We start from the raw sequence: 57,671 nt of genomic DNA, 5'->3' as shown, positions 1-57,671 counted from the left end.
TTCTGTGGGGCGCTCCAGGCCTTGTGGCCAGATCGGACGGTTGGTCCATGCATGTACTTCTTGGATTTCGCCGATGGTTCCGGCCCAAATCCATTCGCAAATTTCACGGATTCCTTCACCCGAGTTACCCTGGTTTCCCATTTGGGTGGCAACGCCCGTTTCGTTGGCCGTATTGGTCAGTAGTCGTGATTCGTATACCGGGTGAGTTAATGGCTTCTGAACATACACATGCTTACCCAGTTTCATTGCTGAATAGGCTGCCAGTGCGTGTACATGGTCGGGAGTGGCTACCAATACAGCGTCAATATCCTTTTGCTTGTCCAGTAACTCACGGAAATCCTTATAACGTACCGCATTGGGATAATCGTTGAAGGTTTTACCGGCATATTTCCAGTCAACATCGGCTAGTGCAACGATATTTTCCGTACTCATATTCTTCAAGTTGGTACGACCTATTCCGCCCACACCGATCCCGGCAATGTTCAGTTTGTCGCTGGGTGCTTTGTGCCCCAATCCGGCAACGGTATTCCTTGGAAGAATGGTAAATCCTGCAGCGGCGGTTGCAGACGTGCCGAGAAAAGCACGTCGGGAAACGGTGCTTTGGTTCTTTTTAGCTTCGTTCATTTTAATTAGTTTTAGTATGAAATCGGATATTGGTCTCTAAATATAATTTTTAATTCATGGATTTTCAAAAATGGAAGCATCCATGTTGTCCTAATTCAATAAGGGGTGCATCGTTTTTGGCAGGGCGATGCGATGCCTGCCGGATGTTTGAAAGGATTTGCGGCCAGACTTATTGTTGTTTAGACAGCCTCTAAATTTTTTTTTTTGCTATTTCATGAAAAAGGGATACCAGCTACTTGCCGATACCTCTTTGATTAATTAAAAAGTCAATAATCATCTAGTAGTCACCCACACCAGTATTCGTGCCTGAATTGTCTAGCACGTTTTCTTTTTCCTTCTGTTTAAAATTATTCAACTTGTAGCTAATCGTAAACTGAAGAATCCTGGGGGAGCGGCTGTATTTATATTCATTGCGGAAACCTGTTCCGTAGCTGTATCCGGAATGGCGCATTGTACCGAATACATCCCGCAATTGAATGGTGGCTGATAGTTTTTTATCCCAAAACTCCTGACGAAGTGATGCATTGGAAAACATCGCCCAGTCGGACTGTCCCTGAACGGTTGTCGAGGGACCGCGGTAATGACTCATGAATTGAAAACGGGTGCTTTTCGTTATCTTGAAATCCAGGTTCAGCCGTGAATCGAAATTGGTGCTTTGAGTATTGATGGGTTCATTGTTAAGGGTTCCTTTTAGCTGATAATTATACAGAGTGCCACTGGCTACCACCGTGAACCAGGGAGTAATTTGCAGATTGGCCATTAGCTCGGCGCCGGTTGAGTAATCATTATTCATGTTTTCGATGCTCTGGTACCTGATTCCATCTTCTCCCAGCTTGGTAATCCGGGTCATTAAGTTGGTCGTCCGACGATAATAGCCTTCAAGCGAAATGAAAGAACGGTCGATTCGTTTAATTACGGAAAGTTCATACGAATCTGTGTACTGCGGTTTCAGCCCTGGATTTCCAACACGTATATTATATGGGTCGATGTACGACGGAAACGGATCGAGCCAGTATCCTCTCGGCCTGTCGAGCCTTCGGCTGTAACTTGCCTGGAGTTCCAGGTTCCTGCTGAATTTTTGTGAAACATGTACCGAAGGGAAGTAATCGAACCGGTCGATAATATAGTCCTGCCCGGTTTTAGCATAAGTAATGCGGCGATTGGTATATTCCCCCCTCATTCCAAGCATATAACTGAAATTATCGGACGTATGCCCGTAAGTGGCGTATATAGCGTGGATATCGCGCCGGAACACCGTCGTGCTACTGAAGTTTTCGTCATTTACCCAATTGCCATCAACATATCTTTCGAAAAGAAAATCCTGGTTGTCATCTTCCCGGCGTCCCTGATAACCGGCGTCGAACTCGTTCCGGTCATTAATAGGCAGCGTGTAGTCCAGTTTGGCCCGGTAATCATTGGAATTAGATAACTCTGCACTTCGAACCATCCCGGAATTTGCTTCAAGGGGTACCCAATCAGCGTTGGTATTGATGGTGTTCTGGTTTTCATTATCGTTCCCGTCTTGTCCGGAAACAATGAATGCAGCCAGTAATTGGTGCCCTTTTTTGTTAAATTTTAGTTGATAAGATAAATCTGTGTTCCAATATTTTCCACCATGGTTGGACACATTGTCCTGGAGGAAATAATTGATGCTGTCGTTGTAATTGTTCGAGAGCGACTCTTTGGTTACTCCTCCAAAGTCAAAACCATAGTTTCCATAACTTCCCGAAAGACTAAGGGTTGATTTGTCAGATGCATAATAATCGAAGCCGGCCTGTATGCTCTTTCCTGTGCGTTTCCTGTTTCGGGACCCGTCAACGGACAGTACCGTGGTTGAATCGTTCTGATAGGTATATTGCGTTTCTTTGCGTTTGCCGGCGTAAATCATATCCTGATAACTGCCGTTCACAAACACCTTCCATTTCCCTGATCGCATATTGACCGTAGCGTTAACACGATTCCGGTCGTTGAGATTTGTGGTGGCATTTACAATTCCGCTAAGCGAACCTTTAATGTTTTTTTTCATTACCACATTGATGATACCTGAGACACCATCCGGATCGTACTTTGCCGATGGGTTGGTGATGATTTCGATATTTTCGATGTTGCTGGCCGGAATCTGCTGCAAAGCGTCGCTTCCCTTCAGCACGCTGGGTTTACCGTCAATCAATACAGTAAAATCGGAGCTGCCGCGTAATGTAACGTTACCATCCATATCAACCTGCACGGAGGGAGTGTTTTCGAGTGCTTCAGCGGCTGTACCGCCAGCGGAATTTAAATCCTGACTTACATTTACGATTTTACGATCAAGCTTGAATTCGACACGCGCCTTATCGGCTACAACATCAATACTCTGCAATTCTTTGCTTGCCGGCTTGAGTTCCAGCGTCCCGATATTGGCTACCGGACCTGAACGGCTGATCGTGATTCCCGGGAGGGTGTATTTTTCAAATCCGATAAAGTTTGCCTGAAGATAGTATCTCCCCGGCGGAATATTTTTGATTTGGAATGAACCGTTGGGTTCGGTCATGATACCTCCTACGATCGAGGAATCGCGCGCTGAATAAATGACCACGTTAGCATACTCCATGGGTGTCTTTGTCCCGGCTTCCACAATTGTTCCCTTTACAACCCCTGAAGTGGCCACAACGGATTTTCCGGCCATCCCTGGCGCCGGTGCTGGTTGTGCATATAGTTGGAAGGTTAACCCTGAAATTAATAAACAGATGAGTAGTATTTTTTTCATAGAAAGTATTTCCTGTTGACGTTTTTTTGTTTTATGCAACCTTTGATGACGAAAAGGATGATTGGTTTAATCGGAAAATGAGAAAAAGGAAGGGAAAAAGATAATATTATCCGGAACGCTTGAGGGCGTTATTGTTTTGAAAACACAAATACCGAAGATAATGAAACCGGACGTGGTTTGAACCGTGTTTCTAGCTACGGAAACGACGCTCACGATTGATTAGATATCGTCCGTGATCAGAGAAGAAGAGGGCAACAAAAAGAAGTGTCGCAATCATCGCTTTGCTGAGGTGTATTTTTTCGAGGCAGACAGACAAAAACAGCAGTGCGGCAATTACAGCGAGCACCATCAGAAAGTATCCTGCTATGTAAAGAAAGACACGCACCGGGGTTACGTTTAATGGTTATGTGCAATTTACGAAAAACGCATCATAGAAGATTCATTTCATTCCCGGCTTTTTACCTTTTTTAATAAATAAATTAATCGCTTCTGTCGATGCTTTTTTGATTGGTTGCGGATTGCTTTCCTGAAGCAATCTAACGGATGTAAAGTCCTTTTTGCTTGCCTGTCAACTTTCTGGGAAATAAAGTTAGGACAAAAAAATCCCCGCCCGAAAGCGGGGAAGTGTTTTTATGCTTTTGTTTTGGTCCCGAACTTCGGATCGATTTTTAGTAACGATATCAGGATAAATCCCGGAATGGTACAAAGCATCACCCAGACGAAGAAGTGTTGATAACCAACCGTTTCCTGAATCCAACCGCTTGCCATGCCGGGAAGCATCATGCCTAGCGCCATAAAGCCGGTGCACAATGCGTAGTGGGCAGTTTTATGCTTCCCATCCGAAATGTAGATCATGTACAGCATGTAAGCGGTAAATCCAAAACCATAGCCAAACTGCTCGATCCCAACTGACGTAACAATGGGCAACATGGTATCCGGTTGAACATAGGCGAGGTAAACATACACCAGGTTGGGCAGGTTCATGGCTACGGCCATCCACCAGATAGTTTTTTTTAGCCCCCACCTGGCGGCAACAAAACCGCCCAGAATTCCTCCCACCGTCAGGGCAACCATTCCAATGGTTCCGTAAATTAACCCGATATCGCCTGTCGTCAACGCCAGTCCGCCTTCTGTCCGGTCGTCGAGCATGAAAGGTGATGTAAGCTTTACCAGCTGCGACTCTCCCAACCGGAACAAAAGTAAAAAAGCAAGCCCGGAACCAATGTTTTTCTTGCGGAAGAAAGAAGCAAACGTTTCCAACACTTCCTGTATCACGCGGCGCAACGAGGTTCTCTCATGTTTATCGGTGTCTTCCGCCGGCCGTGGAAGGACGAACCTGTGCCATATAAAGAATAAAACGAACAAACCGCCCAGTACCATGAAGGTCAGGCTCCAGGCCAGTGGAATATTTCCGGCTCGTCCGGAGAAGGTGGCTTCGGCTTTTTCCGTCAGTTTTGGGTCAATCTGTACGATAGCAAAGGCTGGTTCATCCCAGTTATCCGCATTGAAAACAAAGCGGGCCCCTTCTTTCAGATGAAAACTTTTGTTGCCTTTGTCCCTACCGAAATTCAACACCACTTCTTTTTCATCTTTCGGTGGTTTGTTCAGCTTGTATGCGACCAGGGCAAAGCCGGACGTTTTTCCCTTTGTGCCATCGGGCATGCCTTTAAGCGAAGTCTCTTCGGTGTAAAATCCATGGCTGATGTTCCATTCTTTCACTTCCGTGAAGATGCTGTCAGCCTTTTCACGGGAAACCGGATTGGTCCCGATTTCAATATTTTTTGATGACGGGACTAACACATAGTCGGTGCTTTTTGTCCCCGGAAAGCTGATATCGTTTGGTTGGAATTGTAACGTTGTCTGTTTTCCGGGTGCGGAGTGAAAAGCAATATCGGTTTCCGGCAGACCGGTGGCGGTTTCCAGGTAACCGGCCAGAATCACCAGCAAACCTTGCCCGGTGAGCATGGCAAAGCGGTAAAAGGTGTTGCGGATGCCCACAAAATAGGTTTGCTCGTATTGGTTGAGGCCCATCATGTAAAAACCGTCGGCAGCAATATCATGCGTGGCCGAGCTGAAAGCGACCAGCCAAAGAAACGCCAGTGAGTAGCGGAAGAAGTTGGGCATGGGAATCGTCAAGGCAACGCCGGCCAGTCCGGCACCTACCAGCAATTGCATGATAACAATCCACCAACGCTTCGTGCGTAACACATCCACCACCGGGCTCCACAACGGTTTGATGACCCACGGCAAATAAAGCCAACTGGTGTACAAAGCAATGTCGGTGTTTGAAATTCCCAGCCGCTTGTACATGATGACGGAAACCGTCATCACGATGACATAGGGAAGTCCTTCTGCAAAATAGAGTGTGGGAATCCACGCCCACGGATTTCTTTTGGTTGGTTTTGCGGCTTGTCGCATGCGTTAGAATCTATTGGTTTGATAATTGTTTTCCTTCAGAAAATGGATGACTTTGCCGAGTTGATCGTAAAATTTGTCTTTTCTACCGGACGAAGTTCCGAGATGAATCAGGATGATGCAGCCGTTTAATCCGCCTGGATTGGTCTGTTCAAACTGCAACAGATCGTTGTATAACTGATCCGAACTGCGGTAATTCTTCATGTCCGGCGTGGTGTAATCGGCGTTGGTGCGGATGCCTGTCGTGAAATCAATGAGGGTCAGGCCCAAATCGCGGCCCCAGTCGGCAATGGCACGGTTATACCACTCGTAGGGCGGCATGAAAACGGTGACCTCTTTGGCCGGAATGCCGATGGCTTCCATTGCTTTGATGTTGTTCCGCATATCGTTGGTAAACTCGTCGTGGGTGACCAGCAACGAATCACGGTCGGTCCAGTCGGCATACAACAGATGCTTGTCGGAGTGCGGTCCCAGGTAATTCCCTTCTTCGCGCAGGCGCCGGATGAGTTTCTGGTTCTCCGGATTCCGGTAAAAGTCGCCGGTGAAAAAGAATGAAGCTCTCACATGGTTCCGGCGCAATATCTTCTCGATGGTCTTGCCGCCATCGTTGGTATCGTGGGCCGCGAAGACCAGGTATACTTTCGATTCCAGCGGATCCATCCGGACGATGCCACCCTGGACTTTCTTCACGTTTTCATAGGTTTTGTACTGCATACCTTCTTTTTGTAACGAAGAGAGCAGGTAACTCAGGCTGGCCGTTCCGTCCATCGTTGGCTCGTTGGTCGAGTAATCGCCTTCATCGTCATGATACACGGCGCGTCCGTTCTGGAAGGCGGCGTAGCCATCGTCATGGAGCAGACGGATGCCGCGCAGGTTGTTGTAAATCGACGTATAAACGGGCCCGTCCACCAATCCTCCATAAGTGAGTTTCCCCAAAATGACTTTGTACGATGAGTGCGGATTAACCGGGTAATCGCCACCGGCGGGTAAGCCAACAACCATCGATGTGCCCCACGGATTGCATCCGAAGAGCCAGTCGCGCAATGCCGCTTCCATTTCCCGGTAGGTCTGGTCGCCGGTAATTTGGCGATACAACCGGGCCTGTGTGGCTGCCGCGGTTACCAGGTTGTTGGAACACCAGATAAACGGTATCCCAATGCGGAACGGATCTTTCTTTGCCCGGCTGTAAATATCGGCCAGTCCTTTTTTTAAGTCTGCAGCAAAGTTTTTCGCTTGCGCGGAATCACCGTGAGCGGCGAGATAGACATGGCCTAAGTTCATAAAAGGGTAGAACTGGTAATGCCGTGCGCGGTTCAGTTCCATCCAGGGTGTAACCGGCTCCAGTTGTCCCCAGTAAGCAGCTTGCTGCAAGTATTTTTGTTTTCCTGTTGCTTCGTTCAGTACAGCAGCGGCCAGCTCCAGGTCGTCCACATAGTTGTCTTCTTCATAAAAATAGGGCGATACATAGCAGGCTGTCTGGCAGGCGCCGGGTTCCGACAGGCCAAACCGAAACGCAGCTTTGGCTTTGCGAATCAGCGTGTCCGCGAAAGCCGGATCGGACTTTTTGTAGATGTCGGCGGCCAGTGCAAAAGCCGAGGCAAACTTCCCGGCTGTGGAAGCAACGCCCGTGGTCCGGTTCTTGAATTTACCCAGCCCCTGCGGTTTTCCGGTAACGAAATAAACCGGCCGGCATTTGCCTAAGCCATAGTTCGCCGTGTCCTTGTCGGGAAGCCGGAACCCAACGTGATCGCGGTCGTCGGCAATCTGGTTGAACATCACGTTGTCTGCCGGATTCATTTTCAGCAACCAGTCGATGCCCCATCGCGCTTCGTCCAGAATATCGGGAACGCCATTGGAACCGGGAAGCCCGTTCGCTTTGTAATGGTCGCCGTACGCTTCCGGATTTTCCCGGTAGGCGAACAGCATTTGATCCACGGCATTCGCCGAAGTGGTGACGTATTGCAGGTAGTCGCTGGCATCGTGCCACCCGCCCGTTACGTTGATGAACTCACCGGCGCGGGTGGGACGATCGACAATGATGCCGTCGTGTGTGTGGCACGAATCGTCGAGGAACGGATTGAAGCCGCACCGTTGTTGCCGCATGTATTTCAGGATGTAGTCGGCCGTGCCGTCGTACACATGCTCCGAAATGCTAAACTGGGGCGAACCCTGGTTTTCGATGCGGAGAAAATATCCGCCGGGTGTTGTAAAACTGCTAAAGTCGAGCCGCGCGGCGCTGGGCATCCCCCAGGGTTTGCCGTCTGCCAGTTCCGGTTGTCCCACGTAAACCACTTTCCCCGTAAGGGAATTAACCAACTCGAATTGATAGGGCAGCTCTCCTTCCGGTGAAAGAAAAACAGCCACCTTAATGTCATCGGGGAGATACCCCAACTGGTTAACGCGGATAACTCCGCGCGCCTGCGTCGTTCCGGCGAAAGCCAGTAGCAGGGAACTCAGAATTAGCAGATGTCGGTTCATAATCGATTATGATTTGGTTTACGAATATACTTTTTCGAGCAACGCGTCTTTAAAATAGTGCGCCAGAATTTCCCGGTAAGAATAGCCCTTTTCGCCCATTACGGCTGCACCGATTTGGCAAAGCCCTACGCCATGTCCCCAGCCGGAGCCGGTCAGAATGAACTTTGCCGGAAGGCCATTTTTCTCTCCTTCGGTGTCGACCACAAAAGCGGAACTGTATAGATGCGATGTGGAAAGGGCTTTACGTATTTCCAGTTCTTTGCCAATAGTGAGTGTCTTTTTCGTTCCCTCGATGCGCAGCTTGATCAGACGGGCTGAGTCGCCACGTTCCACAGGCACCAGCGCCTTGATACCGCCGAAATCGATGCCCGTGCGCTTTTTGATCAGTTCGCTGATTTCTTCCTGGCTGTATTCCACTTTCCAGCGATAAAAATCGGTGGTTTCCTGGTCGTAGTTGTTCAAAACCTGGCTCAGCACCTTGGCATCGGTGGTGTTGCAGAAGGCCGGCGGATTGGAACGAATCCAGCGGTCGGCATTTTCTTCTACCGTGAGGTCAAGATCAAATCCTTCGGGCGTTTCCGGGTTGTCGATAATCTTTACCAAATAGGGATGATGCACCGGTTCCCAGCAATTTTCGAATGATTCGGAGATGCCGCCACACGACTTTGAGAAACGGGCATCAGCAATGTGTTCGTTCGAGGTAAGTGCTTCGCCGAAGGTTTCGTGAATGGCAGTAGCAGCATTTTCCGATACCACCCGGGTGATTCCCTGGTAGCGCTGACAATGATCGTCGGCACACACATCGAAATCGGTGTGGTCTTCGCGATCGTACCACTTAATCAGTTCATCGTCGGTTTGCCGGGTGGTGACGTATTTTTCGGTTTCGCTTTGCAGCGATTCATGCTTATCGACCTGTGCCAGCAACCAGCTGCGCGAAATCACCGCGTGGGCCTTCAGCAACTCCATGCTGCTGGTGGCGCTCATTTCCGAAGAGATGACGCTGACCAGGTATTGCTCTACCGGCACCAGGTTGATGGCCCGGAGGTTTTCGCCTTCGCGGATGAGTTCCAAACCTCCGCGGAATTTCTGGTCCTCCTTGCGTTCCCAGTGGAAATTAATGCCGATGGTGACGCCGCGGAGCTGTAAACTGCAGGCTTCCCGGTCGGTCGGCTGAAACACCAGCTTTTCGCCCTCGAAAGAAATACCCGATTCAAATTTCACGTGAATGACGTTCCCGGAAAAGAAGGCTGAGCCTTTGCCGGTCACTTGCTGGCTACCGCATTGGTATTTACCATCCAGCTCGAATTCGATGGTTTTTTCTGCCATAATGCCGACACGGATGTCGGGCTCGTTGCCGTTGTTGTATTGCATGATGTCTGTCTTTCGTTTTTTAACTAATTACGTTCTCCATCCTCTCCTTTATTCACTCATTCACTCATTCACTCGCCCGTTTCCGACACTGTCAGGAGCTTTGTACGCTGACAGGTCTAAGTCCGTTCCGCTGCCCGTGGAGTTCTTCCAGCTGTTCGTTTCCTTCTTCCAACGCCTCCCGGAGTTCTTCCAACCGATCGCTGTGGTGTTCCAACTACGGCCTTCCACTTTCTATTTGCCCCTGTTCCGAATTCTCGAAACCCCATTTGGGGGACTTCCGGCCTAACTCCTCTCCCCGGTTGGGGAGAGGCAGGGTGTGGGGCTATTAGATAATCATTCAATTTAAGCTGTACTATATTTCACAAATGCTTCTCATTTATCAATTATTATTGCCCCCTAATCCCCCACCCGGGGGACTTCAGGCCGTCACAGCTTGTAACTTTCGCTCTTTAAAGCTTCTGCCCATACTGGCTGCTCCGGCCTAACTCCTCTCCCCGGGTGGGGAGAGGCAGGGTGTGGGGTTCTCATTTTCTCACCCTCTCGTTTTCTCCCGTTCAATCTACCCATTTCGACGCTGTCAGGAACTTCGTTCGCTAACAGGTCCGTCAAGCTTTATTCACTCCCTCTCACATCTTCTTCGGTTCTCCTTTCCTCACTCCACCACGCGTTTCGCGTAAGCGGCACAGAGCTCATCAAAATAGCTATCAGTGACTGAGACCTGAGCGAAAATATCAATCAGGTCAGCTGCTTTAATCATTTTAAAATCCTTCTCCTGCGGCGTGATACAAACACCGCCAAAATCGACAGAGGCCGGACTTAGCAGGATATTCTCATCCCCTTCGGCAAAATACTGGTCGGGACGGTGTTTATCGCGCGGGAACACCAGTACGCGCCATTTCCCGTTTTCGTATCCCGAAAGGATATTAAGCATGGGCTCCGGCTCCTGCCCGCGTTGTTCGAGTAATTCGTATAACCACTCGAAAGCTGTTTGCAACAACGTCATCTCATCCGATTCAATAGCGATGAATTTTCGTAGATAATTGCTTACCGCGAAAATTTCCAGGTGTTCGTTGCTGAACAACTTCCGGTCGGTGGTAGCCTTTAGCTTACTGTATTCGGTTTCAACCGGAAGAAAGCCTTTGTTCCCGGCCTGAAAATGCATGTGATCGGGTGCCGAAGCGCCGCATTTCGGACCGTTGTAGAAAACCGTATAGCTTTTGAGCGCGCGGCTCAATTCCAGCATGTCTCTAAAATAGGGCTCAATAAACTGCGGGGCATGTTCCAACCGGGGAATGGTGAGATGGCGCGGAAAAATGGGATACGGATTGACCAGGACCAGGTATTCGTCGTTGAACGGGATTCCTTTTTGCTTTGGCGGCAATGCGTCGGTGCAGAGAAAACATTTTCGCTCCTTGATGCTTTTGTTGTCGACTTTGGCCGCCGATGATTTGATGCGTGCCGGATTGAATTGCACTTTCACGTTGCATTGGGCGTAGTGAAATGTCTTCACTTGCACCTGTTCCAGTCCTTTGGCATTGTCATCGTAAAGCGGCCAAACACCCCGCTGTTGTACTTGCAGGGCATCGGCCATCTCATCCAGCGAACTGTTTTCTGACAGGTGGAGTGCGCGCTTTGAAATGATTATGTCGTCCAGGTTAACGGAATTGCTCATTTTTCGCGTTGGTTTTTGAGGATTCGTGCTTTCAGTTCCAGCGTTCGCAGACGGTCTTTATAACTGTTGTGAATGTTCATTTTGTTTACGTCGAGCGAGGCATCGGAGTTGTCGTCCCAACGACGGCACAGGTATACCGGCGTAAGGATGCGGCCAATTTTGTAGTCGCGCGAAATGGCAATACCTAGCGCATAGTCTTCGCCGTAACTGGAGTTCGGTACCCGCAGGCCGCGCAACACCGGCGTGTAGAAAGCGCGCGGTGCGCCCAGCCCGTTGATGCGAAGGGCGTTGTTGGGGCCATTGTCATCGGTCCATTCCTTGTGATCGATGATGCCCGGGGGAATTTCCTCCAGATCGAAGTTGGTCATTTGATAAGAGCCAATCACCATAGCACATTTATCGGCGTGGAATTTATCGACGATGGTTTGCAGCGTGTTTTCGTCGCTGTACATGTCGTCGCTGTCAAGCTGAACAGCGAATTGGCCACACTGCGGATGGAAAATTCCGACGTTCCAGCAGCCACCAATTCCCAATCCTTTTTTATCGGGAATAACGTGAATGAGTTTGTCACTGCCGGCAAACTCTTTCAGTATCTCCGTTGTTCCGTCGGTGGAGTAGTTGTCTACTACTATCAGGTTGAACGGGAAGTTCGTTTTTTGCTTTAGCACCGAACCCACCGCGTCACGAATGGTTTTTACCCGGTTGAATACCGGGATAATAACCGATGCTTCTACCGGGAATCCTTCTTCAAAATCAACTGTTTTGAATTCAGGTTTCAGGTAGGCGCCAATCTCTTTCAGGTGCGCTGTACAGGCCTTTTCCATTTCAATCTGGGTGGCACGGGCAGCGCCGCTCACGTAGTCGAACTGCTTTTCACCCGATTTCCGGGTATCCGGTTCCACCATGGTGAAAAGCGGTTCCGGCACACGGATGAATTCTCCCTTCCGGGAAACGAACAAACGCAGCGAGTAGAAACCGGCTGCATCGTAACTTGTGGTTTCCCATTTGGCCCATTCTTTCAAATCAGCGGTGCGGATGAGCTGTACCGGCCCGAAGTTGAAATCATCGCGCAACGCGCCCGGCTGGTAATCAATGGTTGGATGCACAGAGCGCGTTTCGTTTTTTATTTCGTAGTAATCGGCATATACCAAAGCGGCATCGGTGAACGTGGCTGCCTGCACCAAACGTTCCAGCCCAAACTGGCCCATCTCGAGTTCGGTATCTTTCAGCGAAAGCAGGGTAAATTCCGCTTCCGCTTTGCCGGCAATGGCATTCAGGGTTTCAGTACCCTGAATGCTTTTCACGGTAATGGCTTGCGTTTCTTCAGGAATGACAGCGCCTTCGGGGGCGAGGACGTAAATCTGGTTTACATTCGTGGCTGCTTTTAGCTCGGCCACTGATTTTTTGGTTACCTCTTCTCCGCTATACGCGAGAAAAATATCGGTTTTCATTTTTATGTTATGATTTTAAAATTTCTGAATTATTGCTTAAACATCATTCGGTCACTTGGAACGCTTTCGTTGTTGAGGCGGTCTAGTGTAGTTACTTTGTAGTAATATTTCTTGCGGAAAATGTGCAGGAAACGACGTTTCACAAAGTATCCGTCTTCGCCGGTTACATCCAGTAAATATTCCGGGTTGCTGGCATTGATGCTGTCGTTTTTCCCGCAACGGTACACCGCAAAAAAGCGTGCCTTGTTCATTTCATCATCGGTTTGCGGCGCTTCCCAGGTAATTTCCCGGCCGTGTTTCACCTTTTCTTCTTTCAGGTTGGATGGTGCTTCCGGTGCCTGATCGTCAATCCAGGGCATGGCAGGAACGATGGCCGGTGTCCGGTAGTACTCTTTTCTTAACTCTTTCCGGAAACCTTCCAGGTGGCGGGCGAAGTGTTTGGAACTGAACCAGGCACTTCCTTCCAGGCCGGGAATCGAACGAATCAGGTTTATCTGGTTGGTCAATTCAGCGGGAGTACGCCAGTTAGGAATTTTTGAGTGTTTATCGAGCCGGTATACCGCCTGACCAATGTACATGCTTCGTCCATATGCGTGGCGTGCCCACCAATGCGCCAGCTCGTTAAAATCGACTGTCGGATGACCGATGCGCCAATAGAGCTGAGGTAGCGTGTAGTCAATCCAACCTTCGCGCTGCCAAAGAATGATGTCGGCATATAAACCGTCGTAATTGGTTGTTCCGGCGCTGGTATTCGAACCGTCCGGATCGTCTTTTTTGTTTCGCCAAACGCCAAACGGGCTGATGCCGAATTTCACCCACGGCTTCACCTCTTTGATGGCTTTGCTCAATTGCTGAATAATCAGGTCCACGTTGTCGCGCCGCCAATCGTCAATCTGGTGCGGGGCAAATCCACGATGGTATTTTTTGAATGTGGTTGAGTCGGGGAGTTCTTGATTTGCAATACGGTATGGGTAGAAATAGTCATCGAAATGGATGGCGTCGACATCGTAGCGTTTTACAATGTCGCGAACGACTGACGTTACAAAATCCCGAACATGCGGATTTCCCGGATCAAAGTACATTTTCTTGCCGTAATTCCAGGCCCAGTCCGGATGTTGGTTGACGATGTTTGAGGCGGCCAGCGTATCGAGCGTATCATTTTTTACCCGGTAGGGATTGAGCCATGCATGAAATTCCATCCCGCGTTTGTGTGCCTCTTTGATGAAAAAAGCCAGCGGGTCATAAAATGGCTTCGGCGCTTCGCCCTGTTTGCCCATCAGGTATTTTGACCACGGTTCCAGTTCCGAAGGATAAAAGGCATCGGCCGACGGTCTGATCTGCACAATCACGGCATTCATCCCGTTTTTTTTATTCATGTTCAGCAAATTGATGATCTCTTCTTTCTGCTTTTCATCAGAAAGGCCCGGGTTGGACGGCCAGTCGATGTTGGCCACGGTGGCTACCCAAACGCCCCGGAATTCTCTTTTGGGCGGAACGGGACTTTCCGGTTTCCGGTTTTCGGCGAAAGCCGGAACAGAAAGAAGAATCGATAGAAACAGAATAAGCGCGTGTCGACAAGGTTTCATTTGACAGGTCAGATTTTGATGAATATTTTTTTGCGGTACAGTATGTCGGCCAGTATCCAGTATAAGAAAATCAACGTTAGTGCGAAGAAAAGGGAACCGTTCAAATTTCCGGCCCAGGAAGCAAACCCATGTTCGTATATCCAGCTTTTCAACGGAATATTTTCACCGGCAACGGGTAGTTTAATCATGTACAGCAAGCGTCCGATGATTCCCGAAAGGACAAAAATAAACAGCGGGTTCATACCAAAAACGAGTGCCGGCATCGACCATTTTTTGTATCCCCGAATATCGATGATCCAGATGAAGAAGGCAAGCAGTATCGTTGCCAAACCAGCTGTGTACATTACATACGAACTACTCCAGATGGGTTTGTTGAGCGGAAAAACAAAACTCCAGATTACTCCGCCCAATGTCATGGCAGCTCCTGATAGAATCAAATCTTTTACAGCATGCAATTTATCACTTCTTACATCGACTTGCCGGCCTACCAGGTAACCAATCAGCACTGTCGCAATAGCAGGAATGGTACTGAGCAATCCTTCCGGATCGAACGGGATACCGTATCCATGGTAAATATGGTTGGCACCGAAGATGGCTAAATCAACGCTCCGAACGATGTTGCCCTGGAGTGAGAGCGCTCCGTTGCCGCCCAGCATCAGCAATCCCCAGTATCCCAGTAGCAGAACCGGTAGGGCTATCCAAACGCCAATGCGTTTCCAGGCCAGTGCAATCAACGACGCGATACCATAGGCAAGCGCAATACGTTGCAGTACGCCCATGATGCGAAGATGACTGTAGTCGATACCGAAAATCGGAAACGCATTTAATCCCAGTCCAATCAGGAATATTAACGCTGTACGTTTCAGCACTTTTTTCGTTGCTTCCCCGGTCAGGTTGTGATTGAACTTTTTGAAAGCAAACCACATAGCGGTTCCCACAGCGAACAAAAAGAAAGGGAAGACCAGGTCGGTCGGGGTACAGCCATTCCAGCTGGAGTGTTCCAGCGGTGCATAAATGTGACTCCAACTTCCCGGATTATTGACGGTAATCATCAGGGCCACGGTAAATCCCCGCAAAACATCAAGAGCAACGAGTCGTTTGGTTTTTCCCATGGTTGGTTGTTGTTTTGGTATGCAAATTAGTGAACTTAACACTTAACTTACGCGGTCGTACAGATGAAATCAGGGATAGTAACGGACAAAGGCTTCGATGGCTTCGTATTCGGCCATGCCTAACTGGTTGTATAATCCGGCAGTGGCGTGGTTTCGATCTTCTGCGCGTTGCCAGAATTCGCGGTCGTCGTTTCCCATAAACATGGCGCCTTCTTTTTGCGACTGATGACGGAAAATAGCTTCCCGCTTTTTAAGCAGCTCTTGCGGACTAATCGGCACAGCCATCTCAATCTGGCCGATATCCCATTCGGCCCAGGCGCCACGGTAGAGCCAAATCCAACACTCCTGCATCCAGTCTTCGTCTTTCAACTGTTCCAGGGCAATTAAAATCGCATCGAGGCAAACGCGGTGTGTTCCATGTGGATCGGAAAGGTCGCCGGCGGCAAAAATCTGGTGGGGTTTGATCTCGGTGAGAAAATCCATCACAATGCGTACATCCTTTTCACTTATGGGTGCTTTTTGTGCCTTTCCGGTTTCGTAAAACGGAAGATCGAGGAAATGCACATTTTTACTTTTCACACCTGAATATCGGCAGGCAGCTTTGGCTTCCATACGGCGGATAAGGCTTTTCAGTTTTCGCAGCTCGGGTGAATCGATGTCTCCTTCTTCTTTTTCTTTCAAATGAGCAACGAGTTTATCGTACATGGCTTTCTGTTTCTCGTTGCCTTCATCGATATAGTTGGAGAAGGAGTTTTGGAAGGAGATAAAACGGTTCGCATATTCGTCGGACACCGCTACATTTCCCGAAACCTGGTAAGCTACATGCACATCGTGACCTTGATCGGCCAGACGAATCAATGTGCCGCCCATCGAAATCACGTCATCGTCGGGATGTGGACTAAAGACCACTACGCGTTTTTGTGCGGGTTCAGCTCTTTCCGGGCGGCGCGAATCGTCGGCATTGGGCTTTCCTCCCGGCCAACCGGTGATGGTCGATTGCAGATCGTTAAAGACCTGGATATTTAAACTGTAAGCTGAACCAAAAATGACAATCAAATCACTTAAGCCATTATCGCTGTAATCCTTATCAGTCAGCTTTAAAATGGGCTTTTCCGTTTTCTGGCATAGCCAGACCACCGCCTTGCGAACCAGGCGTTCGTCGCTCCAGTCGCACGAAGCTACCAGCCAGGGTGTTTTTACCCGAATGAGCTCGCTTGCCGCACTGGAATCGAGAATGAATTTCGCGTCGGGATGGTTTTGCAGGAACGAAGCCGGTAATAATGGTGTCACGTTTTCCTCCACCGCCTTTTTGATGATGGATGCCTTGTTTTCACCCAGTGCAACTAAGATCACCTTTCTCGCATTCATAATCGTGCCTACGCCCATCGTGATGGCCCGTTGCGGCACATTCCGGATGCCGTTGAAGGAGTTGGCAGCATCGCGGCGTGTCAATGTGTCGAGTACAATGATGCGTGTATGCGAATTGGAACGGGCCCCCGGTTCATTAAACCCGATGTGGCCGGTGCGTCCGATGCCTAATAGCTGCAAGTCGATACCACCTGCATTTTTTATTTTTTCTTCATAATCCATGCAGAAATCATGCACCTGGTCAAGCAAAATATTTCCTGCCGGGATGTGAATATTCTCCGGTGGAATGTCGATATGATCGAACAGATTTTTGTGCATGAAATGGTGGTAACTATGGCTCGATGACGGATCCATCGGGAAATATTCGTCCAGATTAAACGAGACGACATTTTCGAAACTAAGTCCTTCTTCTTTGTGAAGCTTAACCAGTTCTTTGTATACGCCTAGCGGTGTGGAGCCTGTCGCCAGCCCTAATACGCACTTCTTGTTTTGTGATTGTTTTTCCCGGATAAGCGAAGCAATTTCTTGTGCCACAGCTGTTGATGCATCCACCGCTTCCTTATATATATAGGCGGGGGCATTTTCGTATTTGGTTAAAAGTTCCCGTTCTGTTGGATTTTCTGCAGGAAAAAGGTTTTCGTCTGCAAAAAGACTGTCGGTTGATTGAAGTTTCTTGCTTAAGTCCATGGTTTCTTTATTAAATTTGAATAGAGTCTCAAAAATAAAAGGAATTTGTGAAATATTGGTAATACATGTTATATAATATGTATTAATGTATTATTATTTATTTTATATTTGAAACATGAAAATGATTGCAGACAGTGGATCGACGAAAACCGCCTGGCGGCTTGTTGATGTAGAAGGAAACATTCAATCGGTTCAGACCGAGGGAATAAATCCTTTTTATCAGGAATCAGCTGAGATGGTGTCCACATTAAAGGAAAGTTTGCTCCCATATATAAAAGGACAGGTAAATGAGGTTTATTTTTATGGCGCCGGATGTGCGAATGAGGGAAAATGTGCCGTAGTAAAAAATGCATTACGTGAAGTTTTTCCCGGTTCAGCCATTGAAGTTGCCAGCGATTTGGTCGGAGCTGCCCGTGCTGTTTGTGGTCATGAATCAGGGATTGCCTGTATTCTTGGAACGGGTTCCAATTCCTGTTATTATGACGGCGAAGAATTAAAACTGAATGTGTCTCCGTTGGGATTGATTCTGGGAGACGAAGGAAGCGGCGGTGTCATTGGGCGGAAAGTGATAGCCGATTATTTGAAGGAAATCATGCCGGGGTATCTCCGCGAAAAGTTCTATGAAACTTATCAGATCTCGGCGCCGGAGATTATGGATCGGGTATATCGTAAACCCTATCCAAACCGGTTTCTTGCACAGTTTACCCGTTTTTTAAGTGAAAATATTACAGAACCTTATTGCAGCCATCTTGTCGGAGAAAGTTTTCGTGAATTTGTTTCACGGAACTTGGTGCACTACCCTCACTATAGAACCTTACCAGTGAATTTTGCCGGTTCCGTTGCCTGGTATTTTTCAGAGCAGCTGGAGAAAGTTTTAAAGGAAGAAGGTCTTAGACTGGGATGCATTGTTCGCGATCCGATTGATGCGTTGGTTGATTATCATAGCTAAAGATTTGCTTTACCTGGCTTAATTCCGGGATTGAAAAAAAACGAAAATGACTATAACGGAATCAGAATCGCTTTATAACGATCTTGAAAAGAAGAGTGTGTGCGAGTTGTTGGAAGCAATTCATGAGGAGGACCGTAAGGTTCTCCCTGCTGTACAGAAAACCATCCCTCAAATCGAAGCATTAGTAACAGCAGTTGCTCCACGTATGAAAAAAGGGGGCCGCCTGTTTTATGTAGGGGCAGGGACTAGCGGGCGATTGGGAATTCTTGATGCGTCGGAAATTCCTCCGACTTACGGGGTTGGTTATGATTTGGTTATCGGTTTGATTGCCGGAGGTGATACTGCGATTCGCAAAGCTGTGGAATCAGCCGAAGACAATGAGGATATGGGATGGGAAGATTTGCAAAAATATCACCTCACCGAAATGGATACCATTGTAGGTATCGCCGCCTCGGGAAGAACACCTTACGTGGTGGGTGCTTTGAAAAAAGCACGTGAAAACAATATTCTTACTGCTTGCGTAACCAGTAATCCCGATAGCGAGATGGCAAAACATTCCGATATCGCCATTGAAGCAATTGTGGGACCGGAGTTCGTAACCGGAAGCACCCGCATGAAATCGGGCACAGCTCAAAAGCTGATTCTCAATATGATTACGACTACCCTGATGATCCAGTTAGGACGGGTAAAAGGAAATAAAATGGTCAATATGCAATTAACCAATCAGAAATTGGTTGAGCGTGGAACCAGAATGATAATGGAAGAGTTGGGCCTGGAAGAAAATAAGGCCAGAAACCTTTTGCTGATTCACGGTTCCGTGAAGAAGGCGCTTGACGAGTATCGAAAATAGATAGCTTATAATTTGATTTATTGCTTGATTGTTTTTCGAGTTCTTGTTTTTAATCAGTCCGAAGGGTGTAATTTTCCGGAAAGAACGGATGGAGAAATATACCCCTAGGCTTATTTTTAAATCTAAACTACTAGTACCATGAGACGTTTTCTATTGCTTGTGGCAGCCATGATGGTTGCCTTCTCATCGGTTGCCCAAAAGAGGACTGTAACCGGGATGGTCACAGACCAAAGCGGTGCGCCGCTTCCCGGTGTAAACATTGTCGTCAAGGGCACCACAAATGGTACCATCACCGACTTTGATGGTAACTATCAGTTGGACGCGAAAGCATCGGATGTACTGAAGTTTTCGTTCCTTGGATATGTATCCCAGGAAGTTCCTGCCTCCAACAGTGTAATTAATGTAAAACTGAAAGAGGAAACCAAATCACTCGACGAAGTTGTGGTCGTTGGTTATGGTACCCAGAAAAAGAGCGACATTACCGGCGCTGTGGCGTCGGTTAGCGCTGATGACCTCAAGGATCAGCCGGTTTCTTCGGTCGATCAGGCACTTCAGGGACGTGTAGCCGGCGTCCAGATTACCTCCAATTCCGGTGCTCCCGGTGGTTCAATCTCAGTCCGCGTCCGCGGTATCGGAACGATTAACGATGCCGATCCATTGTATGTTGTCGATGGTTTGCCTGTTGGCGATATCAATTTCTTGAACCCAAATGACATCGCTTCTGTAGAGATATTGAAAGATGCTTCCGCATCGGCTATCTATGGCTCAAGAGGTGCAAACGGAGTGGTGCTGGTTACCACAAAAAAAGGTAAGCTCAATACCAAAGCCAGTGTGAACCTCGATGTTTACTATGGTGTTCAGAAAGTAATCAACAACTGGAAAACCACTACCGGTCCCGAATGGTATAGCATTCAGGAAGAACTGAACAAGACACGTACCAGCCCTATCGATCTTTCACTGGTCGACAAAAACCAGAACACGGATTGGTTTAATGCCATTACACGTGTCGCTCCAATGCAAAACTACAATTTCGGCGTAACCGGAGGTAGTAAGGCAATGACCTATGCACTGAGTATCGGTTACCTGAATCAGGAAGGTACGGTTGAAGGAAGTAGCTTCGAACGTACGACCGGGAAATTGAATGTGGATTATCAGGTTTCAAAACGTTTTAAAATCGGTAGTAATCTGAATATCGAACACAGTAAAAAGTACTCTATCAGTGAAGAGAACTACCACGTGGGAGTAATTAACACAGCGATTAAGATTGAGCCGGTAATTCCGGTTTGGAAGGACAAAGCCAATCATGTTTATGATTATTCCAAGTTTACCGACTATCCGAACCCGGTAGCAGCGATTGAGTATGACAACAGTCATTCAGAAAAACTGCAGCTGGTAGGAAACGTGTATGGTGAGCTGGAATTAGCGAAAGGTTTGAAGGCAAAAACCAGTTTCGGGCAGAGTAGCTACCGGACTGATTCCTACAACTTCACTCCAGTTTACTCTGTCAACGTTAACCAACAGAATCTGATCAACAAAGTGTATCGGGGTTACAACCGTGGCGATTACTGGTCATGGGAAAACACCCTGAACTACGATGGCACGTTTGGAAAACACAGCCTGTCAGCACTGGCTGGTTATACCATGGAAGAAGGAAACTACGAGTGGTTCTCTGCTTCGAAAACCAATATTCCGAACGAAGATCCTTCGATGTGGTACCTCAATGCCGCAGCCGACGGTGACTTGGCATCCGGTAGCGCATCGTCCGTTTCCATGATGTCCTTCCTCGGTCGTGTTAACTATTCGTATGACAATAAATACCTGGCAACGGTGAATTTCCGTGCTGACGGTTCTTCTAAATTCCCGAAAAACAACCGCTGGGGATATTTCCCGTCCATCGCTTTGGGCTGGAAAATTTCGGAAGAGAACTTTTTGAAGAATGTCTCCTGGCTAACATCACTGAAAATTCGTGCTGGCTGGGGTCAGATTGGTAACCAAAATATCGGAAGTTATCCTTACCAGGAAACGATGAGCGGTAACTCACAGTATCGTTACCTATTCGGAACTACTCCAACCATTGATCAGGGTTATGTGGTAACCGGAATGGTTGACCAGTCGATTAAATGGGAAACCGTTGAATCATTGAACTTCGGTCTCGATGCATCGTTCTTCGACGGACGTCTGGAAACAACCCTTGACTGGTACAACAAGAAAACCAAAGACATGCTGGTTAGTGTGCCGATTCCTTATTACTATGGTTACGAAAGCGGACCAACTTCTAATGTAGGTTCGGTGAAAAATAACGGTTTTGAGGTTTCTGTGAGCTATCGCGATCGAATTTCAAACAAGCTTTCTTACAATGTAGGCTTCAACATCGCTACCGTGAAGAATGAAGTACTCAGCCTGGGTAACGGTGAGCCAATTGCCGGAGGTTACTATTATGGTGGTAACGCAACCCGCACGGAAGAAGGCGAATCTATCGGATACTTTTACGGATATAAAACAGATGGCGTTTTCCAGTCACAACAGGAAATTGACAATGCACCGGTTCAGGAAGGAAGTAGCAATGAAGATTTGAAACCCGGCGACCTGAAGTTTGTCGATGTGAACGGAGACGGTGTTGTAAACGATGAGGATAAAACTTACCTGGGAAGCCCGGTTCCGAAATTTACTTACGGTTTCAACCTGGGGGTTACTTACGGATCTTTTGATCTTAGTGCATTTGTTCAAGGATCACAAGGTAATAAAATCTTCAATGCCATGAAGACACACTTGTATAACTTCGACGAAACCAATAAGTCGACAGATATGCTGAACTCATGGACTCCGAGCAATACCAATACGGATATGCCTCGTTTGAACGGTAATGACAAGAACAGCACCAACCGTACTTCCGACCGGTTTGTTGAAGATGGTTCATATGCGCGTCTGAAGAACATTACGCTCGGTTACACATTTCCTAAGTCACTGTTGCAAAAGGCGGGTATTGCTTCCTTGCGGTTCTATGTATCAGGTCAGAACCTGGTTACCATTACCAACTATTCAGGTGCGGATCCGGAAATCGGACAGAATTCAACTACGAACTATCTGAGCCGGGGTGTTGATATTGGTACGTACCCGCAGGCGCAGATCTATGTATTCGGTGTAAAACTGGGATTCTAATTGAATAAGGATTTATAGTTATGAAAATTTCATTAAAGATATACACAAAGGCATTGATTATTGGATGCCTTGGCTTGTCGGTCATGAGTTGTTCGGACTTTCTCGACAAGAAAAAGCTGGGACAGGAAACCTCTGAGGTTTACTTCAACAGCCAGGATAAAGCCATCCATTCCGTTACGGCTGGCTATTCGGACTTGAAAGACTATCGTTTCGGTTGGTTTCAGTGGGCCTTCGGTGAAACATTGAGTGATAATGCCATCTACAGTGGTTCTGACGGCGATAGTGGCGGATTCCAGCCATTGAAAGATTTCAATGGTACGGCCGACATGTATCAGATCCGTTACAAATGGCAATTGTGCTATCGCGGGATTAACAAATCCAATCAGGCTATCGAAGGAATTGAGGCGATGAACGATGACTTGTTCACCACGCCTGGCCTGAAAAAAAGACTGATTGCAGAAGCACGTTTCCTTCGCGCTTACTATCACTGGAACCTGGTTATTACATTCGGAAAAGTTCCGATTGTGGATCACCTGATTAAAACAGCAGATGAGAAGATTGCTCCTTCTTCTGTTTTGGATGTATACGACTTTATTGCATTGGATCTGGAAGCTGCTGAAGCCAATCTTCCGCTGAAAAGCGAGTATGCTGCTTCTGATCTGGGTCGCGCAACCAAAGGAGCTGCCGATGCATTGCTGGCCAAGGTCAACCTCTACCGGAAAAACTGGTCGGAAGCTGCCAAATGGTCGAAGAAAGTGATTGATTCAGGTGAATATGCACTCGCTCCCGATTATGCTCATCAATTTTCATTTGATGGCGAAAACGGTATAGAATCGATTTTTGAGATTCAGTTTTACGATTCACCCACCGAATCTTCGGCCTACAGTAACAATGGTAATTTCCAGACGTTGTTCCAGCTGCCGCGTAACATTACTTACGGTTATGGTATCAACCAACCGACAAAGGACTTGTACAACGCGTTCATGGCTGAAAATGATACCGTTCGTATGCAGGCAACGCTGTTGGATACCACCGAAGTATTTCACAATGAGCTGGCAGATCTGTACACCGCTCTTGATCAGGCAGAGCAGAGTGGCGACCAGGCTGCTATCGATCAGGCACAAGCTGATCTGGCTGCCGGCAAATCGAAACTTACTTTCGACCGTACCGGTTTCTACAACCAGAAAATTTATGTGGATCCGGCACATCGTGCTGTCCATATTAGGAATAACGGAAATAATACCCGCGTGATGCGTTATGCAGAGGTGCTGTTGATGTATGCTGAAGCAGAATATCAGTTAGGAAACGAAGCAGAAGCTTTGGCAAAAATGAATATGGTACGCGAACGGGTGAACCTTCCTGATAAGAATGTATCGGGTGATGCATTGCTCCAGGCCATTTACACTGAGCGTCGTCTCGAACTGGCAATGGAAAATGATCGGTATCCCGATTTGGTGCGTACCGGACGTGCCAACATCCTGCCCAACTGGACCCAAGCACACCAATACTGGCCTGTGCCACAGGCTGAGGTGGATATTACTTCTGGCGATGTACCTCAAAATCCGGGATACACCACATCTGCTAACTAATATAGTTTGACGTTTTTCAGATAAATCACAAGCTGGAAGAAGGCAGGTGGGCAGTGACTGCCTGCCGCTTCCGGCTTTTTTAAAGCAATTAAGTGGTTGTGGAAAAGGAGGTTTGCCTTTTATGATTGCTCTTTTTCTGCGATATTTGAATAAACCGTATCAATTCCCTTTATCTCACGGAGGTTGAGTTTTTCTGCCAACTCGCTGAAATCGCCGGAAGCTTGTAACAAATAAAGTTACCAACGCATGAAAATTCTTCTGCTTAGTACGCTGACTTTCTTTCTGATTGTTCCTGCCAGGGCGCAGTCATATTATAACAAGGAAAAAGTAAACGCCTTGCCTGGTAAGGTGAAAAGAGCTTACCGCAAAACAAGCCGTTACCTCGACGACGCAGTCAAAGGTGAATTCAAATACACCCCGCCTGTACATTCGAAAATTGATACCCTCTTCTTCAGCGGCGACTCCCTTGTCGTTCAGTTTAAAGCCGAATTTGGTTACAAACCCCTGCGTACATTGCAGGTAGAAGATATTTATGCTCAACTGGGCGATAAGCTGGGCGGTTTGGCACGGCGCCATCCATTGAAGATCAGAGTGAAAGGATACAGCCTTGCACGTTTGGTCCCCAACTACTACCGTGAAGATAAAGACCCGTCGCGGCTGATGCCCGACAGTGTAAACCAGCCGGTTCATGTACAGGACATATCCAAACCCTATCGTATTTCTGAAGGCTTAAACCATCGCCACATTGCTTTGTGGAACAGTCACGGTTGGTATTATAACAACAGACTTGACCGTTGGGAATGGCAGCGGGCACCGGTTTTTACTACCGTAGAAGACGTGCTGCCTACCTCGTTTGTGCTCCCGTTCCTGGTTCCGATGCTCGAAAACGCAGGCGCTAATGTTTATTTGCCTCGGGAGCGCGACACGCAACCCAACGAAGTAATTGTCGATAATCAGGATTCTTCCTACCGGGAAGGACCTTACCAAAATATTTTCACTACCGGTAGCGGAACCGGCTTTGGTGTGGGAACACCGCCCTATGTAGCTGGTCAAAATCCATTTCAACAGGGCGATTACCGCGTACTGAACCTGGAACCTGGTTCGAAAGCCGAAGTCAGTTGGACGCCTGATATTCCCGCCGATGGGAAATATGCGGTATATGTTTCCTATAAAACATTGCCCAATAGTTCGGATAAAGCGCATTACGAAGTGCGCCATGCGGGTGGAACAACCCACTTTATTGTCGATCAGCAAATGGGCGGCAGTACATGGGTGTACCTCGGAACTTTTCAGTTTAAGAAAGGACATGACTCCGCACAGGGAGGTGTTACCCTGTTTGCCAATGGTGTAAAAGGTGAAGCATTGACCGCCGATGCCGTCCGGTTTGGCGGTGGTATGGGCGATATTGCCCGCAACGGAAAAGTGAGCGGCCGTCCACGTTGGACGGAAGGTGCCCGTTACTACCTGCAATATTGTGGTTTTCCCGATTCGCTGACTTACAGCTTTCATAAAAATAATAATGATTATGTGGACGATTACCAAAGTCGCGCCCGTTGGGTGAATTACCTGCACGGCGGTAAGTACATGGAGCCCTGGATTACGAAAGGGAAAAATGTTCCTGGCGGGCACATTCCCATCGATTTGAGCCTGGCCTTTCATACGGATGCGGGGCACCACCTCGGAACAGATACCATTGTAGGTACACTGGCTATTTACAGCACCCGCGATGCCGAATTCAATCAGAAGTTTCCCGACGGCAGAAATCGTTTGACGAACCGCGACTTTGCCGATATACTGTCAACACAGATTGTGGATGATATCCGGACGGAAGAACAACCAAACTGGACACAACGTGAGTTGTGGGATAAGCGCTACAGCGAAGCAACCTATGCGACCATTCCGTCGGCTTTACTGGAACTGCTATCACACCAGAACCTGGGAGATATGATTTCAGGGAACGATCCGGAATTCAGGTTTGTGGTGGCACGCGCCATCTATAAATCGATGCTGAAATTCCTGGCGACTTACCATGAAGCGCCTTACATAGTGCAGCCTTTACCGGTTGATGCATTCAGCGCAAAACTTGATAGTGGAAAAGCAATACTCGCCTGGCATCCGGTGGACGATCCGTTGGAACCTACCGCTAAGCCTAAAAAATATGTAGTGTACACCCGAATTGGCGATAGTGGTTGGGACAACGGTGTGCTGGTCGATCAACCGGAATATGAAACACCGGCGTTGGAGCAGGGGAAAATTTACAGCTACAAGATTACCGCCGTGAATGAAGGTGGCGAAAGCTTCCCATCCAATATCCTGTCGGTTTGCGATAATGGAAACGATACGACGGTGATGGTGGTCGATGCATTCGATCGGGTTGCCGCGCCGGAGGTGATTGACCAGGGAAACTTTACCGGTTTTGCCGGCTGGCTCGACGAAGGAGTAGCATGGGGGAACGATCTCTCTACCATCGGTTCTCAATACAATTTCAACCAACTGATACCGTGGGTGGATAACGATGAGCCAGGGCATGGTGCCTGTTATCAGAACCGTACAGCGATGTTGCCACTCGGAAACAACTTTGACCATGTGCACAGCCATGGTGTTGCCATTCGCGATGCGGGTTACAGCTTTGTTTCCTGCAGTCGGAAAGCATTGGAGAACGGAACGGTTTCCCTCGCGGGATATCCAATGGTCGATTTGATTTTTGGCGAAGAGAAAACAACAGATAAACCCGGCGGTATCGAAAAGTTCACCCTTTTCACACCGGAAATGCAAAAGGTGCTATCCGGTTATTGTGCCTCGCTGTCTGCGAGATTATTTATCAGCGGCGCTTACGTGGGCAGCGATACCTTTGAACCCGTTCACCGGAAGGTGGCCGATGGCGAAAAAAACTTTGTGAAGAATGTGCTGGGCTACATAGGGCGGACAGACCATGCAAGCGCCATTTCGTTGGTGAAAGCCACTACCGGCAATTTGCTTCCGGCTTTCGATGGGAACTTTGGGTTTAACATGGATTACCGCCCCGATATGTACCGGGTAGAATCGCCTGACGCCATCGAACCGGCTGACAGCACCGGAACAACCATTCTGCGTTATGTGGGGAATAACAAGAGTGCGGCAGTTGCCTGCGATAAAGGCTACAAAGTTATCACTCTTGGCTTCCCTTTTGAAACCATTACCACTTCAGAACAACGTGCAGCGGTGATGAAAGAGGTCCTTGACTATTTATCGAAGAAATAATTTGATACAATGAATAAGATCTGGTACATCCTTTTGCTGGCTATGCTGGCCGCCTGTTCATCTCCAGCGGAGCAGGAAAATGTTCAAAACATCATTTCCTCGGTGCAGAAAAAATATGCGCCCGATCACCGGGAAGCGCTCTTCCAGGTAACTTCTGAGAAGAAGGGGAGTGAACTGATTTTGAAAGGCGAAACCAATTTGCCCGATGCGAAATTCGAATTGATGGACACGCTCGGAGACAACGGAGTGAAAACGGTCGATTCCATTGAGGTGCTCCCGCAGAAACAACTGGGCGATCGCAATTGGGCACTGGTGAACCTTTCGGTGGCCAATATCCGGAGTAACCCAAAGCATCCGGCGGAGCTGGCCACACAGGCGTTGCTGGGAACACCTGTCAGGGTACTGAAGAAGAGAGGTGGATGGTATTACATTCAAACACCGGACAATTACCTGGGATGGGTCGATAGCTGGGGTATCTTCCGGGAAACCGAAGCCGGAATGAACCAGTGGAGAAGTGCCGGCCGGGTGATTTTCACTGCGGATTATGATGTTATTCGCACGGAACCCGATACCAAAAGCCAACCCGTTTCGGATGTGGTGATGGGAAGTGTCCTGGTGCAAACCGGAACACATGGAAAGTATGCCGAAGTGAGTTTCCCCGACGGACGGAAAGGTTTTTTGCCGAAATCAGAGTTGCGCAATTTTACCGAATGGGAAAACAATGTAAAACCCGATCGGGAAGGCATCTGCCAACTGGCGCATTTGTTTGTGGGACGGCCTTACCTGTGGGGAGGAACTTCGCCGAAAGCGATGGATTGCAGTGGTTTTGTAAAAACCGTGTATTTCAATTACGGCATCATTCTGGCCCGCGATGCGTCGTTAATGGTTAGACATGGCAAACCAGTCACCATGAAAAACGCGCAACCCGGCGACCTGCTGTTCTGGGGTTACCATGGTAAAAACGGACCGCGTGTAACACATACCGGACTTTACCTGGGAAATCTCAACATCGAACACTCATCGGGACGAGTTCGCCTCAGCAGCCTCGACAGTACGAAGAGTGATTTCTTTACCTACGACCCGGGATACCTGGTGGGCATGCGCGATGTGATTGATTCGGTGGATACCAAAGGTATCGTTTCGGTCAAAAATCATCCCTGGTATTAATCGTTCAAACCGACTAGCAAAAAACCTTACATATGCAAACAAACCGACGTAACTTTCTGAAGACAGGGTTGCTTACCGGAGTAGCCGCTCCTATACTGCACTCCTGTCAGTTATTTGAAAATAGAAACAACATGAAGCCTGGTGATCAACTTGTATTTAGTTTTCAACCATACGAATTGCAACTTAAGCACGTGTTTACACTGGCTTCTTCGTCGCGGGCCACTACCCCGGTGATGCTGACGAAAATCCGGTTTGGCGATTACGTGGGGTATGGCGAAGCATCGATGCCGCCATACCTGGGCGAATCGCACGAAACGGCTACAGCTTTCTATCGCAAGTTAAATCTGGCGCAGTTCAACGACCCCATGCGGATGGAGGAGATCATCGATTATGTCGATAATATCGCCCCCGGAAACCATGCGGCCAAGTGTTCCATTGATATTGCACTGCACGATTTGGTGGGGAAAATGCTGAATGAACCCTGGTACCGGTTGTGGGGGTTTTCGAAGGAGAAAGCGCCATCAACCTCTTTTACCATCGGTATCGATACCCCGGAAGTGGTGAAAGAGAAAACCCGCGAAGCCGCCGGTTTTAATATCCTGAAGATAAAACTGGGACGTGGGACCGACCGGGAAATCATTAACGCCGTGCGCTCGGTAACCGATGTGCCGGTTTGCGTTGATGTAAATCAAGGTTGGAAAGACCGCCATGAAGCGCTGGAACTGGTTCATTTCCTGAACGAAAACGGCTGCGTATTTGTCGAACAGCCGATGCCAAAAGATCAACCTGATGATGTGGCCTGGCTGACCGAGAACAGTCCGTTGCCTATTGTCGCTGACGAAGCGGTGCAGGATTTGGCAGATATGAAAAAGATATATGGCGTGTATTCCGGTGTGAATATCAAACTGGAGAAATGCGGGGGATTGCGCCACGCCCACATGATGATGGACGCTGCCCGCACCCTCGACATGAAAGTGATGATTGGCTGTATGACGGCCACCTCGTGTGCTGTGACAGCCGGGGCGCAGCTTTCACCTTTTGTCGATTGGGCCGACCTGGACGGTAACCTGCTCATCAAAAACGATGTGTTCGAAGGGCTGAAAGTGGAAAATGGGAAAATTATCCTGCCTGACGCGCCCGGAATTGGCATTCGAAAAATCTCTGATATTGAGATATGAAATTTTTTTTGGGGTTAATTAGAGGGCGCGGGGTAGTTTTGAGCATTACCTTGCGCCCGTTTTATATCTTTGAGTTGCTTAAACAGTAGCGCTATGCAAAAACTTATTTTCCTGTCGATATTGGTTGTCCTTGTCCCTGCTTGTCATACACCGGAGAAAACAACGGTCGGACTGAATGATCTGAAGCAGATGGTTCATGACGGTCAGTTCAAAAAAGCAACTGTCCAAATTGATTCACTGTTGCAAACAGGCTCCCTTACGGGAAAAGATTCTGCAGAAGCGGTTTACCTAAAAGATTTGACGCATCGAATCGAATTGGATTTTGCGAAGAATGAAGAACAGGTACGTAGTGAGTTGGAACGTTACTATTCATCGCTAACCGACAGCCAGACGGATGCCTGGGAACAAACCGGTGCGTTGGAGGTGCGCCGAATTGACGGGCAAAAGCGTTTCTTCCGGAATGCGGTTCCCAACCTGTTTCGCATCGATTCGACTGAAGCAAAGGTGAAGTTGAAAGTGGACGGTCCGGTGGTGGATGCTACCCGCGAATTCTGCAAAAGCTACGACCAGAAAATTGTCGAGTCGAAAAGGTCGCTGACCAAACATTTCGAGTTTACTTACACCATCACGGTCAAGCCGAATGCGGTTCCTTGCGGACAGGTCGTGCGCTGCTGGCTGCCATTCCCTCGCCTTTCGGAACCGCGGCAGGATGACGTGAAACTGATTTCTACCTCACAAAAGGATTTCCAGCTGGCAGTGAACAAAGATAACCTGCAACGCTCGCTGTACATGGAGCAGGTTGCCCGGCAGGATTCGCCGGCCGTATTTAGTTACAAGGCGTCGTTTGATACCCATACGCAACGGGTTTTGCTCAATCCGGCTGTAGCCGAACCGTATGATATCACCAATGCGCTGTATGAAAATTATACTGCACAGCGTCCTCCATACATTGTTTTCACTGATAATATCCGGAAAATAACCAGCCAAATTGTAGGCGACGAAACCAACCCGATGCTGAAGGCAAAAAAGATATTCAACTGGATTGACAGTAACGTCCCGTGGGCGAGTGCGCTGGAATATTCTACGTTCGACAACATTCCCGAATACGTGCTGAAATATCGTCATGGCGATTGTGGTATGCAAACATTGCTCTTTATGACCATGGCGCGATATGCCGGCGTTCCGGCAAAATGGCAGAGCGGCTGGATGATTTACCCGGTAGAACTGAACCTGCACGACTGGTGCGAAGTATATTTCGAATGTATCGGCTGGGTGCCGGTCGACCCTTCTTTCGGGCGATTGGATGTGCCGGACGAGACGGTGCGGAATTTCTATTTCGGTGGTTACGACGGCTACCGGATGATTGTAAACGACGGCTTCAGCCAGCCATTTACACCGGCCAAGAAGTTTCCGCGCAGCGGGCCCATCGACTTTCAACGCGGCGAAGTGGAATGGAGCGGTGGCAATTTATACTTCGACCAGTGGAACTACCACATGGATATTAAAGAGGTGAAGTAGTGAGTGGAAAATTGAATCAAAGCGCAGGCTAAGGCACAGGCAAAGAAATTGAGAAATGGTGAGAAGTGGAGATAGCGAGAATTACTACACTGCCCGTGGTCGCGACCCCCGACAGTGGTTGGGCAGAGACCGGCGTCCCGGAGGGACAACTTAATTCAGCCCAATGGCAACGCCTTGGGAAATAAAAGCCAATAACACCGCACCTTCGCCCTGAAAGGGCAGGTTATCATCATACCGAAACATCACCTCCATTGCGGTCGAACCAACCTCCGCGGCCCAAATCCCTCCCCGGCTGGGGAGGTTAGGTGGGGCGAATTTCAACCATCGACAGGTACGGGGCACTAAAAATCCTGACAGGTGGGAATTCTGGCTGGTGGGCCTGCAAAGCAAAATCATGACGCGGGCGGAAGGATCACTTTGACTTGTTCTTTGGGTACTTTTGGAACAAGCCAAAAGTACATAGAAGAAATATTCAACCCGCTTCGGGGTTGTTTGTAAGAGGAGGCCTTCCTGCCCCCAATTTCATTGGGGGTGAAGAATAATTATCCGGCGTTGCCGGAAAAGAGATCAATGTCGGGGATGTTGTTGTCAGAGGTGCAGCGTCCCGGAGGGACAAATGTTCATCACCTCCGGTGAAGCCGGAGGATAACCGCCCCTGATAAAAAACAACTCCGTTAGGAGTTGAATATTAATACGGGCGGGAAAGACTCGGGAGGAATTTCATATTGTTAGCAACCATTCACCTCCGGGCGGGGGTGCACATCGGTTTCCTCATCCGTTTTTTAACAACCTATCATCCCATCCGAACTGAAAAACCACCAACAGCGTGTGGTCATCGAAGGAGACCAATGGAAAACCAACCTCCGCGGCCCAAATCCCTCCCCGGCTGGAGAGGTTAGGTGGGGCGAATTTCAACCATCGACAGGTACGGGGCACAAAAAATCCTGACAGGTTTCCAAAACCTGTCAGGATTATCAACGGAATACTTCGTACCATCAATTTTCGGTTTCTTCTCCCGAATCATTCTCGTTATTGGTGAGCCGGGCGCGGGCCGTGGCGTTCACCTCGTTAATCACCGTCACCATCTGGTTAAAGGCATCGCCGTAGGTGGCTGCGTCGAACGAGCTGCTCAGCTCCATGTAGCCAACCAGGTCGGTGAGGGCCGGAACCATATCCACCATGATCTCCTGGGCCGGTTCGTAGTTCAGCTCATTCTCCGTCGATTCATCCAGCATTTGTTTATCTATCTCCAGGAAATCGTCTTCAGCCGTTTTCAATGCCCCGTAATAAGGCAGAAGGGCCAAATCCGTTAACGCGGTCTGCTGCTCGGGTTTGTCGAGCTCCGAGAACAGCGACGACAGCGAGGCTGTTTGGTCTTTGTAGCCGGACGAATACGATGTGGTCCCCACGGCCTCAAAAACGCGGTAAAGCGACAGCGCCTTCTCTGCATCCTCCGGAATCAGGCTCAGCGATATACCGTGAATGATGTCGCGCAGCGAGATGTAGCCCTGGTCGCGGCGCTGATCCAGTTGAGCTTTCTTTTGCGTCAGGGCGCTGGCGCTGTTCCGTTTCTTGTTTGCGACCATCCGCTCATAGACAGCCTTTAGTTTGTCGCTCAGGCCTTTCAGTTTGCTGTCGGTTTCCAGTATCGCTTTAATTATCCGCATCAGGTTTTCCGATAAGTAAATCGTATTGTCAACAGTCAGCAGGGATTTAAAAATGTACTTTTTCATGATTTTTGGTTTGAATTGTGAAACATAACTCACCGTTATAGGGTGAGCGAGTTAGTACATCGGTTATGCCGGCGGCACAATCGGGAGAATGTATTACTGTTTGTATGACTGGGCAGTCGGCCTGTACGCTGAGTTTGTTTTTTGCCAACGCCGGAACCGGAATCCCGATCTAAAAACTTTTAGGGCCCTAGCCCGTTGTTTTTTCCCGATCTAAAAATCGTTAGGGAGCACTTCCGTTGAATTTTTCCGATCTGAAAACTTTTTGGGAGCTCCTCCACTGTATTTTTTCGATCTAAAAATTTTTGGGGAGGAATCCCGCTGTATTTTTTCGATCTAAAAACCGTTAGGGCGCACTTCTGTTGAATTTTCCGATCTAAAACTTTTTAGGGAGCAATCTCGTTGCAATTTACCGCCCAAAAAGTTTTCAGATTAGAGATCTACACGGGTTGTTCGCCCTCAAACGTTTCAGGAACGATATCTGCTCCAATTAACCGCACTCAAAGTTTTCAGGAACGATATCTGCTCCGGTTGACCGCCCTAAAAGTCATGGGGGCCAATATCGACGGCTGATGGGCTCCCTCAAACTCACGGGGGCCCAAAATTCAGTGTGTACCGGGCGACCGGTCATGATGGGGAGCGATAAGCCATCGCCAATTTCCGGACCGTTACGTTTGTGGACAGGTTCTGTTTTTCAATTCAGGTCATAGTGGTTAGGATTTAAGGTTCGACATCTCGTTTAAGCCAATGGCAGATAGTCAGGCCCCTGACGGGAATCGTTTCCCGGCGCTACTTATTTTTCTACCGAATGTTTTTCTTTATCGTAGCCGTAACCGGATATCTGTTTTGTTAATACAATTTCCTTACGGGAGTCTGTCGTCGTCAAAAACGTTGTATGAATGTACAAAATTCAGACAAAACGTTTCTTATGTTTTAGAACAGGTTTTGGCTGAGTAAGATAAGGTATGGGCATTGTTTATTGGGGTTTTCCCGCCTTCACATTTCACTATTAACCAGAAAGTGTTGAAAAGTTTATACGAAAAGGAAGGGGGAAAGTGCCAAATTAGTAGCTTGATGAAACCAGGGGGATAGAAAACTTTCGAAACAAAAATTGAAAGTTGAGATACATTTTTAAATCAATAAATCAGAACGGCTTAAATAGAAAAATCGGTTCAGAATGAATGAATTTATATACGTTTGCATCACGTCTTTAAGGAAGCTGACTAATGGGGCATTTAACCACTTACATAAAATTTTTCATATCGTTTTGCAGCGGATTTTTTATTTTATTCCCTTATTTTTTAAGGGTTAACTGCTCTCATGATCTGGGAAAGCATCCAGGTAGTCGAGTATTTTACTAACACAAACATTAAACTCTTTTTTGATTTCGTGCTCCCAGAAACGCATGACTTTCCATCCTTTCTTTATATAAAAGATTTCGTTCATTCTATCACGCTGCATGTTTCGTTCTATTTTAGGGATCCAAAACGCCCTATTAGACTTTATCTTTTCCTTTTTTTCTTTCCAATTAAAGCCATGCCAGAATTCACCGTCTACGAAAATTACTAATTTGTATTTAGAAATAACAATATCAGGAGTACCTGGCATCTTTTTGACATTTTTTCGATATCGAATACCAATGCCCCATAAAAACTTTCGAAGTTTCTGTTCAGGTTTGGTATCCTGACTTTTTATTTTACTCATTAACTTCGAGCGCTCCTTGGTTGTATAAAAACCACTTGCCTCGTTAAATCGGGGGACTTTAATTATATTTTGCGAGTAATCAGTCACTTGATAATTGTTTGATATTTATCTACAAATATCTTGTATTTCATAAAAAAATACAATTCATTTGTAACCATGTATAATCTTGTTTAATATGGGTATGGAAATGAAAGAGTACTACACATTATCAGAAGTAGCAGATTTACTGTCAGTGAGCAAAGAAACTTTACGTCGTTGGGACAGGAACGGAAAATTGTCAGCCGTCCGTGAACCGATGAGCAATTACAGATTATACAAAAAAGACCAGTTGAAAATATTCGACGAACTGGATTTTCTGTTTCACTCAGATGAAAACACCAACTTTGTTGAGGCTCATAAGCCATACAATGCAATTGAATTATTTGCTGGTGCAGGTGGTTTAGCGGTAGGTTTAGAACAGGCCGGAGTTAAATGTCTTGCTTTAAACGAGATAGACCACTTGGCAGCAGAAACATTAAGAAAAAATAGACCAGACTGGAATGTAATCGAAGATGATGTAAAAAATGTTTCCTTTAAGAAATATAAAGGTCAAGTTGATATTGTAACAGGAGGTTTTCCCTGTCAAGCATTCAGCTATGCCGGCAAGAAACTAGGTTTTAAGGATGCACGAGGGACTCTCTTTTATGAATTTGCCAGAGTTGTAAAAGAAACGATGCCTCCGATATGTGTTGGGGAAAATGTACGAGGATTACTAAATCATGACGGTGGTAGAACTATTGAGGGTATGATTTCAGTACTTAATGAGATTGGCTATAATGTTTTACCTCCAAGATTAATTAAAGCAATTTTTTACAAAGTACCTCAAAAACGTGAACGAGTGTTAATCGTAGGGATAAGAAAAGATATTAACCATGAGCTATTTGATTTCCCAAAGCCTTACAAAAAAATTTACAACCTGAAAGATGCACTGAAAAAAGGAGAATTGTATAATACTGATGTCCCTGGTTCAGAAGGCCAGCAATATCCTAAATCAAAAAAGGAAGTAATGGATTTAATTCCAGAAGGTGGTTATTGGCGAGATTTACCAACTGAAATTCAAAGATCATATATGGGGGGGAGTTTTTATCTCGGTGGTGGGAAAACAGGCATGGCAAGGCGTCTGAGTTGGGATGAGCCTAGTTTAACCCTAACATGTAGTCCCGCACAAAAACAAACAGAACGGTGCCACCCAGATGAAACGAGGCCTTTTACTGTAAGAGAATATGCCAGAATCCAAACCTTTCCCGATGATTGGCAGTTCGCAGGTTCTATTTCACAGCAATATAAACAAATTGGCAATGCTGTTCCTGTTAACATGGCAAAAGAAATAGGTTATTCTATTATTAGATTTTTAAATGATTATTCTAAGAATTCTCATTAGGAAACTTTTGTTCGATTTCAATTGCGAGGTTTTGTATGGTTTCTTCGAGAACATTCGTACCATCAACCTCCAATGCTACTTCACCAAAAACCTCGCGGTCCGTCTGCTGCGTTGCTCCACAAAGATCCTGCGCCCTGACGTGTGCCGCGTGATTTCCGCATCGGTGTAGTTGCGGATGGTGATTAAAAATATGTGTAAGAAATTTAAATTGGTAGGTCTATAAAAGCAAAAACCCAATAGCTTGAAAAATCAGGGGCTACTGGGAATAATCTGGTACAAATATAACACGTATATTTGTATTTTACAAGAACCTAACCTATGAAATACAGTGTCTTCGAGAGAATAATGTCTCGTCCTCGAATGAATCGGTATATGGTCGCCTGTTCCAATGATTCCAGAAAGGCCATGACGTTATATCGTTTGAATTTGAAACTCTCTCAAGAATTATTCACCATTATTAGTTGTTTTGAAATTGCATTGCGAAATGCAATAGACTATCACTACTCTTCGATTCATGGAAGCGAGTGGTTAAAAAATTCGGTAAGCAGGAATGGAATGTTCGATAATCAAAAATGTAGAAAAACATCCCTTATTATTCGAAGAGAATTGAGAAAACTAAATAACAACTACTCTCATCCGAAATTAATTGCTGAAATGGATCTTGGTTTTTGGAGGTACCTGTTTTCACAACCTCAATTTTATTCCGGCGGCCAATCTTTGTTAAAAATCTTCCCGGCTAAACCAACAAGTAGTCCAACAGTTCAGTACAATCACCGATATGTTTTTAATGAACTCGAGAGAATTAATAAAATACGAAACCGGATTGCCCATCACGAACCAGTTTGCTTTAGATTAGGAAATCCAGTCATTGATACCACCTATGCAAAACAAAACTATCGCCTAATCAAAGATTTGTTTAATTGGATGCAAATAGATGAAGCTTCATTATTATATGGAATAGATCATGTGAATCAGATCGTACAACGAATTGATGACTTATAACGATGAGGATCAATACCTCCCAAAGGCAACAAAATAGTCACAAAACAACCAACTTCACCAAAAACCTCGCGGTCCTTCTGCTGCGTTGCTCCACAAAGATCCTGCGCCCTGACGTGTGCCGCGTGATTTCCGCATCGGTGTAGTTGCGGATGGTGAGCAGTTCGAGGCCGTTGTTGTAGCGCACATCAAAATCTTCCTCCAGTTCGTCCACCAGGGTTTCAAAGTCGTGGTCGGGTTTGGTCACTGCCACCGACAAACTCAGCGCCGATTGCTGTACCATGTTCACTTCCATCTGGTAACCGGCCAGCATGGAGTAAATGTGACCGATCGAGGCTTCGCCCATAAAGGAAAAATCTTTGGGCGAAATGGTCAGCAACACCTGGTTTCGTTTCAGCACAAAGATGGGCGTTTGCTCATCGGGATGTATCTCGCCTCCAATCACCGTCCCGATTTCGCCGGCCTGCAGGAACGACCGCACGTACAACGGGATATTCTTTTCGAACAGCGGCTTCATGGTTTTGGGGTGAATCACCTTTGCACCGTAGTAGGTCAGTTCCACCGCTTCCCGGTAAGTTAACCGATCCAGTTTCAGCGTGGCATCGAAATATTGCGGGTCGGCATTCAGGATACCCGGCACATCTTTCCAGATGGTCACACTTTCGGCGTTCAGCAGATGACCGAAAATGGCCGCCGTAAAGTCGGAACCTTCGCGCCCGAGCGTAGTCGTCAGGTTCGATGTGGTTGACCCAATGAAACCCTGCGTGAGGTAGCATTTCTCCTCTTGGAAATCGACGGTTTCCTTTGTCAACTCTTCCGAAAGTTCATAATCGATGACCGCTTTCCTCCAGGTATCTTCCGTCCGGATGCAGCCCCGCGCATCCATCCAGCGGCAGGGAAAGCCATTCTCGTTCAGGTACGCACTCACGATGTGGGTCGACAGCAGTTCCCCGAACGAAACAACCTGGTCGTATTCGTAATCGTAATTCAGCGAAGGCGGGACAGAAACACTATCAGCCAGGCGCTCAAACAAGTCATTCACCTCGTTGCGCACCGGGCTTTCCGGGTCCGGGAACAGCGCGTCGATAATGGCAAAGTGCTCCGATTTGATGGTTTCGATATGCTTCCACATGGCTTTCTCGCCCGAAAAATAGGTGCGCACCACTTCTTCCAGCGCGTTGGTTGTCTTCCCGATGGCGGATATCACCACCACCAGCTCATCTTGGCGGTAAGATTGCAATATGGTTGCCAGGTTACGAATGGCCGCGGCATCTTTCACCGAGGCGCCACCAAATTTGAATATTTTCATTCCCGAAAGGTTTTTGTCGAACTGATTCCTTATCAAGCACCCCTAATCCCTAAAGGGGACTTAAGCCGCCCCTTTAGGGGAGCTTTGGAGGGGTAAAACGGAAGGCCCGGTTACAATTAGTAAGATTTAATTTTGCAGTCAGACTTTTCGGACACCCTCCTTAAGCACTTTGATGATGGCTTCAGCAAAATATCAAAAATTTTATCCTCATTACATGAACGCTCTGCAATTGCAAGCTTTCACTACCTTTAAGCCCCTTCAGGGGTTTGGGGTATTACTGCTTTGCTGACAACTTCTCTCTCATTACCGGAAGCCAGCCGTCGGGTATTATTTCCTCCTTCAGCACCCGCACGGCTTCCTGGTAACCGACTTCCATAATCCGGTCGATTTGCGGGAAGTCGAACGTCCCGAACCGGCGTGTTTCGGGCGGGTCGACAAAATAATCGCAGAGTTCCCGGCTCTTTTCCACATTCTGCGCGATGCCCAGCTGAAAACAACGCTCGGCAATTTCGCGGCTCCCGCCAATCACTTCCACCGGCGAATTGTGATTGACGTTCACACCAATCACGACATCCGCTTTTTCGTAAATGGCTTCCGTTGGAAGATTATTGAAAAGTCCCCCATCGACATACGATTTCCCATCAATGACCTGAGGCGCAAAGATGACCGGAATGGAACAGGACGCAATCACGAACTCGAACAATTTCCCGCTAGACCTCACTTCGTTCTCGCCGCTGTTCAGGTTCGCCACCGACACATAAAACGGCTTCTTTAGCGCTGAAAAGTCGTTCTTTTCAATCTTCCCGGTCAGCAAATCCTGCACTTTCTTCAGGTTCAGAATCCCTCCTTTCCGCGGACGGATATCAATCAGTCTATAGAACTTTTCCTGACGAATCATCTCCGAAATTTCTTCAGGAGCATAACCGGCAGCATACAAAACACCCACCAATGCGCCCATACTCGTCCCGGAAATCACGTCGGGCTGCAGGCCGTATTCTTCGAGCGCTTTCAATGCTCCAATGTGCGCAAATCCACGGGCGCCGCCACCGCTGAGCGCTACACCGAACCGAACTTTTCTATTGGTCATCGTTCATTAATTTTTGTTGGTCTTTGCTGTGCAAATATCCTGGTTAATTCGTTTCCTGCAACGATTTGGATCTTTGAAAAATCAAGTTTTTTTACCCTTCCCGAATTCTCGGGACTAAAGGGAACCCTCGATTTTTCAGTCTTCCCCCCTTCGGGCCGGGGTAAAAAGACTGAAAAATCTTCCCATCACTGAACTTCACAAAAAGAAAACTTTCATCTCAAAGAAGTAGTTGATAAAAATGAACATCGATGTACCGGCCGAATTTCCTTCCGGCCTCTTTCATTACGCCCATTAGCTGAAATCCCAGCTTTCGGTGCAGCGCGAAGCTCACCTCATTCCCTTCTGATATGAGCGAAATCACACTGTGAATTCCTTGCTCTTTCGCATATTTCAGAATCGCTTCGCTCAACCGCAGCCCAATTCCCTGTCCACGAAAATTCTCATCGAGATAAATGGAAAACTGCACCGTTTGGTCGTATGCCTTCTTCTCCGACCATTTAGAAAGAGATGCATATCCAACCACGTCCTCTTCGACCTGGGCAACCAGTACCGGAGAGTCTTCCTCATGCAAAGCCAGCCACATCCGGCGCTCTTCTTCCGTAAGGGGAACGGTATCGAACGTGGTAGTCGAATGCAACACAGCATGATTATAAATGCGGGTTATGGCGGGCACATCAGCCCCCGAAGCCATTCGGATAGTCAGCATAATGAATGATTATGAAAAGATGGAAGATAGAAAAATCGGGGCAATTCGGCAAGAAGGGAAAAAAGATGGGGAGAAAGAAATTTTGAATAACAAATGATGAATTGCACTTCGAGGTTGCCGTTAAGCAGGGATTAGCACGGATTTTATCCATAGATTCACACGTATGGGCTTCGATTAAACGGCATTACTACCACTCATAATTAAAGATTGTTAAGGCTTTGAGCTCTCATTCTCCACCCAGTGTAGTTTTTTATATTTTTGCATCCGAATAACGAAACAGCATCGTATTGAAACGCGAACAGTTAATTGATTTTTATGCGCAACATCCGGGGGCCCGGGCACTGGCAGGGCAACTCGGAACGCCTTCGGGACAAAAGCTACATGCCAAAGGACTGAACGGCTCCGCACCATCCGTCGTGATGGCAGCCCTCTTCCAAAAGAAACCGTTTGGCGCACTCATGCTCCTGAGCGACCGGGAAGAGGCAGCCTATTTTTACGACGATTTGCAAACCCTGGGCCTGGAAGAACACTTGCTCTTCTTCCCTTCGTCCTACAAGCGCAGCGTTCAATACGAAAAAATCGAAAGTGAGCACATCATCCTGCGTACTGATGTACTGAACCACCTGGTGGAAGCTGAAGGACAGTTCATCGTGGTTTCGTACCCGGAAGCGGTGATGGAGAAGGTTATCTCAGGAAAAGGGTTGGAAAAAAACACGCTGACGGTTCGTGTGGGCGAAAAACTTTCTATCTCGTTTATTAACGAAGTGTTGTTCGAATACGGTTTCGAGCGGGTCGATTTTGTGTACGAGCCCGGACAATATTCTATCCGCGGTTCCATTATCGACATTTTCTCCTTCGCTCACGAAGATCCGTACCGAATCGATTTCTTTGGCGATGACGTGGAAACAATACGCACCTTCGACATCGAGAACCAGATTTCGAAGGATGCCTTGAAAAAGATTTCCATAATCCCCAACATACAGGAAGGATTGCAGGAGGAAGAACGGATTTCGTTTTTCGAATTCCTGAAAGATGACACACTGCTGATCACCGATGATTTGCGCTTCAGCGCCGAACGGATGACCGAATTATACAAAAGTGCCCGGGAGAAAAACCTGGAAACCGGTTTTCCGGCAGACAATTTAATCATTAGCGGAAACACGCTGCTGGAACGGGCTGAAGCATTAACTTGCGTCGAAATAGGACCGAAGGCATATTTCAAATCGCAGGAAATTCCGTTTCACATCAAACCCCAACCGGTTTTTAACAAAAATTTTAATCTGCTGGGCGATAACCTGCGTGAAAATTCCCAACTCGGTTACCTGAATATCATCCTGTCGTCGAGCGCGAAACAGGTGGAACGCCTTCACGCCATTTTTGAAGACAAAGGTGATCCGCAGGAGTTCGACAGCCTTCCGTTTGCCCTGAAAGAGGGTTTTATCGACCACGATCTGAAACTTTGCTGCTACACCGACCACCAGATTTTCGAGCGCTATCACCGGTTCAAGCTGCGTTCGAAGAAATCGGCGCGACAGGCCATTACGCTCAAGGAGTTGGCCAAGTTGCATCCCGGGGACTACGTGGTGCACGTCGATCACGGCATCGGAAAATTTGCCGGGTTGGTCAGGACCGAGGAAGACGGCAAAATGCAGGAAGCCATCCGGCTGATCTATCGCGACAACGACTCGCTGCTGGTGAGCATTCATTCGCTGCACCGCATTTCGAAATACAAAGGGAAAGACGGCACCGAACCCAAAATCAACAAATTGGGAACCGCTGCCTGGCAAAACCTAAAAAACAAAACCAAGAAAAAGGTCAAGGATATTGCCCGCGAATTGATTGGTTTATATGCTCACCGCAAAGCGGAAGACGGCTTTGCTTTTGCCCGCGACTCTTTTATGCAACAAGAGCTGGAAGCGAGTTTTATATACGAAGACACGCCCGACCAGTTGAAAGCCACAATTGCCACCAAAGAAGACATGGAGAAAACCATGCCGATGGACCGGCTCATATGTGGCGATGTGGGTTTTGGTAAAACCGAAATCGCTATTCGGGCCGCTTTCAAAGCCGTTGCGGACAGTAAACAGGTCGCTGTTTTGGTCCCGACTACCATTCTGGCCTTTCAGCATTTCAAAACCTTCAACGAAAGGTTGAGTGATTTCCCCTGCCGCATCGAATACATCAGCCGGTTGCGCAAGCCTGCCGAGGTAAGGCGTATCCTGAAAGAGGTAACCGAGGGGAAAGTCGATATTGTCATCGGAACACACCGTTTGGTGGGAAAGGATGTCAAATTCAAAGACCTCGGGCTGTTGATTATTGACGAAGAGCAAAAATTCGGAGTTTCCGTGAAGGAAAAACTGAAACACCTAAAGATAAATGTTGATACGCTGACGCTGACGGCTACGCCAATTCCCCGGACGCTGCAGTTTTCACTGATGGGAGCGCGCGATCTGTCCATCATCAATACGCCGCCGCCCAACCGGTTTCCTATCAACACCGAAGTGCACGGTTTCAACGAAGATATCATCCGCGAGGCCATTACCTATGAAGTGGAACGTGGCGGCCAGGTATTCTTTATCAACAACCGGGTGCAGAATATTTACGAGGTGGAAACGCTTATCAGGCGCATTGTTCCGGGTGTGCGCACCGTTGTAGGCCATGGCCAGATGAAAGGTGCACAGCTGGAAAAAGTGATGCTCGACTTTATCGACGGAAAATTTGATGTGCTCATTGCCACCACCATTATCGAGTCGGGACTCGACATTCCGAATGCCAATACCATCATAATCAACCAGGCGCATAACTTCGGTTTGAGCGAACTGCACCAGTTGCGCGGACGCGTGGGACGTTCGAACAAAAAGGCTTTCTGTTACCTGCTTGCTCCACCGATGACCAGCATGACACCCGAAGCACGGCGAAGGTTACAGGCCATCGAAGAATTCTCCGATTTGGGCAGCGGTTTCAGCATCGCCATGCAGGATTTGGATATCCGGGGAGCCGGCAACCTGTTGGGAGCCGAGCAAAGCGGTTTTATTGCCGATATCGGTTTCGAAACGTACCACCGCATCCTGAACGAAGCAATTCAGGAACTAAAGCATGAAGAATTCCAGCAGCTATACAAGGAGGAAGAATCGCGCGAAGCCAATGAAGCATTCCTCAACCTTCGATTTGTGAACGATTGCCAGGTGGATACCGATTTGGAACTGCTTTTCCCCGAAGGTTATATTTCCAGCATTTCAGAGCGAATGTTGCTTTATCGCGAACTGGACAACATTGAGAACAACGGGGCATTAGAGGAATTCCGTGCCCAGCTCGTCGATCGCTTTGGGAAATTACCCGATTCAACGGTCGAGTTACTGGAAGTGGTCCGCCTCCGCTGGACAGCCATTGAGCTGAACATCGAGAAGATTATTCTGAAGAACAAGAAGATGATTTGCTATTTGCCGTCTGACCAGCAATCACCGTTTTACCAGACAGCCTTGTTCGGGAATATACTGCAATGGCTTCAGACACATCCAAAGAAATGCCGGATCAAGGAATCGAAGGGAAAACTTAGCATTATCTTCGGCGAGGTAACTTCCATTCAACATGCCGTTACGCTATTGAATGAAATTGCTGAGAGTGTTATTCCCGGTAAGGTGGAAACCAATTGATAAAAATTGTTAATTAAGCCGTTAGCGGTACACATCTATAAGAATCCATTAACTTTGTCCCCAAAGAAAAAGACCACTATGCACCGCATACACCAATTGATATTGACCTCTGTCATTTGTTTGATTCTGAGCACTGGCTTGTTCAGCAGGGTATCAGCGCAGGATAGTTCGGCTACAAACTATTTGGCTCACATTGATACCGTATTGACTAAATATGATTTGACCAGCGATAGTCTGTTGCACATCAATCTGAAATCGATTGACATCATTCCTCCTTTTAAATTCAAGAACCATCATCAGGAAAAGAAATACGATAAGTTGATTGAGGATGTGAAGAAGACGTATCCGCTTGCCATGATTGTCAGCAAAGAGCTTAACCGGGTAAAGAAGGAGCTCGACCAGGTTTATACTACTCCCGCCCACCGGAAAAAATACATGAAATGGTACCAGCATTATATCAAGGAAACTTACATGGACACCCTGAAAACATTGAACCTGCGCCAGGGGCGGTTATTACTCAAACTTATCGACAGGGAAACCGGCGAGACTGCATACGATCTTCTGAAGGAATACCGCGGGGGCGGACAAGCCTTTTTGTGGAATTCACTGGCCTTTCTCACCGGCTCCAGTTTAAAATCGGAATTTGATCCGGAAGAAGATGCCATGTTGAACAATATCATTCGTCGGTACGAGGCCGGAGAGTTTCATTAACAGGGATGAATATCACTTATTCGAACTTTTAAAGAAGTTTTTTTTTTACGTCCAAATTCGCCTATTTTTACTTGTTCAAAATAAACCAGAAAGCCTATCATGGACTTAAGTAAAAAGTTACAGAGCGACAATCCGGTTTTTTACGGATTTGGCGAGTATGCCCCAACCAATTTGACTCACCGGGACATGCTCACGAAATATGAAAAAATTCCCACCTACATCTATCCCGAAGGAAAAGATGTTTCGCAGGTGGTCGCCGATGAGATTGCCGACTCCATTAAGAAGGAACAACAAAAAGGGGGAAAATGTGTATTGGGATTACCCACCGGTTCGACTCAACTGGGGATCTATGCCGAACTGGTTCGTAAGCACAAAGAAGAGGGACTGAGCTTCAACAATGTTGTCACTTTTAACATTGACGAGTACTACCCCATGTCACCCCATTCCATTCACAGTTACAACAACTACATGCATCGGCACCTTTACGATCATGTAGACATCCCGGAAGAGAACATTCACATTCCGGATGGCACCATCATGTTTGACTCCGTGCATGATTACTGCCGTGAATACGAGAGACTGATCAAAGAAGCTGGCGGCATCGATGTGATGTTACTGGGCATTGGCCGCACCGGTCACATTGGTTTCAACGAACCCGGTTCAGGACGAAATACCCGTACCCGGATTATTACGCTTGACCCGGTAACCCGACAGGAGGAAGCGACAGAATTCCAGGGATTCATCAATGTTCCCCGACGTGCCATTACCATGGGAGTAGATACCATCCTGGAATCGCGGAAAATTATCCTGGTAGCGCTGGGCGAATCCAAAGCACGGGTGATTCAAAAGACCGTGGAAGAAGATCCGGATAGTGAAGTACCGGCCTCTTTTATTCAGGAACATCACAATGTTAAGATTGTGCTTGATAGCGGCGCCAGTTCACAGCTCGTCAGGGTACGTACCCCCTGGCTGGTCGACAACATGGACTGGAACGACGATCGGCTGGTACGCAAGGCGGTGGTTTGGTTGTGTAAACAAGCGAAGAAGCCCATCCTGAAGCTGACCGGCAAGGATTACAACGATTTTGGTTTGAGCGATTTGCTGGCGACGGCAGGTTCTCCCTACCGAATCAACATCAAGGTATTTAACGATTTACAGCATACCATCACCGGATGGCCCGGCGGAAAACCGAAGGTCGACGATTCGAACCGTCCGGAGAGAGCTGAACCGGCGAAGAAACGTATCGTCATTTTCAGTCCGCACCCCGACGATGATGTTATCTCGATGGGAGGAACATTGCTTCGCCTGGTGGAACAGGGACACGATGTACACGTTGCTTACCAGGTATCGGGTAATTTCGCGGTAGCGGATGAATACATTTCCCGTTACCTCGATTTCCATCATGAATATGCTGACTTTTACGATTCGGGAAATAAGAAAGCCAAAGAACAAAAAGAAAAAGTTCTTTCGTTCCTGAAAAATAAAAAAGACAACGAAGTGGATATTCCGGACGTAAGAAAGGCCAAAGGCTTAATTCGCCGGATGGAAGCCCGGTCCGCATTGCGTTATTTCGGCATTCCTGATTCGCACATTCATTTTCTCGATCTTCCTTTCTATGAATCCGGAAGACGACAGAAAAATCCGATTGGCGAAGAAGATGTCAAAATTGTCATGAACCTGCTTGACGAGGTGAAACCTCACCAGATTTTTGCTGCCGGTGATTTATCCGACCCACACGGAACGCACCGTGTCTGCCTCGATACCATATTTATAACACTTGAGCACATGCGAAAAGAAAAAGACTGGATGCAAGATTGCTGGCTTTGGCTTTATCGTGGTGCCTGGGCTGAATGGGAGGCTGACGAAATTGAAATGGCTGTTCCGATTAGTCCCATCGAGCTGGCGAGAAAACGCGACGCAATTTTGCGTCACCAGTCACAAAAAGAGGGCGCCATGTTTATGGGTGAAGACGAACGCGAGTTCTGGCAGCGCGCCGAACAGCGAAACAGGGCAACCGCAAGGCTTTACGACCAATTGGGCATGGCCGAGTACGAAGCCATGGAGGCCTTTGTTAAGTACTATCCGTGAGAGGTTTCAACGAACCGTTGATAAATTTCAGCCTTCCTTTCGGGGAAGGTTTTTTTTGTACCTTCATAATTCGTTACATTTGAATAAATTATGATTATCAAATAGAACCATGAAACCGGATCAATTCATAATTGGGGTGGATTTTTTAGATTACGCATAAATCTTAGCCACTCTGAAAAGGAAAAATTCAATATCGACAACTCCTCTTTGAGTTGCACGGAAAGCTTTAAGTTTGGCATTAAATGATTCAGCAGAAGCATTAGTGCTTCGGTTGTCAAAGAAGTTTAATATTTCAGGATAATGCGCATAGAATGTAGCAGATATGGTATTGAAAGATTTAAAACCGGATTCAGTAACATCGTTGAACCACCTGGCCATTTTAGTATAAGCTACTTTCTTGTCCGTGTTTTTCAAAAATATCATTCTTAATGAATGTGTCAGGGAATATGCTTCTTTAATGTCGGGATAAAGCTCAAACAATACAGCAGCTCTTTTCTTTTGCTTGTCAGTCCATTTATCCCCTGATTTAAACAATAAATACCGGCTACGGGCCAGAAGTTGTTTTTTAGTGTCTCCATTGCTTAAAACTTCAGGGATATATTTTACGCCATCAGCTTTTGCATTTTCAATTGCATTGGTTTCTTCATTAATGGCATCCCAACGGTGTTTGATACGTATCTCCTGCAATGCATCATAGGCCAGTTTCTGGACATGAAAGCGGTCAATAACCCGGCTGGCTTTTGGAAAACAACTTTTTACTATTTTTCGCATGGAACTGGCCATATCCAGTGTTACCTCTTCAACTGCATTTCTTTCTTCTTCTGATATCTTATCTAAAACTTCAATAACTTTCCCTGCCTCTGTCCCTTCTATCATGGCCACTAAAGAGCCCTTTTTCCCTTTCCCTGCCTTATTGGTCACCACGGTGTAAAGTTCTCCATTGGTAAGTGCTGTTTCATCGATACTCAATCGTGTCCCTATATTCCCTGGAAAAAGGATCCAATCCTTTGAATGGGACTTCTGTTCCCATTCATGAAAATCGCTCAAATGATCCTTGTATTGTTGCCCAAAATAATCTCCGTTGATATAATAATGTTTCTCTAAGCTATTCGAACTTATCGGGTATTTGTCCAAGTAACCCTTTTAAAAAAGCAGCAAACTCTTTGGTGTAGCTGGTGCCTTTGGCTATTAAATCCCATCGGGAACTATAGATCTTTCCTGTGTGCTTGTCCTTCCATTTTCGTCGCCTGACGACAAAATAGACTGTCTTGTCCCTTAACGGAAAATCTTGGATACGGACAGGCTCGTCGAATCCATTTGAAACCAGCTCTTTATCAGCGTGCTCCAAGGGCTTAATTGACTTTTCATTTAAATGTAGCTCTAATTGTCCACCTTCTACTTCCTTGAAATCAATCAAATCAAAGTATTCAAATATTTCCTGGGGCAATAAGTAACGTAGTAAGCTTTCTATTTCCATGACATAAAAGTAGAATTTTTTGTTGCCCACCCTAATATTGAAGTGAGCCATGAAACCCCGGCAAGCTTTTCCCACAATTCTGCTGGTTCTGGTCGTTGCTTTTCAGGCAGCAGGCCTTAACCCCCGAATGGCGAAACCATTGGTGAAAGAGGAATTCAGAGGGATTTGGATTGCGACGGTAAACAACACTGACTGGCCATCGAAACCGGGCCTGCCTACAGACCAACAACAACAGGAACTCATTAATCTGATCGACCGGATTGAGAATACCGGCTTAAATGCGGTAATTCTCCAGGTCAGGCCGGCTGCCGACGCTATCTATCCGTCACCCACTGAGCCATGGTCGTATTATCTGACAGGTGAGCAAGGCAAATCCCCCACGCCTTACTACGATCCGTTGCGATTTGCCATCAACCTGTGTCACCAGCGCGGACTCGAGTTCCACGCCTGGTTTAATTCATTCAGGGTACGAAACCACAGCTACGATCAGCTTGCGCCGAATCATCCATTGCGGAAGAACAGCTACTGGATAGTCGATTATAACGGGAAAAGCTACCTCGATCCCGGTATTCCGGAAGTCAGGGAATATGTTATCAACGTCATCATGGATGTGGTGAAACGATATGATATTGACGCCGTTCATCTCGATGATTATTTCTATCCCTATCCTGCAAAAACAATGGCCTTTCCCGATGCGACAACGTTTAAGAAATATGGTGGAGGCGATTATCCGGACAAGTTGAACGAGTGGCGCCGGAACAATGTCAACCTTTTTATTCGTGAGTTAAACAAGCGAATCAAAGCAGAAAAAAGCTGGGTAAAACTGGGTGTCAGCCCTTTTGGGGTATGGCGGAACCTGTCGCTCGATCCAAAAGGTTCTGCCGGTAAATGTGGACTTTCGTCGTACGATGATTTATATGCCGATGCCCGTACCTGGATAAAAAATGGCTGGGTCGATTATCTCATTCCGCAACTGTACTGGGAGCGCGGCAATGCGTACGGCGATTTCGACACACTGGCCCGCTGGTGGAATCAGAACGTCGACACGCGTCATCTCTATTTTGGACAGGCGCTTTACAAAGCAACCAGTTCGGCTCCCGGCTGGAAAGACCCAAATGAAATTGAAAAACAAATCGATATCGGAAGGCAGATGAACAATGCCCGCGGTTTTGCCTTTTTCAGTGCGTCGCACCTGCTCGGTCTCACAAAAGAGCAAGTCAGCAGGTTACGGCAGGAGCTAAAAGAAGAACCGGCCATTATCCCGAAAATGAACTGGCTTGATAGTATTCCCCCGCCGGTCCCGGGAAATTTCAGGCTCGAATCGACCATTAACGGCACCTGGCTAAAATGGAAGCTTCCGGCCAATTATAACGACGACCGCGTCCAATATGTAATATATCGCGTAAAAAAAGATGCGGACGGGAACAATCAGATGACCGATGTTTTCAAGGTAACGGATAAGCGCCGGTTGTTTATCCCTCCGTCCATGCGTAACAAGCTGGCTGACGAGTGTTTCCGCGTATCAACCATCGACAGGTTGAATAACGAAAGCGCCCTTTCACCACTTATACATATAAATGGGACTGAATTTAAATTAATACAATAAATTTTGCTGCATTTAATAACTAGTCATATGTATGTTATATTTTGATTAACTTTGTAACTTCACTAAAACAAACCATGGACGAGATTTTTAAAAAGATTGGAACCACTCAGACCCTCAGTCAAAAGATTGAGCGTAATATTGAGAAGGCTATCCGGGATAAGAAACTGGAAGTGGGTTCCCGTCTCCCATCTGAGCGAGAATTATGCGAAATGTTTGCCGTTAGCCGGACGGCGCTGCGCGAAGCATTAAGACGATTGAGTGCCCGCGGGCTCCTCGAAATCCGGAAAGGTAGCGGTATGTATGTGACTAAGCTGGGCATGAAGGATGCTATTCAGTCATTAAACTTATACTATGATCTGAAGTTTGATAATAACTTGATAAAACAGATCATAGAATTAAGAAAGGCGTTTGAACCGCAGATTACCCAAATGGCTGCGTTAAATCGTACAGAGGAAGATCTCAAACAGATGGAAAAGAACCTGCTGGAGTTTGATAAATGCGACCCGGACAATACGCAATTGGAATCGGATATCGATAACCGGTTTCACATTTTACTGGCCCGTGCGACCGGAAATCCCATCGTCATTGTCACCATGGAACCTATTCACAACCTTCTTCCGCGTATGCGTAACCTGATTTATGGTAGCATAGAAGGGGAAAAAGAAATTACCCTGGGATTCCACAAGGAAATTGTAAATGCCATTAGGGAGAAAGACGGTGAGCGTGCCTCAGAACGTATGCAGGCGCACATCAACCGCAACATGGAGGTGTACGAGAAATTCCTGAATAAGGGAGAATAATCCCGATTTTGTTGGCCGACCGATTACCCGGCACAACTATAGCCGGGTATTAACAACACTGTTGAAGATAGGACCAAACTGGTAACGCACCCCAATACCGCTCTAAATCTCAAACGAGGAGGGTAGTTTTCGCGTGTTCAGCAGCAAATCCTCGTCCGAAATATCGCCCAAAGGCAGTACGCGATGGTAAACGTATACTTATCGGCTTCTTGTCTGCAAAAGTAGTATCCTTTTTATTCCCTTTGATATTCACCGATTCGCCACTTCCGGTGATCCGTTTCTTGACAATCACATGCACATCGGCTGAATTCGGGGCCGTTCACAAAATCGACAAACGAAATATTCCGGCGGATGCAATTAAAATCCACGACATTTCCTTCTATGTACAAACGCACCAGACCTTCCTTCCGGCCTTTACCGGGAAGCTCCTTTGTGCAAATTCAGCGTTGACCGAGGATCACAATGACAGGGAAACTTATTGTCTGATTAACAACAAACAGAAAAAAGATTCCTTAAAAAATACTGCTCAATGATCCTTTCGGCAGAAATGATTGTTTCAAACAAAAATAAAACGTACAGAATATGACGAGCAGTTTTCTGTTACTTCTTCTTGGTTTGGTCTGTCTCATCAAGGGAGCCGATTGGATGGTATCGGGCGCTTCGGCACTGGCCCGCCGGTTTCGTATCCCCGAGTTGGTCATCGGGTTAACCATTGTATCATTCGGGACATCGGCGCCGGAGTTGGTGGTAAATAGCTTTGCCGTCTTCCAGCATCATCCCGACATTGTTTTGGGGAACATCATCGGAAGCAATAATTTTAATCTCTTTCTCGTCCTGGGCATTTCCGGGCTTATTCTTCCGCTAAGCATACAAAGTACTACTGTTTGGAAAGAAATTCCCTTCTCGTTGCTCGCTGCTTTGGTACTGCTGATTTTGGCCAACGACCAATGGACAGGTCATGCTACGGATGTGCTCTCGCGAACGGATGGTGTTATTTTGTTGCTCTTCTTTATGGTTTTCTGGATATACCTGTTCAAGCAAGTGAAGAAAGAGCGGCTCAATCCTCAAACAGAGCCGGATGCTTCGCACATGGATAAATGGAAAATGGCCGGGTTCATTCTGGGCGGACTGGTTATTCTGGTCATTGGCGGAAAGGTAATCATCAACAGTGCCGTGACCATCGCCCGTCATTATCAAATCAGCGAGCAAATCATCGGCCTGACGATTATCGCTGCCGGAACGTCGCTGCCTGAACTGGCCACTTCGGTGGTAGCCGCGATACGCAAGAACAACGACATAGCTGTGGGAAACGTTATCGGCTCGAACATCTTCAACATTTTCTTTATTTTGGCTGTCAGTTCGCTCATCCGCCCGGTCACCTTCGACGTTTCGTTTAACCGCGATATACTGCTGCTTACTGGCGGCACGCTCTTTCTGTTCATCGCCATGTTCACCGGCAAGGTGCACAAGCTCGACCGTTGGGAAGCCGCCCTGCTGCTGGTTGCGTTTGGGGTGTATTTTTACTTCATCACCTGACGCACATGGGGCATCTCCGTGAAAGCGATATACAAACCGGCCTGTTCCAGCGCATTGGCAAAGCTGTTGCAGATATATTCCCTTCCTAACATCTTATCGATACCATATTGCTGAAGCTCCTTCCTTACCTCGGGTTGCACCCCTGAAAGGATAATCCGGATGCCGCGCTTTTCCATCTCTTTCAGCATCTCAATAAAATTGTGAATACCGGTGGAATCGATGAACGGCACATGCCGCATCCGTAATATCAATACATTTGATTTGTAGCGAATGTTGCGAAGGGTATCGCGATATTCCTGCGCTGCCGCGAAGAAAAACGGACCGCTGATTTCATACACATCAACGCCTCGGGGCAATGCCGAATAATTTTCAATCACATCGGTATCCTGCTCCATCGGTTCCACTGACGACAATTTGCCCATCCGCTGCATGAAGAGCAACGCCGAAAGCACAATGCCCACCTCGATGGCTACCGTCAGATCGACCAGTACGGTCAGGAAAAAAACCGTCAGCAGTACCAGCATATCGTATTTTGAGCCTTTGAATACAGAACGGAACGAGCGCCATTCACTCATATTGTACGCTACCACCATCAGGATACCGGCCAGCGCCGACATGGGGATAAGCTTGGCCCACTTTCCAAAGAAAAGCATGATGAGGAGCAAGGTCACTGCGTGAATCATTCCCGCCAAGGGGGTCCTACCTCCGTTCTTCACGTTAGTGGCTGTACGGGCAATGGCTCCGGTCGCCGGTATGCCGCCAAACAACGGCGATGCCAGGTTGGCAATCCCCTGCGCTATCAGTTCGGTATTCGAACGGTGATGCCCGCCAATCATACCGTCAGCCACCACAGCTGACAACAGCGATTCAATGGCTCCCAGCATGGCAATAGTCAATGCCGGTTGGATGTAATGCTGCAGATTCGTCCAGTCCAGATGCGGGAAATGCAACGAGATGGTTCCCTGTATTTCGCCAAACACACTCTCGATGGTATGAACCGGGAGATGGAACAACGCCACCACCGGCGTAATGAGCAAAATAGCCAGAAAGGAGCCGGGAATGCGTTTGAACACACGCCCTCCGTATATGGTAATCAGGATAGTCACTGCCGTGATGATGACTGACGCCGGATTCACCTGGTCAAGCGAAGAAAAATAGGCTTCCCATTTGGGTAGAAAGCCAGACGGCAAATGTTCGGGATGCAATCCAAGCGCGTCTTTCACCTGCGTGGTAAAGATGACCAGGGCAATACCGGAAGTAAAGCCAACGGTTAGCGGTCGTGGAATGAACTTCAGCACCGCTCCCAGCCGAAACAATCCAAACAGAATAAGCATGACGCCTGCCATCATGGTTGAGATGGCCAACCCTTCGATGCCGTAAGTCCCGACAATACCGGCCACCACGACAATAAACGCACCGGTAGGCCCGCCAATCTGTACACGGCTTCCGCCGAAGAACGAAATAAGGAAGCCTGCGACCACCGCGGTTGCCAGGCCTTTTTCAGGGGAAACACCCGAGGCTACCGCGAAGGCAATCGCCAGCGGTAGTGCAACAATACCGACAATCACACCGGCCAGCAGATCGTTCACAATCGTTTGCCGGGAATAACCACTTTTTAGGATGGTAAAGAATTTGGGTTTGAAAATGCTCTGCATCAATATTTGGAAGTAAGCTGCAAAAATAGCTGAAAACCATCTCCGCTGTCCTGTTGCCAGGTTAAAATATTACTAATTCGATCCGGGAGAGAACAGCCCGGGGTGGGTGGGGATTATGTCCGCTGCCGCGGGAAAGAGATGAGAAGGTGAGAGTGGGAGAAGTGGAGAATAGAGAGTTATGCGCAAGGCGTTGCCATTGGTCTGGGTTAACCCGAATTATTCATCTCGAGTACAATAAAATGGGTGCAAAGTGTTATCTTTAAGTAGATTAAACGAAACAACAACACTTTTAAACGCACCCATTTATGAGCAATAAAGATACCGTTTTTTACCGAGGCAGGACAGCAATAAACATGGATTTTTCAGCAGATGCAGTCAGTTCTGACGGGGCCGTACTACTGCTGGAAAAACTCGAAAGGAAACATCGCATATTGCACTATTTTAGCCAAGTGATTCCCGATTGTCGTGATCCATTTCGTATAGTCCACCCCATTGATAAGCTTTTAAAGCAGCGCGTGTTCACCATGGTACAGGGCTACGAAGATGCCAACGATGTCCAGTACCTGAAAAACGACCCGCTGTTAAAGGACATCCTTGAAGGGGAACTGGCCTCACAGCCCACCATGTCAAGGTTCGAGAACGGTTTTGACAAGCATTCCGTATTTGCTTTGTGCAATGCGTGGGTTGACCGCTATGTACTCACACTGGCGGGCAGGGAACAACTTGTGATCGATATTGACGGCACCGACGACCCCACCCATGGCGAACAGCAACTGTCGATGTTCAATGGCTATTACGGCCAGTTCATGTACAACGAACTGTTTTTCCACGATGGCGACACGGGGCAGATCATCCTCCCGGTACTACGCCCGGGTAACAGCCACTCCAACAAATGGTACGTTGCCATTTTAAAGCGGATATTGAAAAAGATAAGGGCCGCCTATCCCGGACTGAAGATCATTGTGCGGGCCGACAGCGGCTTCAGTTGCCCCGCTTTTTACCAACTGGCCGATGATTTTGGCCTCAAGTTCGCCGTTGGCATCGCCGCAAACGAAACACTGAAGAAAAAAACCGCAAGGGCGGAGAAAGCCGTGCGCCATTTGTTCGTTTCCAACAACACCAAGCACCAACATTTTATAAGCTATACCTATCAAGCAGGCACCTGGCACAAACCACAACAATGCTACTCGAAGATAGAAAGCACGGGAAAGGGGCTGAACGTCAGGCATATTGTCAGCAATATGGAAGAAGCCGATGCCCGGTCCATCTATTTTGGGTTTTACGTAAAACGGGGCGAGGCCAGCGAAAACCGGATCAAAGAGGTAAAAAACATGTGTTTTTCGGACAGGTTGTCCGACCATGGCTTTTGGCCAAACTTTTTTCGGTTGTTCCTCAGCAGCTTGTCCTACGAAATATTTTTACTTGTGAAAGAAGCAATAAAGAAAACAGGCTTCGAAGCGGCCAAAAAATGGCAGGTTGATACTATTAGGGCATCATTGTTGAAAATTGGGGCAACAATAAAAACGACAAAGCGAAAGGTGTACTACCGCTTTTCCAAGGCGTTCGTACACCAGGAACTGTTCAGGCAACTGGTCTTTCAATAAAATAAACAGCAGCGAACAACCAAGCAGGGCACAATGATGGGATTGCTATGCCCTGTTGTCAAAAAATGAGAGTTTTGGGACAAGAACAGCCGGACACGGCATCGGTTGTCCCCAATATTTATATCGCCCGACCGGAATTTAGTGTAGTTTTCATCAAGCCCAGCTTTCAAAAATATGAACGCTATAGTTTTATGCACAATTCTCCGGCTGATGAATAATGCGGGTTAAGTTGTCCCTACAGGATGCCGGCCTGTGTTGACTTCACCGGACAGCGTCCCATCCCTGTTAGTGTGTTGGGGGCGCCCTGCCTGAACGCCTGTCGGGGGCTACAACCACCGACAGTGATTTTCATCCTGTTACGGTAAAAATGAAAGTGATGAATGACAAGGGCACTTCCCGCTAGGGTTTCCAATTGAGTTCATTGAATTTTTTCTTTCCCCGGAAGTAGTAATTCCAAACCATACTTCCTGTGTAAATCTGAGGATGCTTTGTTACAACATCATTCCCCCTAAGTTTTTTCCGTTGCTTTCGCAGGAGTGGAAGATGACGGTAGAAGGCCAGGTGAGCCATGATTACATTTCGGAAAGCTGCCACCTGTCCTGTAATTAGGAACTGAAGTGCGGCTGCACCGTCGAGTACCATTCGGCTGACCAAAACCGGAAATAATAATTGGTGAGGCAAATTTTTGTATAGAAGAAACAAGTTGTTCCGGAAGTTGAGGTAAATTTTTCGGGGATTTCCGTAAGAAAGGCTTCCACCACCCACATGATGAACCGTGGATTGATGATTGTAGTATACTTTATATCCCCGGTTTTTCATGCGCCAGCACAAATCAATCTCTTCCATGTGCGCCCAGAAATGGGCATCCAGGCCTTCCATTTCTTTCCAAACCAATGAACGGACCATCAGGCAGGCCCCGGTTCCCCAGAAAATTTCACCGCTTTCGTTATACTGACCTTCGTCCTTTTCTACCACATCGAGCAAACGCCCCCGGCAGAACGTGTAGCCAAAGCGGTCGATAAAACCGCCGGCGGCCCCGGCATATTCAAAATAATCGGGCTTTTCTGTTTGCAGAATTTTCGGTTGACAGGCACCAATTGATGCATCGGAATCCATCATTTCGATGAGCGGCCCGAGCCAGTTTTCTGTCACTTCGACGTCCGAATTCAGTAACAGATAATATTCCGCTTCGATTTGTTTGAGTGCCTGGTTGTAACCTTCCGCGAAGCCGTAATTTTCTTCCAGTTGCAAATAGCGGACCGAGGGAAATTCCTTTTCCACCACTTCGTGGCTATCGTCGGTAGAACCGTTGTCGGCCACCACAATTTCTACTTCCGGTAACGTGGTGTATTTAACCAATGCCGGCAGATACCGGCGCAAAAAATCCTGACCGTTCCAGTTTAATATGACAACAGATACTTTCATTTGGCAGGGGTTGCGGACTGTTCCGGTTCGCGTTTATGTTTCCAGCGGCGGTGCGACCAAAGCCAGTAGGCCGGCTCGTCTTTGATAATCTGTTCCAGAAAACGGGTATGTTTTTCGGTAATCTCGTACTGCTTTGTCTCTTTAGGTTTATCGGTGATCAGATGAAATGTTAGCGTATAATGCCCCCGCTTCTGTTTTTGCATGTGGGCGCCCAACACTACAGCATTCAGCTTTTTGGCAATCTTTTCGGTTCCCAGTAGTATTGGCGTTTCCTGGTTCAGGAAGGTAGTCCAGTACTGAATCTCGTTTTTCCTGGGGGCTTGGTCATTCAGGAACCCCGAAATCGTCGGTGTTCCTTTTGAGCTGTCAGCCATCAGTTGCCGGAAGGTTTTGTTCTTATCCAGCGGAATTGCGCCAAAGCGGCCTCGCAACTTATGGTAAAAGCGGTCGATGCTTTTGTTGTGCAAGGGCTTGTAAATCACGTAAAACTTGCCCTGCGTCTGCAATCCCCAGCTGCACATCCACTCCCAGTTGTTGTGGTGCCCGAGCGAAACCAGCACGTGCCGTCCGTCTTTCAGGTATTGGTTGGGAAGTTCCGGATTGAGAAACTTCATTCGTTTCTTTATTCTGGCGGGAGAAATTTGGGAGAAATAAAGCGTTTCGATAAAACTGTCGCAGAAATGCTGATAAAACCGGCGCTCAATTGTTTTCCTTTCCCGGACCGTTTTCTCTGGAAAAGCATTCGCTAAATTGGTTCGAACGACTTTTCGGCGATAGCCAAAAACGTGATAAACAAGGAAATAAAGAAAATCAGAAAACGCATAGTGGATACGCAGGGGAAGAAAATGGTTAAGCCATGTAAATCCCCTGAGAATGTGATACAATAGATAATCCATAGAGAAATAAACGTTCGATTAAGATTGTCGGAGTAGCTGCAACAGGATGGCGACCAGTGTCTCTTTGTTTTTACTGTCGATAAATGTTTCCAACGCTTTATCACG

39 protein-coding genes (2 of these 39 running past the window's edge) are annotated in these 57,671 nt (G+C 47.3%); 17 read left to right on the top strand and 22 right to left on the bottom strand.

The window, feature by feature from the left end; translation table 11 throughout:
• The 10 genes from GJU82_RS11890 to nagB (GJU82_RS11845) all read right to left on the bottom strand — a co-directional run.
• Positions 1 to 624: the beginning of a Gfo/Idh/MocA family protein gene (locus tag GJU82_RS11890; RefSeq protein ID WP_153632329.1), read on the bottom strand. Its footprint begins 870 nt before the window's first position; the window shows 624 of its 1,494 coding nt (coding positions 1–624); the start codon lies at positions 622 to 624; the stop codon falls past the left edge of the window.
• A gap of 277 nt (positions 625 to 901) precedes the next feature.
• Entirely contained in the window at positions 902 to 3,370 is a 2,469-nt protein-coding gene (locus GJU82_RS11885; protein WP_153632328.1) for a TonB-dependent receptor domain-containing protein, read from the bottom strand.
• 630 nt (positions 3,371 to 4,000) lie between these two features.
• A complete protein-coding gene (locus tag GJU82_RS11880; protein WP_153632327.1) occupies positions 4,001 to 5,788 on the bottom strand; it encodes an MFS transporter in 1,788 nt (595 codons plus the stop codon).
• A gap of 3 nt (positions 5,789 to 5,791) precedes the next feature.
• Positions 5,792 to 8,263 (bottom strand): glycoside hydrolase family 9 protein, encoded by a 2,472-nt coding sequence (locus GJU82_RS11875; RefSeq protein ID WP_153632326.1) that lies wholly within the window; start codon positions 8,261 to 8,263, stop codon positions 5,792 to 5,794.
• A gap of 18 nt (positions 8,264 to 8,281) precedes the next feature.
• On the bottom strand, positions 8,282 to 9,634 hold the full coding sequence (locus GJU82_RS11870) for a SpoIID/LytB domain-containing protein (RefSeq protein WP_153632325.1): 1,353 nt from the start codon (positions 9,632 to 9,634) through the stop codon (positions 8,282 to 8,284).
• A 652-nt stretch (positions 9,635 to 10,286) separates the two neighbouring features.
• The gene (locus GJU82_RS11865; RefSeq protein ID WP_153632324.1) at positions 10,287 to 11,306 is read right to left on the bottom strand and encodes a DUF4922 domain-containing protein; all 1,020 of its coding nucleotides are present in this window, start codon (positions 11,304 to 11,306) and stop codon (positions 10,287 to 10,289) included.
• Positions 11,303 to 12,757: a glycosyltransferase family A protein gene (locus GJU82_RS11860; protein WP_153632323.1), complete on the bottom strand. Its 1,455-nt coding sequence runs from the start codon at positions 12,755 to 12,757 to the stop codon at positions 11,303 to 11,305. The genes GJU82_RS11865 and GJU82_RS11860 overlap by 4 nt, the downstream gene beginning before the upstream one ends.
• 29 nt (positions 12,758 to 12,786) lie before the next feature.
• A complete protein-coding gene (locus GJU82_RS11855; protein ID WP_153632322.1) occupies positions 12,787 to 14,343 on the bottom strand; it encodes a glycoside hydrolase family 10 protein in 1,557 nt (518 codons plus the stop codon).
• A gap of 8 nt (positions 14,344 to 14,351) precedes the next feature.
• The gene (locus GJU82_RS11850; RefSeq protein ID WP_153632321.1) at positions 14,352 to 15,455 is read right to left on the bottom strand and encodes an acyltransferase family protein; all 1,104 of its coding nucleotides are present in this window, start codon (positions 15,453 to 15,455) and stop codon (positions 14,352 to 14,354) included.
• A 69-nt stretch (positions 15,456 to 15,524) separates the two neighbouring features.
• Positions 15,525 to 17,510 carry a glucosamine-6-phosphate deaminase gene (gene nagB, locus GJU82_RS11845; protein ID WP_153632320.1) on the bottom strand — a complete coding sequence of 662 codons (1,986 nt, stop codon included), beginning with the start codon at positions 17,508 to 17,510 and terminating at the stop codon, positions 15,525 to 15,527.
• 115 nt (positions 17,511 to 17,625) lie between these two features.
• On the opposite strand from nagB (GJU82_RS11845), the gene GJU82_RS11840 reads away from it, so the two are divergent.
• From GJU82_RS11840 to GJU82_RS11805, 8 genes are all read left to right on the top strand, one after another.
• Positions 17,626 to 18,459 (top strand): hypothetical protein, encoded by an 834-nt coding sequence (locus GJU82_RS11840; protein ID WP_153632319.1) that lies wholly within the window; start codon positions 17,626 to 17,628, stop codon positions 18,457 to 18,459.
• 46 nt (positions 18,460 to 18,505) lie between these two features.
• Positions 18,506 to 19,309: an N-acetylmuramic acid 6-phosphate etherase gene (gene murQ / locus GJU82_RS11835; protein WP_153632318.1), complete on the top strand. Its 804-nt coding sequence runs from the start codon at positions 18,506 to 18,508 to the stop codon at positions 19,307 to 19,309.
• 138 nt (positions 19,310 to 19,447) lie between these two features.
• Complete coding sequence (locus tag GJU82_RS11830; RefSeq protein ID WP_153632317.1) at positions 19,448 to 22,468, top strand: TonB-dependent receptor; 3,021 nt, start codon at positions 19,448 to 19,450, stop codon at positions 22,466 to 22,468.
• 20 nt (positions 22,469 to 22,488) lie between these two features.
• Entirely contained in the window at positions 22,489 to 24,057 is a 1,569-nt protein-coding gene (locus tag GJU82_RS11825) for a RagB/SusD family nutrient uptake outer membrane protein (RefSeq protein WP_153632316.1), read from the top strand.
• Positions 24,058 to 24,303: 246 nt separating this feature from the next.
• On the top strand, positions 24,304 to 27,297 hold the full coding sequence (locus GJU82_RS11820; protein ID WP_153632315.1) for a xanthan lyase: 2,994 nt from the start codon (positions 24,304 to 24,306) through the stop codon (positions 27,295 to 27,297).
• Between the two features lie 9 nt (positions 27,298 to 27,306).
• A complete protein-coding gene (locus GJU82_RS11815; RefSeq protein ID WP_153632314.1) occupies positions 27,307 to 28,464 on the top strand; it encodes a C40 family peptidase in 1,158 nt (385 codons plus the stop codon).
• Positions 28,465 to 28,496: 32 nt separating this feature from the next.
• Entirely contained in the window at positions 28,497 to 29,642 is a 1,146-nt protein-coding gene (locus GJU82_RS11810; RefSeq protein ID WP_153632313.1) for a dipeptide epimerase, read from the top strand.
• Between the two features lie 93 nt (positions 29,643 to 29,735).
• Complete coding sequence (locus GJU82_RS11805) at positions 29,736 to 31,160, top strand: transglutaminase family protein (protein WP_153632312.1); 1,425 nt, start codon at positions 29,736 to 29,738, stop codon at positions 31,158 to 31,160.
• A 995-nt stretch (positions 31,161 to 32,155) separates the two neighbouring features.
• Here GJU82_RS11805 and GJU82_RS11800 read toward each other — a convergent pair.
• The gene (locus GJU82_RS11800) at positions 32,156 to 32,893 is read right to left on the bottom strand and encodes a DUF6261 family protein (protein WP_153632311.1); all 738 of its coding nucleotides are present in this window, start codon (positions 32,891 to 32,893) and stop codon (positions 32,156 to 32,158) included.
• A gap of 1,305 nt (positions 32,894 to 34,198) precedes the next feature.
• On the bottom strand, positions 34,199 to 34,681 hold the full coding sequence (locus GJU82_RS11795) for a very short patch repair endonuclease (RefSeq protein ID WP_228488688.1): 483 nt from the start codon (positions 34,679 to 34,681) through the stop codon (positions 34,199 to 34,201).
• A 100-nt stretch (positions 34,682 to 34,781) separates the two neighbouring features.
• Between GJU82_RS11795 and dcm the strand changes: the two genes are divergently transcribed.
• Both dcm and GJU82_RS11780 read left to right on the top strand, forming a co-directional pair.
• A complete protein-coding gene (gene dcm, locus GJU82_RS11790; protein WP_228488687.1) occupies positions 34,782 to 36,014 on the top strand; it encodes a DNA (cytosine-5-)-methyltransferase in 1,233 nt (410 codons plus the stop codon).
• 318 nt (positions 36,015 to 36,332) lie between these two features.
• Positions 36,333 to 37,016 (top strand): Abi family protein, encoded by a 684-nt coding sequence (locus GJU82_RS11780; RefSeq protein WP_153632309.1) that lies wholly within the window; start codon positions 36,333 to 36,335, stop codon positions 37,014 to 37,016.
• Between the two features lie 37 nt (positions 37,017 to 37,053).
• On the opposite strand, the gene GJU82_RS11775 is transcribed toward GJU82_RS11780, so the two are convergent.
• The 3 genes from GJU82_RS11775 to GJU82_RS11765 all read right to left on the bottom strand — a co-directional run bounded on the left by GJU82_RS11775 (position 37,054) and on the right by GJU82_RS11765 (position 40,115).
• Entirely contained in the window at positions 37,054 to 38,322 is a 1,269-nt protein-coding gene (locus tag GJU82_RS11775; RefSeq protein WP_153632308.1) for an aspartate kinase, read from the bottom strand.
• Positions 38,323 to 38,596: 274 nt separating this feature from the next.
• A complete protein-coding gene (locus GJU82_RS11770; protein ID WP_153632307.1) occupies positions 38,597 to 39,409 on the bottom strand; it encodes a patatin-like phospholipase family protein in 813 nt (270 codons plus the stop codon).
• A 217-nt stretch (positions 39,410 to 39,626) separates the two neighbouring features.
• Complete coding sequence (locus GJU82_RS11765) at positions 39,627 to 40,115, bottom strand: GNAT family N-acetyltransferase (RefSeq protein WP_228488686.1); 489 nt, start codon at positions 40,113 to 40,115, stop codon at positions 39,627 to 39,629.
• Positions 40,116 to 40,402: 287 nt separating this feature from the next.
• On the opposite strand from GJU82_RS11765, the gene mfd reads away from it, so the two are divergent.
• The 3 genes from mfd (at position 40,403) to nagB (GJU82_RS11750) (ending at position 46,567) form a co-directional block, all read left to right on the top strand.
• Entirely contained in the window at positions 40,403 to 43,768 is a 3,366-nt protein-coding gene (gene mfd, locus GJU82_RS11760; RefSeq protein ID WP_228488685.1) for a transcription-repair coupling factor, read from the top strand.
• A 78-nt stretch (positions 43,769 to 43,846) separates the two neighbouring features.
• Positions 43,847 to 44,479, top strand: a complete 633-nt coding sequence (locus tag GJU82_RS11755) for a DUF4294 domain-containing protein (protein WP_153632306.1) — start codon at positions 43,847 to 43,849, stop codon at positions 44,477 to 44,479.
• 99 nt (positions 44,480 to 44,578) lie between these two features.
• A complete protein-coding gene (nagB, locus tag GJU82_RS11750) occupies positions 44,579 to 46,567 on the top strand; it encodes a glucosamine-6-phosphate deaminase (RefSeq protein WP_153632305.1) in 1,989 nt (662 codons plus the stop codon).
• Positions 46,568 to 46,717: 150 nt separating this feature from the next.
• Here the strand turns inward: nagB (GJU82_RS11750) and GJU82_RS11745 are convergent, their stop codons facing one another.
• Together GJU82_RS11745 and GJU82_RS11740 are read right to left on the bottom strand one after the other, a co-directional pair.
• Entirely contained in the window at positions 46,718 to 47,536 is an 819-nt protein-coding gene (locus tag GJU82_RS11745; RefSeq protein WP_228488599.1) for a transposase, read from the bottom strand.
• 136 nt (positions 47,537 to 47,672) lie between these two features.
• Positions 47,673 to 48,044, bottom strand: coding sequence for a transposase (locus GJU82_RS11740; protein WP_153631442.1), 372 nt, complete (start codon positions 48,042 to 48,044; stop codon positions 47,673 to 47,675).
• Positions 48,045 to 48,093: 49 nt separating this feature from the next.
• Here GJU82_RS11740 and GJU82_RS11735 point away from each other — a divergent pair, with 49 nt between their 5' ends.
• Both GJU82_RS11735 and GJU82_RS11730 read left to right on the top strand, forming a co-directional pair.
• Positions 48,094 to 49,650: a glycoside hydrolase family 10 protein gene (locus GJU82_RS11735; protein WP_153632304.1), complete on the top strand. Its 1,557-nt coding sequence runs from the start codon at positions 48,094 to 48,096 to the stop codon at positions 49,648 to 49,650.
• A 74-nt stretch (positions 49,651 to 49,724) separates the two neighbouring features.
• A complete protein-coding gene (locus GJU82_RS11730) occupies positions 49,725 to 50,450 on the top strand; it encodes a FadR/GntR family transcriptional regulator (protein ID WP_153632303.1) in 726 nt (241 codons plus the stop codon).
• A gap of 109 nt (positions 50,451 to 50,559) precedes the next feature.
• Here the strand turns inward: GJU82_RS11730 and GJU82_RS11725 are convergent, their stop codons facing one another.
• A complete protein-coding gene (locus GJU82_RS11725) occupies positions 50,560 to 50,748 on the bottom strand; it encodes a hypothetical protein (RefSeq protein WP_153632302.1) in 189 nt (62 codons plus the stop codon).
• 284 nt (positions 50,749 to 51,032) lie between these two features.
• Here GJU82_RS11725 and GJU82_RS11720 point away from each other — a divergent pair, with 284 nt between their 5' ends.
• On the top strand, positions 51,033 to 51,986 hold the full coding sequence (locus GJU82_RS11720) for a calcium/sodium antiporter (protein WP_153632301.1): 954 nt from the start codon (positions 51,033 to 51,035) through the stop codon (positions 51,984 to 51,986).
• On the opposite strand, the gene GJU82_RS11715 is transcribed toward GJU82_RS11720, so the two are convergent.
• Entirely contained in the window at positions 51,971 to 53,641 is a 1,671-nt protein-coding gene (locus GJU82_RS11715; protein WP_153632300.1) for a SulP family inorganic anion transporter, read from the bottom strand. The genes GJU82_RS11720 and GJU82_RS11715 overlap by 16 nt on opposite strands.
• 305 nt (positions 53,642 to 53,946) lie before the next feature.
• Between GJU82_RS11715 and GJU82_RS11710 the strand changes: the two genes are divergently transcribed.
• Entirely contained in the window at positions 53,947 to 55,245 is a 1,299-nt protein-coding gene (locus GJU82_RS11710) for an IS1380 family transposase (protein ID WP_153631026.1), read from the top strand.
• Positions 55,246 to 55,644: 399 nt separating this feature from the next.
• Here the strand turns inward: GJU82_RS11710 and GJU82_RS11700 are convergent, their stop codons facing one another.
• The 3 genes in view from GJU82_RS11700 to GJU82_RS11690 are tightly spaced (at most 18 nt apart) and all read right to left on the bottom strand, a layout consistent with a single transcriptional unit that may run on beyond the window.
• Positions 55,645 to 56,670 carry a glycosyltransferase family 2 protein gene (locus GJU82_RS11700; RefSeq protein WP_153632299.1) on the bottom strand — a complete coding sequence of 342 codons (1,026 nt, stop codon included), beginning with the start codon at positions 56,668 to 56,670 and terminating at the stop codon, positions 55,645 to 55,647.
• Positions 56,667 to 57,566: a lysophospholipid acyltransferase family protein gene (locus GJU82_RS11695; RefSeq protein ID WP_153632298.1), complete on the bottom strand. Its 900-nt coding sequence runs from the start codon at positions 57,564 to 57,566 to the stop codon at positions 56,667 to 56,669. The genes GJU82_RS11700 and GJU82_RS11695 overlap by 4 nt, the downstream gene beginning before the upstream one ends.
• Before the next feature lie 18 nt (positions 57,567 to 57,584).
• Positions 57,585 to 57,671, bottom strand: the 3' end of a protein-coding gene (locus GJU82_RS11690) for a hypothetical protein (RefSeq protein ID WP_153632297.1). 384 nt of this gene lie beyond the right edge of the window; the window shows 87 of its 471 coding nt (coding positions 385–471); its start codon lies beyond the right edge, outside the window — the gene reads right to left on this strand; its stop codon occupies positions 57,585 to 57,587.

The sequence above is a fragment of the Prolixibacter sp. SD074 genome (genome assembly GCF_009617895.1).
Lineage (GTDB): Bacteria > Bacteroidota > Bacteroidia > Bacteroidales > Prolixibacteraceae > Prolixibacter.
This window is presented reverse-complemented; position numbering and strand designations above follow the sequence as displayed.

Excerpts from the sequence above, each read along its gene's own strand:
- GJU82_RS11885 (WP_153632328.1), bottom strand. The coding sequence starts at position 3,370 with ATGAAAAAAATACTACTCATCTGTTTATTAATTTCAGGGTTAACCTTC.
- GJU82_RS11880 (WP_153632327.1), bottom strand. The coding sequence starts at position 5,788 with ATGCGACAAGCCGCAAAACCAACCAAAAGAAATCCGTGGGCGTGGATT.
- GJU82_RS11875 (WP_153632326.1), bottom strand. The coding sequence starts at position 8,263 with ATGAACCGACATCTGCTAATTCTGAGTTCCCTGCTACTGGCTTTCGCC.
- GJU82_RS11870 (WP_153632325.1), bottom strand. The coding sequence starts at position 9,634 with ATGCAATACAACAACGGCAACGAGCCCGACATCCGTGTCGGCATTATG.
- GJU82_RS11865 (WP_153632324.1), bottom strand. The coding sequence starts at position 11,306 with ATGAGCAATTCCGTTAACCTGGACGACATAATCATTTCAAAGCGCGCA.
- GJU82_RS11860 (WP_153632323.1), bottom strand. The coding sequence starts at position 12,757 with ATGAAAACCGATATTTTTCTCGCGTATAGCGGAGAAGAGGTAACCAAA.
- GJU82_RS11855 (WP_153632322.1), bottom strand. The coding sequence starts at position 14,343 with ATGAAACCTTGTCGACACGCGCTTATTCTGTTTCTATCGATTCTTCTT.
- GJU82_RS11850 (WP_153632321.1), bottom strand. The coding sequence starts at position 15,455 with ATGGGAAAAACCAAACGACTCGTTGCTCTTGATGTTTTGCGGGGATTT.
- nagB (WP_153632320.1), bottom strand. The coding sequence starts at position 17,510 with ATGGACTTAAGCAAGAAACTTCAATCAACCGACAGTCTTTTTGCAGAC.
- GJU82_RS11840 (WP_153632319.1), top strand. The coding sequence starts at position 17,626 with ATGAAAATGATTGCAGACAGTGGATCGACGAAAACCGCCTGGCGGCTT.
- murQ (WP_153632318.1), top strand. The coding sequence starts at position 18,506 with ATGACTATAACGGAATCAGAATCGCTTTATAACGATCTTGAAAAGAAG.
- GJU82_RS11830 (WP_153632317.1), top strand. The coding sequence starts at position 19,448 with ATGAGACGTTTTCTATTGCTTGTGGCAGCCATGATGGTTGCCTTCTCA.
- GJU82_RS11825 (WP_153632316.1), top strand. The coding sequence starts at position 22,489 with ATGAAAATTTCATTAAAGATATACACAAAGGCATTGATTATTGGATGC.
- GJU82_RS11820 (WP_153632315.1), top strand. The coding sequence starts at position 24,304 with ATGAAAATTCTTCTGCTTAGTACGCTGACTTTCTTTCTGATTGTTCCT.
- GJU82_RS11815 (WP_153632314.1), top strand. The coding sequence starts at position 27,307 with ATGAATAAGATCTGGTACATCCTTTTGCTGGCTATGCTGGCCGCCTGT.
- GJU82_RS11810 (WP_153632313.1), top strand. The coding sequence starts at position 28,497 with ATGCAAACAAACCGACGTAACTTTCTGAAGACAGGGTTGCTTACCGGA.
- GJU82_RS11805 (WP_153632312.1), top strand. The coding sequence starts at position 29,736 with ATGCAAAAACTTATTTTCCTGTCGATATTGGTTGTCCTTGTCCCTGCT.
- GJU82_RS11800 (WP_153632311.1), bottom strand. The coding sequence starts at position 32,893 with ATGAAAAAGTACATTTTTAAATCCCTGCTGACTGTTGACAATACGATT.
- dcm (WP_228488687.1), top strand. The coding sequence starts at position 34,782 with ATGAAAGAGTACTACACATTATCAGAAGTAGCAGATTTACTGTCAGTG.
- GJU82_RS11780 (WP_153632309.1), top strand. The coding sequence starts at position 36,333 with ATGAAATACAGTGTCTTCGAGAGAATAATGTCTCGTCCTCGAATGAAT.
- GJU82_RS11775 (WP_153632308.1), bottom strand. The coding sequence starts at position 38,322 with ATGAAAATATTCAAATTTGGTGGCGCCTCGGTGAAAGATGCCGCGGCC.
- GJU82_RS11770 (WP_153632307.1), bottom strand. The coding sequence starts at position 39,409 with ATGACCAATAGAAAAGTTCGGTTCGGTGTAGCGCTCAGCGGTGGCGGC.
- GJU82_RS11765 (WP_228488686.1), bottom strand. The coding sequence starts at position 40,115 with ATGCTGACTATCCGAATGGCTTCGGGGGCTGATGTGCCCGCCATAACC.
- GJU82_RS11755 (WP_153632306.1), top strand. The coding sequence starts at position 43,847 with ATGCACCGCATACACCAATTGATATTGACCTCTGTCATTTGTTTGATT.
- nagB (WP_153632305.1), top strand. The coding sequence starts at position 44,579 with ATGGACTTAAGTAAAAAGTTACAGAGCGACAATCCGGTTTTTTACGGA.
- GJU82_RS11740 (WP_153631442.1), bottom strand. The coding sequence starts at position 48,044 with ATGGAAATAGAAAGCTTACTACGTTACTTATTGCCCCAGGAAATATTT.
- GJU82_RS11735 (WP_153632304.1), top strand. The coding sequence starts at position 48,094 with ATGAAACCCCGGCAAGCTTTTCCCACAATTCTGCTGGTTCTGGTCGTT.
- GJU82_RS11730 (WP_153632303.1), top strand. The coding sequence starts at position 49,725 with ATGGACGAGATTTTTAAAAAGATTGGAACCACTCAGACCCTCAGTCAA.
- GJU82_RS11720 (WP_153632301.1), top strand. The coding sequence starts at position 51,033 with ATGACGAGCAGTTTTCTGTTACTTCTTCTTGGTTTGGTCTGTCTCATC.
- GJU82_RS11715 (WP_153632300.1), bottom strand. The coding sequence starts at position 53,641 with ATGCAGAGCATTTTCAAACCCAAATTCTTTACCATCCTAAAAAGTGGT.
- GJU82_RS11710 (WP_153631026.1), top strand. The coding sequence starts at position 53,947 with ATGAGCAATAAAGATACCGTTTTTTACCGAGGCAGGACAGCAATAAAC.
- GJU82_RS11700 (WP_153632299.1), bottom strand. The coding sequence starts at position 56,670 with ATGAAAGTATCTGTTGTCATATTAAACTGGAACGGTCAGGATTTTTTG.
- GJU82_RS11695 (WP_153632298.1), bottom strand. The coding sequence starts at position 57,566 with ATGGATTATCTATTGTATCACATTCTCAGGGGATTTACATGGCTTAAC.